The sequence below is a fragment of the Paraburkholderia sp. BR14320 genome, from assembly GCF_040948665.1.
Taxonomy (GTDB): Bacteria; Pseudomonadota; Gammaproteobacteria; order Burkholderiales; family Burkholderiaceae; genus Paraburkholderia; species Paraburkholderia youngii.
This window is the reverse complement of record NZ_JBFPKG010000024.1, coordinates 54,491-111,060: the sequence shown is the minus strand read 5'-3', so window position 1 is coordinate 111,060 and position 56,570 is coordinate 54,491. Positions and strand designations below refer to the sequence as shown.

53 protein-coding genes and 6 pseudogenes (2 of these 59 running past the window's edge) are annotated in these 56,570 nt (G+C 63.4%); 32 read left to right on the top strand and 27 right to left on the bottom strand.

The window, feature by feature from the left end; all coding sequences use genetic code 11:
• From AB3X89_RS22260 to AB3X89_RS22210, 11 genes are all read right to left on the bottom strand, one after another.
• A protein-coding gene (locus AB3X89_RS22260) for a helix-turn-helix domain-containing protein (RefSeq protein ID WP_368585191.1) crosses the window boundary here: on the bottom strand, positions 1–134 show its start. 271 nt of this gene lie to the left of the window's left edge; the window shows 134 of its 405 coding nt (coding positions 1–134); the start codon lies at positions 132–134; its stop codon lies beyond the left edge, outside the window.
• 11 nt (positions 135–145) lie between these two features.
• Entirely contained in the window at positions 146–1,318 is a 1,173-nt protein-coding gene (locus AB3X89_RS22255) for an NAD(P)/FAD-dependent oxidoreductase (protein ID WP_368585190.1), read from the bottom strand.
• A complete protein-coding gene (locus tag AB3X89_RS22250; protein ID WP_368585189.1) occupies positions 1,315–2,691 on the bottom strand; it encodes an FAD-dependent oxidoreductase in 1,377 nt (458 codons plus the stop codon). The genes AB3X89_RS22255 and AB3X89_RS22250 overlap by 4 nt, the downstream gene beginning before the upstream one ends.
• Complete coding sequence (locus AB3X89_RS22245; protein WP_368585188.1) at positions 2,670–2,981, bottom strand: (2Fe-2S)-binding protein; 312 nt, start codon at positions 2,979–2,981, stop codon at positions 2,670–2,672. The genes AB3X89_RS22250 and AB3X89_RS22245 overlap by 22 nt, the downstream gene beginning before the upstream one ends.
• Entirely contained in the window at positions 2,978–3,754 is a 777-nt protein-coding gene (locus AB3X89_RS22240) for an amino acid ABC transporter ATP-binding protein (RefSeq protein ID WP_368585187.1), read from the bottom strand. The genes AB3X89_RS22245 and AB3X89_RS22240 overlap by 4 nt, the downstream gene beginning before the upstream one ends.
• Positions 3,755–3,772: 18 nt before the next feature.
• Positions 3,773–4,429 carry an amino acid ABC transporter permease gene (locus tag AB3X89_RS22235; protein ID WP_368585186.1) on the bottom strand — a complete coding sequence of 219 codons (657 nt, stop codon included), beginning with the start codon at positions 4,427–4,429 and terminating at the stop codon, positions 3,773–3,775.
• A 114-nt stretch (positions 4,430–4,543) separates the two neighbouring features.
• A complete protein-coding gene (locus AB3X89_RS22230) occupies positions 4,544–5,356 on the bottom strand; it encodes a substrate-binding periplasmic protein (RefSeq protein ID WP_368585185.1) in 813 nt (270 codons plus the stop codon).
• Between the two features lie 77 nt (positions 5,357–5,433).
• Complete coding sequence (locus AB3X89_RS22225) at positions 5,434–6,711, bottom strand: NAD(P)/FAD-dependent oxidoreductase (RefSeq protein ID WP_368585184.1); 1,278 nt, start codon at positions 6,709–6,711, stop codon at positions 5,434–5,436.
• Positions 6,712–6,790: 79 nt separating this feature from the next.
• Positions 6,791–7,459 (bottom strand): haloacid dehalogenase type II, encoded by a 669-nt coding sequence (locus tag AB3X89_RS22220; protein ID WP_368585183.1) that lies wholly within the window; start codon positions 7,457–7,459, stop codon positions 6,791–6,793.
• 106 nt (positions 7,460–7,565) lie between these two features.
• The gene (locus AB3X89_RS22215; RefSeq protein ID WP_368585182.1) at positions 7,566–9,059 is read right to left on the bottom strand and encodes an aldehyde dehydrogenase; all 1,494 of its coding nucleotides are present in this window, start codon (positions 9,057–9,059) and stop codon (positions 7,566–7,568) included.
• Between the two features lie 459 nt (positions 9,060–9,518).
• The gene (locus tag AB3X89_RS22210; RefSeq protein ID WP_368585181.1) at positions 9,519–10,133 is read right to left on the bottom strand and encodes a cupin domain-containing protein; all 615 of its coding nucleotides are present in this window, start codon (positions 10,131–10,133) and stop codon (positions 9,519–9,521) included.
• Positions 10,134–10,423: 290 nt separating this feature from the next.
• On the opposite strand from AB3X89_RS22210, the gene AB3X89_RS22205 reads away from it, so the two are divergent.
• The 20 genes from AB3X89_RS22205 (at position 10,424) to AB3X89_RS22110 (ending at position 32,400) form a co-directional block, all read left to right on the top strand.
• Positions 10,424–11,305 carry a GNAT family N-acetyltransferase gene (locus AB3X89_RS22205; RefSeq protein WP_368585180.1) on the top strand — a complete coding sequence of 294 codons (882 nt, stop codon included), beginning with the start codon at positions 10,424–10,426 and terminating at the stop codon, positions 11,303–11,305.
• A gap of 6 nt (positions 11,306–11,311) precedes the next feature.
• Complete coding sequence (locus AB3X89_RS22200) at positions 11,312–12,235, top strand: 2-hydroxyacid dehydrogenase (RefSeq protein ID WP_368585179.1); 924 nt, start codon at positions 11,312–11,314, stop codon at positions 12,233–12,235.
• Between the two features lie 92 nt (positions 12,236–12,327).
• A complete protein-coding gene (locus tag AB3X89_RS22195) occupies positions 12,328–13,422 on the top strand; it encodes a tartrate dehydrogenase (protein ID WP_368585178.1) in 1,095 nt (364 codons plus the stop codon).
• 89 nt (positions 13,423–13,511) lie between these two features.
• On the top strand, positions 13,512–14,990 hold the full coding sequence (locus AB3X89_RS22190; RefSeq protein ID WP_368585177.1) for an NAD-dependent succinate-semialdehyde dehydrogenase: 1,479 nt from the start codon (positions 13,512–13,514) through the stop codon (positions 14,988–14,990).
• 2 nt (positions 14,991–14,992) lie between these two features.
• On the top strand, positions 14,993–15,985 hold the full coding sequence (locus tag AB3X89_RS22185; protein ID WP_368585176.1) for a M14 family metallopeptidase: 993 nt from the start codon (positions 14,993–14,995) through the stop codon (positions 15,983–15,985).
• On the top strand, positions 15,982–16,326 hold the full coding sequence (locus AB3X89_RS22180) for a cupin domain-containing protein (RefSeq protein ID WP_018435672.1): 345 nt from the start codon (positions 15,982–15,984) through the stop codon (positions 16,324–16,326). The genes AB3X89_RS22185 and AB3X89_RS22180 overlap by 4 nt, the downstream gene beginning before the upstream one ends.
• Positions 16,327–16,381: 55 nt before the next feature.
• A complete protein-coding gene (locus AB3X89_RS22175; RefSeq protein ID WP_368585175.1) occupies positions 16,382–17,710 on the top strand; it encodes an NAD(P)/FAD-dependent oxidoreductase in 1,329 nt (442 codons plus the stop codon).
• A 116-nt stretch (positions 17,711–17,826) separates the two neighbouring features.
• Positions 17,827–19,866 (top strand): hydantoinase/oxoprolinase family protein, encoded by a 2,040-nt coding sequence (locus AB3X89_RS22170; protein WP_368585174.1) that lies wholly within the window; start codon positions 17,827–17,829, stop codon positions 19,864–19,866.
• A gap of 30 nt (positions 19,867–19,896) precedes the next feature.
• Entirely contained in the window at positions 19,897–21,906 is a 2,010-nt protein-coding gene (locus tag AB3X89_RS22165) for a hydantoinase B/oxoprolinase family protein (protein ID WP_368585173.1), read from the top strand.
• A gap of 99 nt (positions 21,907–22,005) precedes the next feature.
• Positions 22,006–22,185 carry a hypothetical protein gene (locus tag AB3X89_RS22160; protein WP_368585172.1) on the top strand — a complete coding sequence of 60 codons (180 nt, stop codon included), beginning with the start codon at positions 22,006–22,008 and terminating at the stop codon, positions 22,183–22,185.
• A 106-nt stretch (positions 22,186–22,291) separates the two neighbouring features.
• Positions 22,292–23,080, top strand: coding sequence for a GntR family transcriptional regulator (locus AB3X89_RS22155; protein WP_368585171.1), 789 nt, complete (start codon positions 22,292–22,294; stop codon positions 23,078–23,080).
• Positions 23,080–24,846 carry a fumarate reductase/succinate dehydrogenase flavoprotein subunit gene (locus AB3X89_RS22150; RefSeq protein ID WP_368585170.1) on the top strand — a complete coding sequence of 589 codons (1,767 nt, stop codon included), beginning with the start codon at positions 23,080–23,082 and terminating at the stop codon, positions 24,844–24,846. The genes AB3X89_RS22155 and AB3X89_RS22150 overlap by 1 nt, the downstream gene beginning before the upstream one ends.
• 14 nt (positions 24,847–24,860) lie before the next feature.
• Entirely contained in the window at positions 24,861–25,106 is a 246-nt protein-coding gene (locus AB3X89_RS22145) for a ferredoxin family protein (protein ID WP_018433236.1), read from the top strand.
• A 55-nt stretch (positions 25,107–25,161) separates the two neighbouring features.
• On the top strand, positions 25,162–26,589 hold the full coding sequence (locus AB3X89_RS22140; protein ID WP_368585169.1) for an ABC transporter substrate-binding protein: 1,428 nt from the start codon (positions 25,162–25,164) through the stop codon (positions 26,587–26,589).
• A 35-nt stretch (positions 26,590–26,624) separates the two neighbouring features.
• Positions 26,625–27,470, top strand: a complete 846-nt coding sequence (locus tag AB3X89_RS22135) for an ABC transporter permease (RefSeq protein WP_368585168.1) — start codon at positions 26,625–26,627, stop codon at positions 27,468–27,470.
• Positions 27,467–28,258 carry an ABC transporter ATP-binding protein gene (locus AB3X89_RS22130; protein ID WP_368585167.1) on the top strand — a complete coding sequence of 264 codons (792 nt, stop codon included), beginning with the start codon at positions 27,467–27,469 and terminating at the stop codon, positions 28,256–28,258. The genes AB3X89_RS22135 and AB3X89_RS22130 overlap by 4 nt, the downstream gene beginning before the upstream one ends.
• A 29-nt stretch (positions 28,259–28,287) precedes the next feature.
• Positions 28,288–29,283 (top strand): HEAT repeat domain-containing protein, encoded by a 996-nt coding sequence (locus tag AB3X89_RS22125; protein WP_368585166.1) that lies wholly within the window; start codon positions 28,288–28,290, stop codon positions 29,281–29,283.
• Positions 29,280–29,594: a DUF971 domain-containing protein gene (locus AB3X89_RS22120; RefSeq protein ID WP_368585165.1), complete on the top strand. Its 315-nt coding sequence runs from the start codon at positions 29,280–29,282 to the stop codon at positions 29,592–29,594. The genes AB3X89_RS22125 and AB3X89_RS22120 overlap by 4 nt, the downstream gene beginning before the upstream one ends.
• 601 nt (positions 29,595–30,195) lie before the next feature.
• Positions 30,196–31,638, top strand: a complete 1,443-nt coding sequence (locus tag AB3X89_RS22115) for a N,N-dimethylformamidase beta subunit family domain-containing protein (RefSeq protein WP_368585164.1) — start codon at positions 30,196–30,198, stop codon at positions 31,636–31,638.
• A gap of 96 nt (positions 31,639–31,734) precedes the next feature.
• Positions 31,735–32,400: a trans-aconitate 2-methyltransferase gene (locus AB3X89_RS22110; protein ID WP_368585163.1), complete on the top strand. Its 666-nt coding sequence runs from the start codon at positions 31,735–31,737 to the stop codon at positions 32,398–32,400.
• Positions 32,401–32,544: 144 nt separating this feature from the next.
• Here the strand turns inward: AB3X89_RS22110 and AB3X89_RS22105 are convergent, their stop codons facing one another.
• On the bottom strand, positions 32,545–33,582 hold the full coding sequence (locus AB3X89_RS22105; protein ID WP_368585162.1) for a glycosyltransferase family 2 protein: 1,038 nt from the start codon (positions 33,580–33,582) through the stop codon (positions 32,545–32,547).
• Positions 33,583–34,176: 594 nt separating this feature from the next.
• Positions 34,177–34,825 (bottom strand): annotated as a pseudogene (locus tag AB3X89_RS22100) (IS110 family transposase); the annotation flags it as partial.
• A 742-nt stretch (positions 34,826–35,567) separates the two neighbouring features.
• Here AB3X89_RS22100 and AB3X89_RS22095 point away from each other — a divergent pair.
• Positions 35,568–35,750: pseudogene (locus AB3X89_RS22095) on the top strand (hypothetical protein); the annotation flags it as partial.
• 786 nt (positions 35,751–36,536) lie between these two features.
• Positions 36,537–37,148 carry a hypothetical protein gene (locus AB3X89_RS22090; RefSeq protein WP_368585161.1) on the top strand — a complete coding sequence of 204 codons (612 nt, stop codon included), beginning with the start codon at positions 36,537–36,539 and terminating at the stop codon, positions 37,146–37,148.
• A 145-nt stretch (positions 37,149–37,293) separates the two neighbouring features.
• Here AB3X89_RS22090 and rpoD read toward each other — a convergent pair.
• Both rpoD and AB3X89_RS22080 read right to left on the bottom strand, forming a co-directional pair.
• Positions 37,294–38,607: pseudogene (gene rpoD, locus AB3X89_RS22085) on the bottom strand (RNA polymerase sigma factor RpoD); the annotation flags it as partial.
• A 321-nt stretch (positions 38,608–38,928) separates the two neighbouring features.
• A complete protein-coding gene (locus tag AB3X89_RS22080; RefSeq protein WP_368585160.1) occupies positions 38,929–39,822 on the bottom strand; it encodes a LysR family transcriptional regulator in 894 nt (297 codons plus the stop codon).
• Positions 39,823–39,929: 107 nt separating this feature from the next.
• Here AB3X89_RS22080 and AB3X89_RS22075 point away from each other — a divergent pair, with 107 nt between their 5' ends.
• A complete protein-coding gene (locus AB3X89_RS22075; protein WP_368585159.1) occupies positions 39,930–40,538 on the top strand; it encodes a short chain dehydrogenase in 609 nt (202 codons plus the stop codon).
• Positions 40,539–40,819: 281 nt separating this feature from the next.
• Here the strand turns inward: AB3X89_RS22075 and AB3X89_RS22070 are convergent.
• Positions 40,820–41,224: pseudogene (locus AB3X89_RS22070) on the bottom strand (tyrosine-type recombinase/integrase); the annotation flags it as partial.
• On the opposite strand from AB3X89_RS22070, the gene AB3X89_RS22065 reads away from it, so the two are divergent.
• The gene (locus AB3X89_RS22065; RefSeq protein WP_368585158.1) at positions 41,196–41,720 is read left to right on the top strand and encodes a hypothetical protein; all 525 of its coding nucleotides are present in this window, start codon (positions 41,196–41,198) and stop codon (positions 41,718–41,720) included. The pseudogene AB3X89_RS22070 and the gene AB3X89_RS22065 overlap by 29 nt on opposite strands.
• Positions 41,721–41,887: 167 nt before the next feature.
• Here the strand turns inward: AB3X89_RS22065 and AB3X89_RS22060 are convergent, their stop codons facing one another.
• The gene (locus tag AB3X89_RS22060) at positions 41,888–42,046 is read right to left on the bottom strand and encodes a hypothetical protein (RefSeq protein ID WP_368585156.1); all 159 of its coding nucleotides are present in this window, start codon (positions 42,044–42,046) and stop codon (positions 41,888–41,890) included.
• Positions 42,047–42,207: 161 nt separating this feature from the next.
• Here AB3X89_RS22060 and AB3X89_RS22055 point away from each other — a divergent pair, with 161 nt between their 5' ends.
• Positions 42,208–42,951: a tyrosine-type recombinase/integrase gene (locus tag AB3X89_RS22055; protein ID WP_368585155.1), complete on the top strand. Its 744-nt coding sequence runs from the start codon at positions 42,208–42,210 to the stop codon at positions 42,949–42,951.
• A gap of 234 nt (positions 42,952–43,185) precedes the next feature.
• The gene (locus AB3X89_RS22050; RefSeq protein WP_368585154.1) at positions 43,186–43,809 is read left to right on the top strand and encodes a LysE family translocator; all 624 of its coding nucleotides are present in this window, start codon (positions 43,186–43,188) and stop codon (positions 43,807–43,809) included.
• A 21-nt stretch (positions 43,810–43,830) separates the two neighbouring features.
• Here the strand turns inward: AB3X89_RS22050 and AB3X89_RS22045 are convergent, their stop codons facing one another.
• Positions 43,831–45,246 (bottom strand): PLP-dependent aminotransferase family protein, encoded by a 1,416-nt coding sequence (locus tag AB3X89_RS22045; protein ID WP_368585153.1) that lies wholly within the window; start codon positions 45,244–45,246, stop codon positions 43,831–43,833.
• 187 nt (positions 45,247–45,433) lie between these two features.
• On the opposite strand from AB3X89_RS22045, the gene AB3X89_RS22040 reads away from it, so the two are divergent.
• The gene (locus tag AB3X89_RS22040; RefSeq protein WP_368585152.1) at positions 45,434–46,762 is read left to right on the top strand and encodes an aspartate aminotransferase family protein; all 1,329 of its coding nucleotides are present in this window, start codon (positions 45,434–45,436) and stop codon (positions 46,760–46,762) included.
• A gap of 102 nt (positions 46,763–46,864) precedes the next feature.
• Here AB3X89_RS22040 and AB3X89_RS22035 read toward each other — a convergent pair whose 3' ends face one another.
• Positions 46,865–47,389, bottom strand: coding sequence for a DUF6496 domain-containing protein (locus AB3X89_RS22035; protein ID WP_368585151.1), 525 nt, complete (start codon positions 47,387–47,389; stop codon positions 46,865–46,867).
• A 193-nt stretch (positions 47,390–47,582) separates the two neighbouring features.
• Between AB3X89_RS22035 and AB3X89_RS22030 the strand changes: the two genes are divergently transcribed.
• Positions 47,583–47,834 carry a hypothetical protein gene (locus AB3X89_RS22030; protein WP_176125892.1) on the top strand — a complete coding sequence of 84 codons (252 nt, stop codon included), beginning with the start codon at positions 47,583–47,585 and terminating at the stop codon, positions 47,832–47,834.
• Between the two features lie 96 nt (positions 47,835–47,930).
• Here AB3X89_RS22030 and AB3X89_RS22025 read toward each other — a convergent pair whose 3' ends face one another.
• The 6 genes and pseudogenes from AB3X89_RS22025 to AB3X89_RS22000 form a co-directional block, all read right to left on the bottom strand.
• Positions 47,931–49,139 carry an ABC transporter substrate-binding protein gene (locus tag AB3X89_RS22025; RefSeq protein ID WP_368585150.1) on the bottom strand — a complete coding sequence of 403 codons (1,209 nt, stop codon included), beginning with the start codon at positions 49,137–49,139 and terminating at the stop codon, positions 47,931–47,933.
• A 99-nt stretch (positions 49,140–49,238) separates the two neighbouring features.
• Positions 49,239–49,508: pseudogene (locus AB3X89_RS22020) on the bottom strand (cytochrome c); the annotation flags it as partial.
• Between the two features lie 59 nt (positions 49,509–49,567).
• Positions 49,568–50,281 (bottom strand): ABC transporter ATP-binding protein, encoded by a 714-nt coding sequence (locus tag AB3X89_RS22015; RefSeq protein WP_368585149.1) that lies wholly within the window; start codon positions 50,279–50,281, stop codon positions 49,568–49,570.
• Complete coding sequence (locus AB3X89_RS22010) at positions 50,278–51,090, bottom strand: ABC transporter ATP-binding protein (RefSeq protein WP_368585148.1); 813 nt, start codon at positions 51,088–51,090, stop codon at positions 50,278–50,280. Before AB3X89_RS22010 ends, AB3X89_RS22015 begins: the two co-directional genes overlap by 4 nt.
• Positions 51,087–53,039: an ABC transporter permease gene (locus AB3X89_RS22005; protein ID WP_368585147.1), complete on the bottom strand. Its 1,953-nt coding sequence runs from the start codon at positions 53,037–53,039 to the stop codon at positions 51,087–51,089. The genes AB3X89_RS22010 and AB3X89_RS22005 overlap by 4 nt, the downstream gene beginning before the upstream one ends.
• An 88-nt stretch (positions 53,040–53,127) precedes the next feature.
• Positions 53,128–53,522, bottom strand: a pseudogene (locus AB3X89_RS22000) (amino acid synthesis family protein); the annotation flags it as partial.
• Positions 53,523–53,786: 264 nt separating this feature from the next.
• On the opposite strand from AB3X89_RS22000, the gene AB3X89_RS21995 reads away from it, so the two are divergent.
• The 4 genes from AB3X89_RS21995 (at position 53,787) to AB3X89_RS21980 (ending at position 55,272) form a co-directional block, all read left to right on the top strand.
• Positions 53,787–54,158, top strand: a complete 372-nt coding sequence (locus tag AB3X89_RS21995) for a tlde1 domain-containing protein (RefSeq protein WP_018433992.1) — start codon at positions 53,787–53,789, stop codon at positions 54,156–54,158.
• The gene (locus AB3X89_RS21990; RefSeq protein WP_368585146.1) at positions 54,155–54,544 is read left to right on the top strand and encodes a hypothetical protein; all 390 of its coding nucleotides are present in this window, start codon (positions 54,155–54,157) and stop codon (positions 54,542–54,544) included. Before AB3X89_RS21995 ends, AB3X89_RS21990 begins: the two co-directional genes overlap by 4 nt.
• Positions 54,545–54,558: 14 nt before the next feature.
• Entirely contained in the window at positions 54,559–54,951 is a 393-nt protein-coding gene (locus AB3X89_RS21985; protein ID WP_368585145.1) for a hypothetical protein, read from the top strand.
• Positions 54,952–55,068: 117 nt separating this feature from the next.
• Positions 55,069–55,272: a hypothetical protein gene (locus tag AB3X89_RS21980; protein WP_368585144.1), complete on the top strand. Its 204-nt coding sequence runs from the start codon at positions 55,069–55,071 to the stop codon at positions 55,270–55,272.
• A gap of 274 nt (positions 55,273–55,546) precedes the next feature.
• On the opposite strand, the gene pcaC is transcribed toward AB3X89_RS21980, so the two are convergent.
• On the bottom strand, positions 55,547–55,948 hold the full coding sequence (pcaC, locus tag AB3X89_RS21975; protein WP_013092338.1) for a 4-carboxymuconolactone decarboxylase: 402 nt from the start codon (positions 55,946–55,948) through the stop codon (positions 55,547–55,549).
• Positions 55,945–56,570: the 3' portion of a 3-oxoadipate enol-lactonase gene (gene pcaD, locus AB3X89_RS21970; RefSeq protein WP_013092339.1), read on the bottom strand. 166 nt of this gene lie beyond the right edge of the window; the window shows 626 of its 792 coding nt (coding positions 167–792); its start codon lies off the right edge, out of view; its stop codon occupies positions 55,945–55,947. The genes pcaC and pcaD overlap by 4 nt, the downstream gene beginning before the upstream one ends.

Genomic DNA, 56,570 nt, shown 5'->3' with positions numbered 1-56,570 from the left:
AAACATGCATCGATGAAGTTGACCGCGCGCTCGACGGCGCCGCTCACTCGATCCGGCACACGTCGCGCATGGCGGTTCGCGCCCGCGAGATCGGGCGCCGCTGATGACGACGAGGTTCGGCTCGGGCTCAGCATCGACGCTCCGCTCACGCAACGCGCGACGCGGCAGGAGCCGCCGGCGAAGCGCCCCGGCCGGCCGCGAAGCGGCGGATGTCGAACGGCTCGAGCGGCGTGCTGGTCGCGCCCGTGTCGATCAGTTCGGCCATCGTGTCGCCGACGCCCGGCCCCAGCTGGAACCCCGCGCCGCAAAAACCGAACGCATAGAACAGGCCGCTCGTCGTACCGCTCGCGCCCATGATCGGCCGGTCGTCGGGCATATAGCCTTCGACGCCGCTCCATACCCGGATGATGTTCAGCCTGCGCAGCATCGGCGCGACGCGCTGCAACTGCCTGAACTGCAGCAACGTGCTTTGCGGCAGGACTTTCGCGCGGCGTTCGTCGAGATACGCCGGCGCACGCGCGCAGCCGCCGATCACGATATTGCCGCGCGCGACCTGGCGGAAGTACACGACCTCCTCGATTTGCGGCGACGACACGCCGACCACCGGCTGGATCGCATACGGCACAGGTTCGGTCACAGCCATTTGCGGGCCGTTGACGGCGATCGGCACCGCTTCGCCAAACTGCTCCGAGAGCAGATTGCCCCACGCGCCCGCTGTGATCAGCAGCACCGGGGCATGGAAGGTACGGCCCTCTGCGCTCGTCGCGCGAAACTCGGCGCCCTCTTTTTCGACTGTCACGACATCGCAGTTTTCGACGATCTGCGCGCCGAGCCGCGCCGCCGCGCGAGCAAACGCGGGCGCCGCGAGCCGCGGATTCGCGTGCCCGTCCATTTGCGAGTACGAGCCCGCCAGCACCTCGGCACCGAGAAACGGAAACCGTGCGCGCAGCGCGTCGCCGCGCAGCAGATCGAGCTTGAGACCGTAGTGCGCGGCCTCCTTCGCATACGTTTCGAACTGATCGGCCTGCTCTTCGCGATAACAGACGCGCACATGGCCGGACATCAGAAACTCGGCGTCGTGCTGGATCAGTTCGGGCAGACGCCCCCAGATTTCGCGCGAACGGTTCGCAAGCGGCAGTTGCGGCAGAAAGCGCCCTTGCCGGCGCACGTTGCCGAAGTTGGTACCGCTCGCCTGCTGACCAACGAGCTGGCGCTCGAGCAGGATCACCGAGCGGCCCCGTTGCCTCAGAAAAAATGCGGCGGAGGCACCCATGAACCCGCCGCCCACGATCAGCACATCGGCTTGTGCGCGGTTCATTCGGTATCCTCCACGGTTGCGATGGCCAGCGGCTTCACGGGTGCCTGCCCGCGAAGCCTGCCAACCTGCTCGAGCGGCACGTGCGCGGCCGCCGCGATCACCTCGGCGCCCGCATGGCCGCAGTAACGTCCCTGGCAGCGTCCCATGCCGACGCGGCTGAACGCTTTGGCGCGGTTCGCTTCCTGCGCGCCTTCGTCGCGCACCACGCGGCGCAGTTCGCCGGCGGTGATGCCTTCGCACCGGCAAACGATCGTATCGTCGGACAGACGGGCCGCCTGCCCGCCAGGCCACGCAAACGCTTCAGCGAGACCGCGCCGGAAGCGCTCCATTTTGCGCTGTTCGCGCGTCAACGTGGCGAGCGTCGCGGCCGGCACCGCACGCCCGAGATCGCTCAGTGCAGCGTAGGCTGCGAGCCGTCCGGCGATCTCCGCGCCATCCGCGCCGAGCACGCGCGCACCATCACCGGCGATGTAGACGCCCTTTTCGGTAGCACGTCCGAGTTCATCGATTTGCGGCACCCATTGCCGCGTCGGCGCATCGAAACGGAACGCGCAGCGCGCAAGGTCGGCCAACTGGGTTTCCGGACGCAGGTGATAGCCGAGCCCCACCGCGTCGGAATCGGTCTGCGCGACGTTGCCGCGCGCATCGCGAAAGCGGACGCCAAGCACGCCGTCGTCCGGCGTGCCGAGAATTTCGAGCGGCTCGATGCCGTTTTCGACCCGCACGCCCGAGCGCTTCAATGCCGCCACGAGCGCGCGGCCCTTGCGCAACACGTCGACGCGCGCCAGCAATTTGGGCAGCGCACGCAGCCGCGCACCGGTCGTCGACGTGTCGAGTACCGCTGCTACCTTGGCGCCCGCCTGCACATACTGGTTCGCAACCAGATACAGCAGTGGGCCGGTCCCGATGAATACGACCTGGCGGCCAATCGCGCAGGCCTGCGACTTCAGCGCGATCTGCGCGGCACCGAGGCTGTAGGTCCCGGCGAACTGCCAGCCTTTGACCGGCATGAGCCGGTCCGTCGCGCCGGGGCACAGGATCAGCGCGTCGTAGCCCAACGAACTCGCGTGTCCTTCGTGCACGATATGCAGCTTGCCTTGCGCAACGTTCCACGCGAGCGTCTGAGGACGGTAATCGATCTGCGCGCGCAGTCGCTCGAAGCTGCGATGCAGGTCCTCCGCGCGCGCGGCTTCAGTGCCGTACAGCTTCGCGTACGGCCGCGTGAAGCCGTCGGGCTGGCGCCGGTAGATCTGCCCGCCATCGCGCCGACCTTCATCGACGACGATCGGGCGGATGCCGGCCGCCAGCAATGTCTCCGCGCAGCGCACCCCTGCGGGCCCGGCGCCGACGATTACGATGCGAGGTTCGCCCATGGGCCCTCCGGTTGCGTCGTGACGACGCGCATGCCTGCTTCGACCACGGTGGTGCAGGCGCGCAGCCGCTCGCCGTCCGCGGTCCATACCCAGCAATCCTGGCACGCGCCCATCAGGCAAAAGCCGGCGCGCTTTTCAGCACCGAATTCGGACCGCCGCACATGCCGCACCGAGCACAGCATCGCGGTGAGCAACGTGTCGCCGGCCAGCGCTTCGACGGTCTCACCGTCGATCGTCAGCTCGACTTTGGCGCGAGCCGTCTCGCCCAAGCGTACGAATCTGCCGTTCATGCCGCGGCTCCCGCCATGCCGTCCGGTGACACGTGAGCGTCGCTGCGATTGCTCAGCACGTGGCGCAGGAATTCGCGGGTACGCGCCTCGCGCGGCGAACCCAGCACCTGCTGCGCGGTGCCCTCCTCGATGATGAGTCCCGCGTGCAGAAAGCACACGCGGTCTGCCACTTCACGCGCAAAGCCCATTTCATGCGTGACGACCAGCATCGTCATGCCTTCGCGCGCAAGGGTGCGCATCACGCCGAGCACTTCGCCGACCAGTTCCGGATCGAGCGCCGAGGTCGGCTCGTCGAACAGGATCGCCTTGGGCTTCATCGCGAGCGAGCGGGCAATCGCCACCCGTTGCTGCTGCCCTCCCGAAAGCTGATGAGGATAGGCGTGCAGCTTGTGGCCCAATCCCACCTTGTCGAGCAATTCAGACGCGTCGCGCAGCGCGTCCGCGCGCGCCTGGCGCTTGACGTGCACGGGCCCTTCCATCACGTTCTCGAGCGCGGTGCGGTGCGGAAACAGATTGAAGCGCTGAAACACCATGCCGACCTGGGTGCGCAACTGGTTGATGTTGCGCGCGCGCTGCTCGACGCGCTCGCCGAGCAGGCGAATTTCGCCTTCGTCGTAGGACTCCAGCGCGTTAATGCATCGCAGCAGGGTTGATTTTCCCGAGCCCGACGCACCGATCAGGCAGACCACTTCGCCCTGGTTCACGTTGAGCGAAATGCCCTTGAGAACAGGTACGGAGCCAAAACTCTTGTGCACATTCGTGATTTCGATCATCGCATCCTCGCTTCGCGCTTACCTGGCCCTGTGCCGACCGAATCGTCGTTCCAGATTGCGGGTCATGCTCATCAGCGGCAGGCTCATCGCCAGGTAGCCGAGCGCGACGAGTGTGTACACCGTCAGATTCTGAAACGTCGACGACGCGATCAGTTGGCCTTCGCGAGTCATTTCGGCGACCGTGATCGTCGATGCAAGCGACGAGTCCTTCAGCATCATCACGAGCGTGTTGCTGTACGGTGGCAGAGCCACCTTGATCGCCTGCGGCAGGATCACCCGTACCATCGTCTTCACGCGACCCATGCCGATCGACTGCGCGGCTTCGTACTGGCCCGGATCGACCGCCTCGATACCCGCGCGGAAGATTTCCGCGACGTAGGTCGAGTAACCGAAACCCAGCCCGATGATGCTTGCCTGCAACGCCGATACCTGGATGTGGATATCCGGCAGCACGAAGTAGATGTAGAACAGCAGCACGATCATCGGCAGACCGCGCACGACGTTGATCATCGCGCTCACACCGCGTACCACGTGCGGATAGCGCGACATCTTCAACAGCGCCCAGGCCAGGCCGAGCACGGTGCTCAACAGCAGACAACCCAGCGTGATGATGATGCTCATCATCGCGCCTTGCAGCAGAATCGGTACAAAGTCGGCTATATCTTGCCAGCGCATGTCGTGCCTTCCCTTGCTGTTTGCATTCGTTCAGTCCGCCGCGCCGCTGGGCGGCGAACATCGCGGGGCGGGTCCCGTGTCGTGGCGGGCCCGCCTCCTGTCACGAGAAGCGAATCAGCTCGTGAGGTGCCACTTCTTCAGGATCGTGTCGAGCGTGCCGTCGGCCTTCATCTTCGTCAGTGCGTCGTTGATCTTCGCCATCAGCGCACTGTTGCCTTTCTTCACCGCTATCGCGATGTCGAACTTTTCCATCGGCACATAGGCATCTTCGACCCGCGTTCCCGCCATCGCGCCCGCCGCCTCCTGGGCCTTCAGGATCGGATAGTCGTTGAAGCCTGCGACGATGCGGCCAAGCGCGACGTCACGCGTCATGTCGGCCGGGCTGTCGTACATCTTCACTTCGGTGAAGATCCCGAGCTTCTTCAACTGATCGCCATAGTCGGTGCCGGTCGGCGCACCGACCGTCATGCCCTTCATGTCCTGCACCGAGTGATAGACGGCCTTGTTGCTCTCCTTCACGATGATGCCTTCGCCGAACGCCGTAACCGGCTGCGAGAAATCGACCACTTCGGCGCGCTTCGGCGTCGGCGTCATGCCGGCCACGATGATGTCGATCTTGCCCGATACCACCGACTGGATCAGCGCCGAGAACGGCACCGCGTCGTACGACACATTGAAGCCCTCGCGCTTGCCGATCTCCTTCACGACGTCCGGCATCAGACCTTCGATCTTCTGGGTCTTCACGTTCATGAACGTGGTCGGTGCGCTCGACGGCGGCGAGCCTGCAGTCAGCGTCGCCCCTTCGGCCGCGTGGGCGGCGTGGGCGGCGCCGAACATCATCGTCATCGCGAGGCCCGCGCCCGCGGCAAAGCGCTGCACGGTGTTGAAACGGACGGCGGAAGCAGGCTGGAACATGAAACGCAACATGGGGATTTCCTTTGGGAATAGTGTTTTTCAATCTGCGCGCTGCCCTGGCATCTGACAGTAGCGATCAGTCGATCCGTTCAATGCAGTACATCCTGCAACCTGTAATACGCGCCGACCAGCGGCAGAAACCACGCGCGTCCGAAGTGTCCTGGAATCGCGGGCCATTCGAGCGTTCGCCACGGATTGCGCGCGGCGGCGCCGAACATCACGTCGGCCATCAGTCGACCCATGTGCACGGACATCTGCACACCGTGACCGCTGTAGCCCATTGAATAAAACAGTCCTTCATGCTGTCCCGCGCGCGGCAGGCGGTCGGCCGTCATGTCGACGAGGCCGCCCCAGCAGTAATCGATGCGCACATCGGCCAGTTGCGGGAAATATCGGGCGAGCCCGTCACGCAGAATCCGCCCGCTCTTTTCGTCCGAACGCGGGTTCGACATCGCAAAGCGCGCGCGGCCGCCGAACAGCAAACGCTCGTCAGGCGTGGCCCGAAAATAGTTGCCGATGTTCAGCGTCGTCACATACGAGCGACGCGTCGGCAACAACGCATCGAGGCGGTCCTTGCCGAGCGGCTCGGTCGCGACGATGAAGCTGCCGACCGGTGCGATGCGGCGCCGGAACCATTGCAGCGGACCGACCTGCGACGCGCCCGTGGCGATCAGCACGCGTTCGGCGCGGACCGTGCCGAGCGGACACTGCACGTCGAACGCGCTGCCGCCGAGTGGTTCCAGGTTCGTCACCGGCGCGTTCTCGTAGATCTGCGCGCCGCGGCGTGCCGCCGCCGCGCCGAGACCCACGCCGAATTTGCCCATGTGCATCTGCATGCCGTTGCGCTGCACGAGACCGCCGAAAAAGCTGTCAGACGCGATCTCCTTGCGGATCTGCTCGGGCGGCACCAGTTCGACATCAGGATCGACCTCGCGCCGCAACACCTCGTACGACTTCGCAAGCGACGCGAAATGCTGTGGCTTCGCCGCGAGCTTGATCTTCCCGGAGTGGCGCAAATCGCAGTCGATCCGCTCTTCCGCGATGATCGATTTCACCGTCTCGACGGCGCCCGCATACGCGCGATAGAACTCCGCCGCGCGCTCGCTGCCGATGCGCGCGGACAACGCGGCGTAGTCCTGCGCGACGCCCGTATTGCAATGGCCGCCGTTACGGCCCGATGCCTGCGCCGCGAGCCTGCCCGCCTCGAACACGATCACCGACTTGCCGCGTTTGGCGAGTTCCAACGCCGCCGACAGTCCGGTGAAGCCGCCGCCGACCACGGCCACGTCCACCCGCTGCGGCAGTGGACTCTGGGTGCCTCCGGTAAACCGTGGCGCGGTGTCGAGCCAGTAGGAGTCGAGCTTCATCGTGATGCATTCCTGTCGGTTGGGTGCGCCGCTCACTTGCGCACGGGAAGCGATGTCGCCATAGGGCCGAAGCTATCGATCAGAGACCGAGCAGCGACGCCAGTTGCGGAATGCCCGACACTTCGTTGACGCCGTAGTACGGGTTCAGCGGCTCGTGGCTACGGTTGACGAACGCCTTGTGCTTGATGCCCATGTCGTACGCGGTCATCAGGTCATAGCGGAAGCTCGACGACACGTGCAGCACGTCTTCGGGATTGCAGTCCAGTTGCGAGAACATGTACTCGAAGGCTTTCTGCAGCGGCTTGTACGCCTGCGCCTGCTGCGCGGTGTAGACCTTGTGGAACGGCGCACCGAGCTTGTCGACGTTGCTGTGGATCTGGTCGTTCGACGCGTTCGAAAGGATCACCAGCTTGTACTTCTTGGCCAGTCGCGACAGCCCTTCGGGCACGTCCGCGTGCGGGCCCCAGGTCGGCACGGCTTCGTAGATTTTCTGCGCGGTCGCTTCGTCGAACGGCACGCCGGTGCGTTCGCAGGTGCGGCGCACCGAGTTCACGACCACGTCGCGGTAGGGTTTCCATGCGCCCAATACTTCGTCGAGGCGGTAGCCACGGAAGAATTCGACGAACTCGTCCATCTTCGCCTTGTCCAGCTTGTCGCCGTAAAGCTGCCGCGCGGTCTGGCCCATCTGGAAGTTGGTCAGCGTGCCATAGCAGTCGAAAGTGATGTACTTCGGTTCGAAATCGATCATGGTCAACATCCTGTCGTCGTGGCGAACCTGTTCGCAGGCTCGGGGTTCAGTTTCGGGTTGAATCGATGCGGTTGCTGCTTGCGTAAAGCCGGTGTAACGCGATTGTTCACAACGTTTCGAAATCGATCAGCACACTCTTGTGCCGCATGCAGGCCACCATTGCCTCGCGGCCGAGATCCTTGCCGATACCGGATTGGCCGAAGCCGCCCGTCGGAATGATCATGTCGCCGCTGCGGCCGTAGCGGTTGATCCAGATCGTGCCCGCCGCGATGCGGCGCATCGCCCGCAGCGCCTGGCCGATGTCGCTGCTATGGACACCCGCCGCGAGACCGTAGATCGGATGTGCGGCGAGCGCGATGCCCTCTTCCTCGTCTTTGAATGTCTGTACCGTCAACACCGGGCCGAACAGCTCCTCGCGCACGGCGGGTGTCTCCGCAGTCACATTGGCGATCAGTGTGGGGCGGTGGAAATAGCCTTCTGCGGTGCCTTCGTAAAAGCCGCCGCCGAAGATCACTTCAGCGCCGCCCTCGCGGCTCTGCTCGACCAGCGCTTCGATGCGCCGCGCCTGGGGCGCACTGATGATCGGCGAATAAGCGGTGCGGCTGTCCCACAGCGGACCTGGCTTGATCGGCCGCAGCTGCCGTTCAATCGCGGCGATCAGCGGCTCGGCGATGCGCTCGTGCACGATCAGCCGCGTACCGGCCACGCAGGCCTGCCCGCCGTTGGCGGTAAAGCCGCGGGCGACGCAGCGCGCCGTATGTTCGAGGTCCCGCACATGCTCGAACACGAGTTGCGGGCTCTTGCCGCCGAGTTCCAGCGTGACGGGCTTGGTGCCGTGCATCGCGGCGTCGCTCATGATCGCGGCGCCCGTGCGGGTCGAACCCGTGAAACTCATCTTCGAGATGCCCGGGTGACGCGTCAGCGCCGCGCCCGCCGTCGCGCCACGGCCGTTCACCACGTTGAAGATGCCGGGCGGCACGCCGGCTTCGATCGCGAGTTCCGCAATTCGCAGGGTCGAATAAGGCGTCATTTCCGACGGTTTCATCACGACCGCGTTGCCCGCCGCGAGCGCGGGGCCGCACTTCCATGAACACATCGACAGCGGGAAATTCCATGGCGTGATCGCACCGATCACGCCGTACGGCTCCGATGCGATAAAGCCGAGACTGTCGCGACGCGTGGCCGCGATATCGCCACCGAGCTTGTCGGCCAGCTCCGCGAAAAAGCGGATCGCTTCGGCGGTGAACGGCACGTCGGACGCGTAGCTTTCCGCCACCGGGCGCGTCGAGCTGACCGTCTCGAGTTGGGCGAGGCTCACCGCATCGCGATCGATCAGTTCGGCCCAGCGGCTCAGCACCTTCGCGCGTTCACGCGGAGAACGCGTGCCCCAGCCGCTCGTCTTCCATGCAGCAAGCGCATTGCTCACTGCGTAATCGACGGTCGCGTCCGACGCATCCGGCACATGGCCGAGCAGAGCGCCATCCGAGGGCCGTTGAACGGCGATCTGCGCCTCGCCCGCCGAATAGTACGCACCGCCAATGAAATGCCCCTGCGGCAACTGAACGGTTGAAGGATCGAAATCGAGTGACGGAATGGACATGCCTGGCCTGATCTGTAGGTTCAAGTTTGTGGGACCGCGTGCGTCAACGCACTGATGATTCCGGCACCACCCGGCACTGCTGTTCGCCTTCGCGACCACCGAATGAACGAACATCGGATGAAGTTCATTTTAATGAACATCAAATGAAATACTAGTGGTCAAAAATAAACTTTATGAAAAGTTCGTTGTGCGCTGCGATAGGTTGCCTGCCGCGCAGAAGGCGCTGCGGCACCGGCGCACATAAGCGGCAGGCCCGTGCGAGCGCGGCGAGCGAGCAAGGCCATGCGACACGTCCCGCCGTTCGTGCAACGCAAAACCGAAAAGGGCAACAGGGAATGAAAGGCGTCGAGGTCAGCCGAGGTCCAGCTGAACCGGACGCGACGCATCGGAACGATCGGGGGAAAGAGAGGAAGGACAGAGTCGCGCGCCACACGGCACGCGGCTCGAACTACAGACGGATCAAAGATGAATCACGGGCGGCTGCGTATTCATGATCCATAGCAAACGCGCGGTCTTCTTGCTTTCGTTGTGCACACTGTGCGGCACCGTGCTCTTGAATTGGAAGCTGTCGCCCGCGCGCAGTTCGGAGCGCCGGTCGCCGACGTTCAGCACGACAGTGCCTTCCAGCACCAGCCCCGCCTTCTCGCCGATGCCGACCAGCACTTCCTCCGAACGGGAACCGGCCGGCAGCATGATGATCATCATCTGCAAATCGTGATCGCCGTGCGGCGACAACAATTCTTTCTGCATGCCGTTCGTGCCGACTTCGAACAGCGGCCGCTCGGCCGCCTTGCGCACGAAATCGCCGGTGACCGGGTCTGAGACCGCGTCGTCTTCTTCGAGCAGCGCGGTGAGCGGAACCTCCAACGCCTGGCGCAGGCGTTCGAGAATCCGCACCGACGGATTGGCCTTGTTGCGCTCGACCTGGCTGACCGTGCCTACCGATACGCCCGCGCGCATCGCCAGCTCGTTGATCGACAGCCCCTGCGCGACGCGCAGCGCGCGCAGACGAGTGCCGACGTCGCCGTGACCCGGGTCGGCCGCGCGTTTCCTGCTGATCTGTGTTCGCTGCATGGGTTTCCTGTCGATGACGTTGCGATTGTTGTGCCGGACACGCGCCGTGGCATGCGAAGAAGCTTTGGCCGCTTCACCACACCGAACGGTCGTGCAATTTCCATCATTATATTGAATATAGCACCATCGGAGTGAACGACAAAATACCTGCGCGGTTGCGCTGCGCGTGACTGGCCGACGCGGATCGAGCCCGACCACGCGCGCGCTCGAATAACAAAAAGATCGTCCTATGAAGCGGGCGCTGGGAATGCGAAAGTCTAGGCTGACCACGCCGCCAGCAGGAGTTTGCAGTGTCCAAAATAGTGAAGAAATCACCACGCTACCGCCGTTTCACGTCCGATGACATCGCGGCCGCGCATGGCCTCTCCGTTGCGGTGCGTTGGCCGCACCGCGCCGAGGACTGGCGCTTCATGTACGACGCCGGATGCGGCTTCGTCGCCGAAGACAACGGCACCGTGATCGGCACCGCGCTGTGCTGGAAATTCGGCGCCGACCGGGGCACGCTGGGCCTCGTGATCGTGTCGCCGGACGAACAGGGACGCGGCATCGGCCGCAAGCTGATGGAACTGGTGCTAGAAGAACTCGGCAACCGCGTGACCTTCCTGCATGCAACGCTCGCCGGCAAGCCGCTTTACGAAAAGCTGGGCTTCGTCGCCTGCGGCGGACTCTCCCAGTATCAGGGAACGCCTGGCAGCGTGGCCGCCGTCGCGCCGCCGCCCGGCGAGCATCTGCGCGCGGCGACGCCTGCGGACACGCCCCGCCTGATCGAAATCGCGTCGCGTGCGAGCGGCCTCGAGCGCAGCGCGACGATTCCGTCGCTGCTCGAATTCTCGCAAGCCGTGGTGCTCGAACGCGACGGCGAAGTACTCGGCTTCTCGCTGTTCCGCCCGTTCGGACGCGGCTACTCGATCGGGCCGGTCGTCGCGCAACGCTCCGCCGACGATCAGCGCGCCCACGCGCTGATCTCGTACTGGCTCGCGCAGCATGCCGGCGATTTCGTGCGGATCGACGTGCCGGGTGACGCCGGCATCAACGACTGGCTGACGAGCCTCGGCCTGACGCGCGTCGATTCGGTCGAAAAGATGGTGCGCAACGCTTCTGTCGACGCGCGCGAGGCGGCCCCCGACGCGACCTGGCGCGCGTACGGCATCATCAATCAGGCGATGGCATAAACGGCGATGACCGTCCTCTACAAAGCCGATCCGGTGCGTGGCGCGCTATGGGCCGAGCGCTTCGCGCAGCTCGCGCCCGAGATCCGCTTCCGCGTCTGGCCCGATCTCGGCGATCGCACGGCCGTGCGCTATCTGGTCGCGTGGCAGCCGGGCGACCTCGCGCTCACGCTGCCGAATCTCGAAGTCGTGTTCTCGGTCGGCGCGGGCGTCGACCAGCTGGATCTCTCGCAGATTCCAGCCCATCTGCCGGTGGTGCGCATGCTCGAACCGGGCATCGCCGAAGGCATGGTCGAGTATGTGACCGAGGCGGTGCTGGCGATTCACCGCGATCTGTTCGACTACGCGTCGCAACAGCAGGCGCGCGCCTGGCAGCCGTTGCCGCTGCGCGCCGCCGCGTCGCGCCGCATCGGTGTGCTCGGTCTGGGCATGCTCGGCACCGCGGTACTGCATCCTTTGCGGCTGTTCGGCTTTGCATGCGCGGGCTGGAGCCGCTCGCAGCACGACCTCGAAGGTGTCGCCTGCTACGCGGGCGAGGCGGGGCTCGATGCGATGCTGGCCCGCACCGACGTGCTGATCTGCCTGCTGCCGCTGACCGACGCGACGCGCGGGCTGCTGTGCCGCCGGGTATTCGACAGGCTGCCACGAGGCGCGTCGCTGGTGCACGTCGGGCGTGGAGCCCAACTCGTCAGCGGCGATCTGCTCGGCGCGCTGCAAAGCGGGCAGATTCATAGCGCGGTGCTCGACGTCACCGACCCCGAGCCGCTCCCCGCGGACCATCCGCTGTGGGCGCAAGCGCGCGTGCGCATCACGCCGCATATCGCGAGCGCGACGCGGCCCGAATCGGCTGTCGATGCGGTGCTGGAAAACCTGCGTCTGCATCGCGCCGGCGAGCGCATGAACGGCCTGATCGACCGGACCCGCGGCTACTGATACCGATGCACGGCCCGACACCAGAACGCCCCCCCAATTGGCGATCCGCGCGGTGCCGGCAGACAGCGCGATCAACGCAAGGAGAGACACGTATGACCCGCAAATACCGCATTGCCGTCATTCCCGGCGACGGCATCGGCACCGAAGTGATGCCCGAAGGCCTGCGCGTGCTGGACGCCGCCTGCCAGCGCTTCGACATCGGCATCGACTACCGCCATATCGAATGGGCGTCGTGCGAGTACTACGCGCAACACGGCCAGATGATGCCCGACGACTGGAAGCAGCAGTTGCAGGACTGCGATGCGATTCTGTTCGGCGCGGTCGGCTGGCCCGACAAGGTGCCCGACCATATTTCGCTGTGGGGATCGCTGTTGAAGTTCCGCCGCGAATTCGACCAGTACGTGAACCTGCGCCCGGCGCGTCTGTTCGACGGCGTGCCGAGCCCGCTCGCCAACCGCAAGCCCGGCGATATCGACTTCATGATCGTGCGCGAGAACACCGAAGGCGAGTATTCGTCGGTGGGCGGCACGATGTTCGAGGGCACCGAGCGCGAAGTCGTGATGCAGCAGTCGATCTTCACGCGCCACGGCACCGAGCGCGTGATGAAGTTCGCGTTCGAGCTGGCGCAGCGCCGCGCGAAGAAGATCACGGTTGCGACGAAGAGCAACGGTATCGCGATCAGCATGCCGTGGTGGGATGCGCGCGCCGATGAAATGGCCGCGCGCTACCCCGACGTCAAAATGGACCGTCAGCACATCGACATTCTGTGCGCGCGTTTCGTGCTGAACCCCGAGCGTTTCGACGTGGTGGTTGCGTCGAATTTGTTCGGCGACATCCTCTCCGACCTCGGTCCGGCGTGCACCGGAACGATCGGCATTGCGCCATCAGGCAACCTGAATCCTGACCGGCGCTTTCCGTCGCTGTTCGAGCCGGTCCACGGCTCGGCGCCCGACATCGCCGGCAAGGGCATCGCCAATCCGGTCGCGATGATCTGGTCGGCCGCGATGATGCTCGACTTTCTCGGCAACGGCGCGGGCGTCGAGCGCGATGCGCACGACTCGATCGTCGCCGCGATCACGCAGGTGCTGAAGGATGGCCCGCGCACGGGCGACCTGGGCGGCAGCGCATCGACCACGGAAGTCGGCGCGGCGATCGCGGCGCGCGTCGCCAGCGAGCGTCGTCCATAGGCACCGATCACTGAGAGCGCAGACGGCATGACTGCCCGGCGCGTGTCGGGCGCTCCGCCGTCGCACGCCAACCGCACTGGAGACCTCATATGAGCACGAATCTCGAACAGCAGGCCCGCGCGCTGATCCGCACGGACAACTTCATCAACGGCGAGTGGGTCGCGGCCGCGAGCGGCCGCCGCTTCGCGGTCACCGATCCGGCAACCGGCAAGCTGATCGCCGAGGTGGCCGACAGCGGTCCCAGCGACGCGCGCGCCGCCACCGACGCCGCCGCCAAAGCGCTGCCCGCATGGCGTGCAAGGCTGGCGAGCGAACGCGCGGCCGTGCTGCACCGTTGGCACGCGCTGATCGTCGCGAATCGCGACGCGCTCGGCGCGCTGATTTCGCTCGAACAGGGCAAGCCGCTCGTCGAAGGGCGCGGCGAGGTCAGCTATGGCGCGTCGTACGTCGCGTGGTTCGCCGACGAAGCCACCCGCATCTACGGCGATCTGATTCCACAGCAGCAGCGTGGCAAACGCATGAGTGCGATCAAGGAACCGATCGGCATCGTCGCCGCGATCACGCCGTGGAATTTTCCGCTCGCGATGATCGCCCGCAAGATCGCGCCGGCGCTCGCGGCAGGCTGCACGGTCGTCGCGAAACCTGCTGAGGATACGCCGCTCACCGCCATCGCACTGGTGATGCTGGCGCACGAGGCGGGCGTGCCGCCCGGCGTGCTCAATCTGATCTCGGCCTCGCGCGCCGGCGCGGCGGAGACGGTCGACGAATGGCTCGCCGACAGCCGCGTGCGCAAGATCACCTTCACCGGATCGACACCCGTGGGCAAGCACCTCGCGCGTGAATCGGCAGGCACGCTGAAGAAGCTTTCTCTGGAACTGGGCGGCAATGCGCCCTTCATCGTATTCGACGACGCCGACCTCGATGCCGCGGTCAATGGCCTGCTCGCCGCGAAGTTCCGCAATGGCGGGCAGACCTGCGTGTGTCCGAACCGCGTGTACGTGCAGCGCGGTGTCTACGAGCACTTCTCCGCGCTGCTGTGCGCGAAGGTGGCCGAGCTGCGGGTCGGCCCCGCGAGCGATCCCGCTTCGCAGATCGGGCCGATGATCAACGAACGGGCGGTGGACAAGATCGCGCGTCATGTCGACGACGCGCTCGCGAATGGCGCGCTCGTGCTGACCGGCGGACGACGGCTCACCGAGCTGGGACCGCACTACTACGCGCCCACGGTGCTCGGCAACGCCACGGCGTCGATGGCGTTGTGCGGCGAGGAAACCTTCGGCCCGGTCGTGCCGCTGTTCCCGTTCGACAGCGAGCAGGAGGCGGTGCAGGCCGCGAACGACACGCCGTTCGGGCTCGCGTCGTATTTCTATAGCGAGAACATGCGCCGGATCGAGCGCGTATCGCGCGCGCTCGAAGCGGGCCTCGTCGGCATCAACGAAGGCACGCTCGCTTCTGAGGCGGCGCCGTTCGGCGGCGTGAAGGAATCCGGCTATGGTCGCGAAGGATCGAAGTACGGTCTGGATGACTATCTGTCGATCAAGTATCTGTGTCAGGGAGGACTGGAGTAAATATGCAAGCCTATCCGATCGAAGTCGAATTCCCGGACATCTCGGCGCACGCCGACGGCAACACCGGCATTGCATACGTGCACACGTTCGACTCCGGCCAACCCGGACCGCATGTGATGATCAACGCGCTCACGCACGGCAACGAAGTGTGCGGCGCGATCACCGTCGACGCGTTGTTGCGCGGCGGGCTGCGGCCGCGCCGCGGCAAGCTCACGCTGTCGTTCGCGAACATCGCCGCCTACGCGCGCTTCGATCCGGCAACGCCCGACAAGGCGCGCTTCATCGATCAGGACTTCAACCGCGTATGGACCGCCGCGAAACTCGACGACGTGGCAACGCGCTCGTCCGAACTCGATCGTGCGCGCGCGATGCGGCCGGTGATCGACACGGTCGATCTGCTGCTCGATCTGCATTCGATGCATGAAAAAAGCGCGCCGCTGATCGTCGCGGGCCCGCTGCGCAAAGGTGCGGAACTGGCCGAGCGGCTCGGCGCGCCCGCCACCGTGATCCAGGACGAAGGCCATCCCGAAGGCCGCCGGATGCGCGACTACGAAGGCTTCGGTGACGACGCGAGCGCGCAGAACGCGCTGCTGATCGAATGCGGCCAGCATTGGGAAGCCAGCGCGGTGACGGTCGCGCGCGACTGCACCGCGCGTTTTCTGCTGCTGTCGGGCATCGTCGACGCGGCGGATCTGCCGTCCGGCTGGATTAGGCCGCTGCCCGACGAAATGCGCATCGTCCGCGTGACCGAACCGGTCGTTGCAAAGAGCATGGACTTCCGCTTCGCGGGGCCCTACACCGGACTCGAAACCTTCGTGCACGCCGGCACCGTGATCGCCTGGTCCGATGGCCAGCCGGTCGCGACGCCGTACGACGACTGCATGCTCGTGATGCCGTCGCTGCGCCAGTTGCGCGCCGGCGTCACCGTGGTCCGGCTAGGCCGGATCGAACGCCGTATCGACCTGCGCTCACGCCAACAGGAACAAACCACATGAAAGTTCAGCAAATCAGGCAAGCGGCGGAAGTCACCGCCCTCGAGGATTGGGGAACCGCCGGCCTGCCCGGCACCGAGCCGTCACGCGTAGCGGGACGCCAGTACGTGATTCCGGGTCATGACGCGGTCGACACCGGGCTGTTCGAGTGCTCGCCCGGCACCTACAGGCGTTCCGTCAAGCAGGCGGAGGTCATGCATTTCATCAAGGGCAGCGGCACCTTCACACCCGACGGAGAAGACACGATCCGCTTCGCCGCCGGCGACACGCTGTTTTTCGAAGCCAACACCGAAGGGCTTTGGAACATCGACGAAACGCTGCGCAAGATCTACGTGATCTTTTGACTGCAACGACACGCACCCGGTATTCGCCGCTCTCATCCATCATGGTTGCTCGAACATGCTAAGAATCGACGAAGTTTCGAATAGCGACGGATTCCCCGCTCGCTGTGACGTCGCAGTGATCGGCGGCGGCATTATCGGCGTCAGCACCGCTTACGAGCTTGCGCGGCGCGGCGTATCGGTGGTGCTGCTCGAGAAAGGCATCATTGGCGCCGAACAATCGGGACGCAACTGGGGCTGGGTGCGTCAGCAGAACCGCGATCTGCACGAGTTGCCGCTCGCGATGCAAAGCCTCGCGCGCTGGAGCGAGTTGAGCGACGAACTCGGCGAAGACATCGGCTTCAGGCGAGCCGGCATCCTGTACGGAAGCGAGCAGTCCGCGGACGTCGCGCAATGGGAAACATGGCTCGGCCGGGCCCGTGCGCTCGGCTTCGACAGTCAGCTGCTGTCGGCTCGCGAACTGGCGGCGCGCGTTCCCAATGGTCAGGCAAAGTGGGCAGGTGGCGTGTGGTCGCATTCCGATGGACGCGCGGAGCCGTCGAAAGCGGCGCCCGCCATTGCAAGAGGCGCGCAACGACTCGGCGCGCGCGTGCATCAGACCTGCGCGGTTCGCGGACTCGATATCAGCGCGGGCCGTGTCTCCGGTGTATGGACCGAGCGCGGCCTGATCGGCGCGAGCAGCGTCGTGCTGGCCGGCGGCGCGTGGAGTGCCCTCTTCTGCCGGCGTCATGGCATCGATCTGCCGGCGGTCAATGTGATCGGCACCGCGCTGCGCACGGCCGAAGCGCCGGCCGTGATAGACGGTTGCTTCTCCGGCCCGAACTTTGCGATGAGGCGGCGGCTCGACGGCGGCTATACGATCGCGGTCCCCGGCTACGGACGCATGGAAATCGCGCCGCAGAACCTGCGGCACGCGGTCAAGTTTCGCAAGATGTTCCGCAGCAAACTCAACAAGAAGCTCAAGTTCCGGATGGCGCAACCGTTCTTCGGCGGCCCCGAAGGGAGTGCCGACTGGCGTAACGACGACATCTCGCCGTTCGAGCTAACGCGGGTTCTGAATCCTGTGCCCGATGCCGAGTGGCCGACCCGTGCGCTGGCAAACGTCGCGACGGTGTTTCCCGAGCTGTCGGGACTGCGTGTCGCGCATGCTTGGGCCGGCGCGATCGACACGACGCCCGATCTGGTGCCGGTGATGTCGCGTGTGGACAGCACGCCCGGCCTCGTGATCGCGTCCGGGTTCAGCGGTCATGGCTTCGGACTGGGACCGGGCGCCGGCATGCTGGTTAGCCGCATCGTGACCAACGACGCGACCGGGATCGATATTCAGCCCTACCGGTTGACGCGCTTTAGCGATGGAACCCGGCTGGCGAGTCCCGAGATGATGTGACGACCCCGCGTGCGCTGCAAAGGCTGCTTTTTCATTCACCAAATCGCTGTGGGAATCAGAGTCGCTGACGCGACGCAGACCCGAATGGTCTGCGAGGCATACCTAAAGGGACGGCAATGGGCTTGAGAATTGGAGTGGATATCGGCGGATCGTTTACGGACTTCGCCGTGCTGGACGACGAGACGCGCACCACGCGCACGCTGAAGGTGTTCTCGCGGCCGGATTCACCGGGCAGCGAAGTGATCGACGGCATGCAAGGCCTGAAAACACGCTTCGGAATCGATCCGCACGAAGTCGTGTACTTCACGCACGGCACAACGGTCGGCGTGAACTCGGTCGTGCAACGCAAGGGCTTGCGCCTCGCGCTGATCACGACGCGCCATTTCGAGGACGTGCTGGACATCGCGCGCCTGAAGATCCCCGACATGTACAACCTGATGTCGCGGCGCCCCGAACCGCTTATCACGCGCGATCGCGTGTTTGGCGTCGATGGCCGCATGCGCGCCGACGGCACCGAAGAAGCGCCGATCGACGAAGCGAGCGTGCTCGCCGCGCTCGAAGCGCTGCAGGCGGCGCAATGCGAAGGCGTCGTGATTTCGCTGCTGCATTCTTATCGCAATCCCGCGCACGAGCAGCAGGTCAAGGCGATCATCGAGAAAGCCGCGCCCGGGTTTTTCGTATCGTGTTCGCACGAAGTGTGGCCAATCATCCGCGAATACGAGCGCACGGTCACCGCGACGATCGGCGGCTACGTGCAGCCGCGCGTGTCGCAATACCTGACGCGCTTGCAGGCCGCACTGGCCGAAAGCGGCGTCGGCGCGGACCTGAAAGTGACGAAGTCGAATGGCGGCGTGATGAGCGCCGAGAACGGCAAGAGCAATTGCGTGCAGATGATCCTGTCGGGCACCGCCGCGGGCGTGATCGGCGCGTCGTATCTGGCCGGCATGTGCAAGATCAAGGACTGCATGAGCCTCGACATCGGCGGCACGACGGCGGACGTCGCACTGATCGTCGATGGCAAACCGCAGTACGCGACCGGCGAGTACATCGGCGACTTCCAGATTCATATCCCGTCGGTGTCGGTTTCGTCGATCGGCGATGGCGGCGGCTCGATCGCATGGGTCGACGATTTCGGCGTATTGAAGGTCGGTCCGGAAAGCGCCGGCTCGAACCCGGGTCCGGTCTGCTATGGCCGCGGCGGCACGCGTCCGACCATTACCGACGCGTTCGCGGTGATCGGCGTGCTGGGCCGTGCGTCGCTCGGCTATAACGCGGTGCAGGTCGACGTCGAAGCGAGCCGCCGCGCGATCGAACCGCTCGCGCAGCGGCTCGGCATCGACGTGCATCAAACGGCGGCCGCGATCATCGACGTCGCGGTGTCCGGCATGTACGGCGGCGTGAGCCGTATCGTGTCGCGCTTCGGCATCGATCCGCGCGCGTTCTCGCTGATGCCGTTCGGCGGCGCGGGCCCGATGCTCGGCGGTTTCCTTGCGCGCGCGCTGAACATGCGCCATCTGATCGTGCCGACCACGCCGGGCGTGCTGAGCGCGCTGGGCGGCCTGATCGCCGACACGAAGAACGACTTCGTGCGCACCACCTACTATCCGCTCGACGCCGCTTCGCTCGACAAACTCGCCGGCGACCTCGCGACGCTCGAAGCGCGGGCGCGCGAGTGGATCATCAACGAAACCGGCTCCGACGCAAGCGCGGAAATGCTCGTCTCGGCCGACATGCGCTACCGCGGCCAGTCGTTCGAAGTCGACACCCCGCTGGATCCGCAAGCCATTCGCAACGGCGACATGGCGACGATCGGCGCAGCGTTCCACCGCGAGCATCATCGGCTGTATGGCCACAGCGACGCGAGTTCGCCCGTACAGGTCGTGGCGCTGCGCCTCGTGATCAGCCTGCCGACACCGAAGCCCGAGATGCCGAAGATCGCGCTCGGCGAAGGCGCACCGCGCGTCGAGGCGCTGATCGACGTGTATCTGGACGGGGCCTGGCGCAAGGTGCCGCTGTACCACCGCTCGATGCTGCTCGCCGCACATCGCTTTCACGGCCCCGCGATCATTGCGCAGGACGACACGACGACCTGCGTGCTGCCGGGCTTCGAAGCCGTCGTCGACGAATACGGCAACCTGCTGCTGTCGGCCCAGTGAAGCGCGAGTGAAATCCGAAGGACTCAGACCATGACATTCAATCGATCCGTTCTACAGATCTTCGCCAATTACTGCGTCGCGGCTGCGGAAAGCATGGCCCACACGCTGATGCGCACCGCGCACTCGGCCTTCGTCAAGGAAACCGAAGATTTCTCCTGCACGATCATGACGCCCGCAGGGCTCACGTTCGCGTCGCCGAAAACGCTCGGCGCGACCTGGTACCCGGGCCTCGACTTCGGCTCGGTGATCGAGGCGATCGATCACTACGAGCCGGGCGACATCGGCATGACCAACGACGCGTACAGCGGTTACGTCGCCACGCACACCCCCGACGTGATGATGTGGAAGCCGGTGTTCTACAACGGCGAGATCGTCTGCTACGTCGGCGGGCACATCCACAACACCGACATGGGTGGCGCGGTGCCCGCGTCGCTGTCGCGCACGCTGACCGAGATCTATCAGGAAGGCATTCGCTGGGCGCCGACCAAGATCGTGCGCGCCGGCGTGCTCGACGAGACGCTGCTCGAGCACATGGCGATCAACGTACGCGCGGCCGAGCAGAATCGCGGCGACCTGAAGGCGCAAATCGCGATGCTGATGACCGGTGAGCGGCGTGTGCTGGAAATCATCGAGCGCTTCGGGATCGACGATTTCAAGGCCGGCATGCACGCGATGATCGACTACTCGGAAGAGCAGGCGCGGGCGATCGTCGCCGGCATGCCGGATGGCGAATACTTCTTCGCCGAGTACGCCGACGAGGATTCGGTCAACGGCAAGCCGCTGCGTGTCGCGCTGAATCTGAAAGTGCAAGGCGAATCGCTGGTGCTCGATTTCACCGGCAGCGACCCGCAGCTCAATTCGTCGCTGAACATGCCGACCGGTGGCAAGGAGCGGCACGTGCTCGCGCTCGTCGGGCTCAATTACGTGCTGTATTCGCTGCACCCGGATCTGCTGCTCAACGCGGGCATGCTGAAGGTCGCCCGCTGTGTGCTGCCGGAAGGCACGATCATGAACTGCCAGCCGCCCGCCGCGGTCGGCATGCGCAGTCTGACCTGCAAGGTCGCGCAGAACGTCACGTTCGGCGCGTTCTCGATGGTCTGTCCGGACCGGCTGCCCGCGTGCCCGGCCGGCGGCATGTCGATTCTGAACGTGCGCACCGTCGATAGCGACGGACGCACCGTGATCGCGGCAATCGGTCCGGTCGGCGGCGGCGCGGGCGGGATGATCAACGGCGATGGCTCGGATGCGTCAGGCGCCAACGTCGCGTTCCTGCGCAACACGCCGGTCGAGATCAACGAAGCCGAGGTGCCGATCCGCATTCTGAAGTACGGCATGGTGCCGGGCAGCGCGGGCGCGGGACGCTATCGCGGCGGACTCGGCACCGTGATGGAGTTCCGCGTGTTCTCGCCGGGCACGCTGGTGACGGCGCGCAATCGCGACCGCTCACGCTTCGCGTCGTGGGGCGTGCTCGGCGGCAAGGCGGGATCGACGTCGCGCTTCACGCGCAATCCGGGCACCGGGCACGAAGAGAATCTTGGCGTGACCGATCTGGTCGTGTGCGGCCCCGGCGACGTGATCCGCCTCGAAGGCTGCGGCGGCGGCGGTTATGGCAACCCGTACGAGCGCGATCCGCGGATGGTCGCGACCGACGTGACGCGCGGCTATCTGAGCGAAGCGGATGCGCTGGCGCTGTACGGCGTCGTACTGCGCGCGGGCGAAGTGGATACGCAAGCGACCGCCGCGCGGCGCACCGAACTCGAAGCTAACGCACCGCGCACGCCGGCCGCGCACTTCGATTACGGCGCGGCGCGCACCGCCTATGAAGCGCGCTGGACGCGCGAGCGCTACGCGGTGTTGACGGAAATTCTGGCCGGCGTGCCGGTCGTGTGGCGGCACTTCCTGAAGCACAAGATCTTCGACGCGTTCGATGCATGGGAAGCCGACGGCCGTCTCGAACCGGGCGGGCAGACGATCAGCGACATCTTCCGCGAGGTCGCGGCCAAATATCCGCAATTGCTCGAAGCGCAGCGAGCCGCATAGCGGCAAGCGCGGCGCCGCGCCTCGCTGGCGGCGCCGCGTGCGGGGGATCAACACAAGCAGGCTGCCGTCTGCCGTGACCACGTCAATCAAGGTGATTCGATGCTGCAATCCGCCAATCCGTTCTTCGGCGCCGCGGCGAGCGCCGAAGCACCCGCCGTGCCGCTGCGTTCGCAGCCGCTGTCGCTCGATGGGATCAGCAAGCGCTTCGGCGCAATCACGGCGCTGGAACAGCTGTCGCTCGACGTGCGCGCAGGCGAGCTCATCGCGCAAAACGGGTAAGGGTGCGCGGTCGATCGCAGTCGAAAAAGCAAAGCAGAATTTGTTGGTTGGACTGCGAACAGGCACTCACTAGACTGCGACTCATCTTGTCATAACAAGCTGAGTCATGTCGAAAGCCGCAGGTAATCTTGTCCCCGTCACATCGGTGCCGCTCTACGCGCAGATCAAGGAAACCCTGCGCGCACGCATCCTCGATGGCACCTATGCGCCTCACAGCCAGATGCCCTCCGAGCACGAACTCTGCGCGATGTTCGGCGTGAGCCGAATAACCGTGCGCCAGGCGTTGGGCGACCTGCAGAAAGAGGGCCTGCTCTTCAGGTTGCATGGCAAAGGCACGTTCGTATCGAAGCCGAAAGCCTTTCAGAACATCAGCTCGTTGCAGGGTTTCGCCGAAGCCATGTCTTCGATGGGCTACGAAATCGTCAACCAGTTGCGCAGTTTCCGCACCGTCAGCGCGAATCGGCAAGTGGCCGACCGGCTTCGCATCGAAGAAGGCGCGCCCGTCATCGAAATTCATCGCGTGCGTCTGCTCAATCGCGAGCCGATCTCGCTCGAGCTGACTTGGCTTCCCGAAGCGCTCGGCCAACGGCTCGCCAATGCCGACCTCGTCACGCGCGACATCTTCCTGATTCTGGAAAACGACTGCGGCGTGCCGCTCGGCCACGCCGACATCGCGATCGACGCAATTCTCGCCGACGATGAGATGGTCGACGCGCTGCGGGTGGAAGAAGGCAGTCCGGCGTTACGCATCGACCGCCTGACGCACGACGCGAACGGTACGCCTATCGATTATGAACATCTGTACTTCCGCGGTGATGCGTTCCAGTACCGCTTCCGGATCGACCGTGAAAAGCAGGGCAATGGCGCAACAAGCCAGGCCACAAGGAAAGCATGATGAATACACACGTACTCGAATACGACATCGTCGTGGTTGGCGGCGGAACAGCGGGTCCGATGGCCGCCGTCAAGGCTAAGGAAAGCGACCCGCACCTCAAGGTGCTGCTGCTCGAAAAGGCCAACGTCAAACGCAGCGGCGCGATTTCCATGGGCATGGATGGACTGAACAACGCCGTCATCCCGGGCCACGCGACACCCGAGCAATACACGCGCGAAATCACGATCGCCAACGACGGCATCGTCGATCAGTCCGCCGTCTATGCGTGTGCGAAGCACAGCTTCAAGACCATCGAAGAACTCGACCGCTGGGGCGTCAAGTTCGAAAAGGACGGCACGGGCGACTATGCCGTGAAGAAAGTGCATCACATGGGTTCATATGTATTGCCGATGCCCGAGGGCCACGACATCAAGAAAGTGCTGTACCGGCAGTTGAAACGTGCACGGATCGCGATCACCAATCGCATCGTTGCGACGCGTCTTCTCACCGACGCACAGGGCAACGTAAACGGCGTACTGGGCTTCGATTGCCGCACAGCCGACTTCTACGTGGTACGAGCCAAGGCCGTGATCCTGTCGTGTGGCGCAGCCGGAAGGCTCGGCTTGCCCGCATCCGGCTATCTGATGGGCACGTACGAGAATCCGACCAACGCGGGCGATGGCTACGCGATGGCCTATCACGCCGGGGCCGCGCTCGCGAACCTCGAATGCTTCCAGATCAATCCGCTGATCAAGGACTACAACGGCCCCGCATGCGCGTACGTGACCGGACCGCTCGGCGGCTTCACGGCGAACGGCAAGGGCGAACGCTTCATCGAATGCGATTACTGGAGCGGGCAGATGATGTGGGAGTTCTATCAGGAACTCCAGAGCGGTAATGGCCCGGTGTTTCTCAAGCTCGATCATCTCGCCGAGGAAACGATCCAGACCATCGAGCAGATCCTGCATACGAACGAGCGACCGAGCCGTGGGCGCTTTCATGCGGGACGCGGTACCGACTACCGGCAACAGATGATCGAGATGCATATCTCCGAGATCGGCTTTTGCAGCGGACACAGCGCTTCGGGCGTGTTCGTGAACGAGCGGGCAGAGACCACCGTGCGCGGGCTCTATGCCGCTGGCGATATGGCCGCCGTGCCCCATAACTACATGCTGGGCGCCTTCACTTACGGCTGGTTCGCCGGACAGAATGCGGCCGCGTATGTCGCGGGACGCGAGCATGCGCCGCTCGATCAGGAGCAGATCGACGCAGAGCGCGCGCGCGTCTACGCACCTCTTGATCGCGAACATGGCCTTGCGCCCGGACAGGTCGAATACAAGCTGCGCCGCATGGTCAACGATTATCTGCAGCCGCCCAAGGTGACACGCAAGATGGAAATCGGCCTGCAACGCTTCGACGAGATCGCCGAAGACATCGCAGCGATCAAGGCGTCGCATCCTCACGAACTGATGCGCGCCGCCGAAGTACGCGCGATCCGCGATTGCGCCGAGATGGCTGCACGTGCATCGCTGTTCCGTACGGAAAGCCGCTGGGGTCTGTATCACCATCGGGTCGACTATCCGCAGCGCAACGACACCGATTGGTTCTGCCATACCCATCTGCGCAAGGACGCAACGGGCCGCATGGTCAGCGAAAAGCGCGCCGTGGAGCCGTACATCGTGCCGCTCGACGACGAGCAACGCGGTTCCTACAGCAAGCTGCGCATTCACGACGCCAACGACATCACGCACGCGGCACCCCGGCCGCTCGCCGATGTCACCGCCTGACAGGAGCGCCCGCGATGTCTTATACCCCGCACGACATTCTTCATCGAAGCTCGGCCCCCGTCACGATCGACGAAAGCAGATGCATTGCCGACAAGGGCTGCACTGTCTGCGTCGACGTGTGCCCGCTCGATCTGCTCGCGATCGACATCAGTAAAGGCAAGGCCTACATGCAGTTCGACGAATGCTGGTACTGCATGCCGTGTGAGCAGGACTGCCCGACCGGCGCTGTAAAAGTCGATATTCCGTATCTGCTGCGCTAGCGCGCCGCCGCGAGCATCCAGCCTGTTCCTTCCGAGACCAACGAAGAGCCGCCTCATGACCATCCGCCATGCCCTGCCCCGCTTCCTTGCCGCTGCCATGCTCGCCCTTGCCGCGGGCACCGTCGAGGCCGAAACGATCCGCGTCGCCATCGGCACGCAGGACACGACCATCAACTGCGCGACTGGCGGCCTATTGATTCGCGAACTCCATCTGCTCGACAAGTATCTTCCGCACGCGGGCAAGTACAAGGGCGTGACATACGACGTGCAATGGAAAGACTTCACATCCGGCGCACCCATGACGAACGAAATGGTCGCCGGCAAGCTGGATTTCGGCGCGATGGCCGACTTCCCCGGCGCGCTCAATGGCGCGGCGTTCCAGAAGGCTGGCCGCAAGAGCATCTTCATCGCCGTGCTGTCGGGCAGCGTCGACGGAAGCGGCAACGGCATCGTCGTGCCCGAAGGCTCGCCGTTGCATTCCATCGCCGACCTGAAGGGCAAAACGATTTCCGTGCCGTTCGCCTCGACATCGCATGGCATGCTATTGCGCGCGATCAAGGCGCAAGGCTGGAACCCGGACACGGACGTGAACATCATCACGCAGGCGCCCGAGGTTGCGGGCAGCGCGCTGAAGGCGAAAAAGATCGACGCGCACGCCGACTTCGTGCCGTTCGCGGATCTTTTCCCCTATCGCGGCTTTGCGCGCAAGATCTACGACGGCGCGCAAAGCCACGCACCGACCTATCACGGCGCACTGGTCGATGCGGCCTATGCGCAGAAGTACCCCGAAGTGGTCGTCGCGTATCTGCGCGCCGCCATCGATGCCAACCGGCTCATCGCGCAGGACCCGGAGAAGTACAGCCTGCTGATCCAGAAGACGACGGGTATCGAAGCGCCCGTCGACTATCTCTATCATGGTCCGCTCGGTATCCAGACACGCGACCTCACATGGAAGCCCGAATATCGCCAGGCGACGGCAACCGCAATAGAAACGCTCAAGCTTTTGAAGAAAACGGATGTCGATCTGAACGCGAACACGTTCATCGATGACCGCTACATTCGCGAAGCGTTCAAGGAATCCGGCCTCGACTACGACGCTGCGCTGAAGAACTATGCGAGGCAGCCGCTCATCGCCAACGACGCCGTCACAGGAAAACCGATCCGCGATTTCAACGACGTGGCCCAGGTGTGGCTGGACAACGAAGAGAAGGTCCGCAATTACGCGTCGCCGGAAGAAGCATTCGCGGCGCTCGGCAAGATCGCACAGTCGGGCGCAAAGCCACGCGCCGTGTTCGTTCATGACCACGCAAGCGGCCTGAAGCTGTTTGCAAACCAGGCGTGGTACGTGATGGATTCGCACGGCGCGATCACCGCATTCCTGCTAAGAGCGGGCGCCGACCGTTACGCGCAACAGGTGTCAGGATCGGTGGTCGATTACGCCGCGGCGCAATCGGGCGCTGCACAAGCCCTCGCGTCGCGCTAGGCGCATTCCATCGTCGCGCAACATCGGGACAAACTATGGCCGCCACCTTCGAACTTCAGGGCAACCGCAAATCGACGCGCCGGCGCCCTACTTTCCTCGCGCTTACGACCCTGCGCCGCACGCGGCGCGTGACATCGCTGGCGGTATGCGTCGCGCTCTGGCAGCTTGCCGTGCACTTCCGGCTATCGACGGGCTTCATCACGTTTGCCAACGTGCCCGCGCCGACCGATGCGCTGCCCGCGCTGTGGTCGCTGCTGCATTCGCCGAAGCTGCCGATGCATCTGGCCGCGAGCATCTGGCGCGTGCTCGCGGGTTTTTGCGCGGCGGCGGTCGTGGGTGTCGGTTTGGGCCTCGCGATTGGCCGTTATCGCGCGGTCGAAGATACGGCGCTGCCTGCGCTCGAAATGCTGCGCCCGATCCCAGCCGTCGCGTGGATACCGCTTGCGATCCTGATGTTTCCGTCGTCGGAACTCAGCATGATGTTCATCACGTTCATCGGTGCGTTGTTTCCGATTCTGCTCAACACGGTGCATGGCGTGGAAGCCGTCGATCCGAGGCTCGTCGCGACTGCCCGCAGTCTCGGCACAAAATCGCTCGCGCTTTATAAGGAAGTGGTGCTGCCAGGCGCTGCGCCGGCTATATTCACGGGCCTTGCGATCGGCATGGGCACCGCGTGGTTCTGTCTGGTGACGGCGGAGATGATCGCGGGCCAGTATGGCATCGGATATTTCACGTGGGAGTCGTACACGTTGCAGAACTACCCCGACATCGTCGTCGGGATGGCGTTGATCGGAGCGCTCGGCATGGGCAGTAGCGCGCTCGTCATGCGTCTGGGCTTTGCGCTCACCCCGTGGTACCGATTGCAGGAGAAGCAACGATGAGCAGCGTTGCTATCGAAATCGCGAACGCGCCCGCCCGCGTCAACGTGCGCGCGCTTTCTGTCGAAGTAGGACCGCCGCAAGCGCGCATCGCAACACTCGACGGTCTCGACGTCGACATCGCGCCCGGCCAGTTCGTCTGCGTGCTCGGTCCTTCCGGTTGCGGCAAGTCGACCTTGCTTGCCGCGATCGCGGGGCATATCGCAGCGACACAAGGCACGATCGCCGTCGATGACGAAGCGGTCGAACGCCCGCATCCCGAGCGCGGTCTCGTCTTTCAGCAACACACGCTGTTTCCATGGAAGCGCGTGATCGACAACGTCGCGTTCGGCCTCAAGATGAAGGGCGTCGGCGCGAACGAGCGGCGCAGGCAAGCCGCAGAACTGCTCGAACTCGTTGGACTTGGCGGGTTCGACTCGCACTACCCCGCGCAACTGTCCGGCGGCATGCAGCAGCGCGTCGAAATCGCGCGCGTGCTGATCAACCGGCCACGCGTGCTGCTGATGGACGAGCCGTTCGGCGCGCTCGACGCGCAAACGCGCCGCATGATGCAGACGCTGCTGCTCGATATCTGGACAAAGGTACGCACGACGGTTGTCTTCGTCACGCACGATATCGAAGAAGCGCTGTTTCTCGCGGATCGCATCCTGATGCTATCGAAGCGGCCCGCCCGCGTGGTCGCGGATATTCCGGTGCCGCTTGCTCGACCCCGGTCGGACGATACGACACTCGACCCAGTGTTCGTCGACATCAAGCGCCAATGCCTTTCACTGTTGCGCGACGCCAAGTGACGCCGCGCGATTCCATTATTCGACCGTTCATGTCCGCCCCGAACTTGTTGACCTACGATCCCGAAACGCTTGCACCGGAAGCCGTTGCATTCTTGCCGCGCCTGTCGGATGCCGATGCGGCGGTCCGGCGCATTGCACTGATCGAACTTGCCGATCTGGAAGACCCCGACGCGCTGCAGCCCATTGTCGCGGCGCTGAAACACGACGATTCTGCCACGGTGCGCAGTGAAGCCGCACGCGTGCTCGGCGCGTGGGAAGACCCGCAAATCGTGGAAGCGCTTTGTCATGCGCTGACCGACGTCGATGGGGAGGTGCGCCAGGCCGCAGCATTAAGTCTGTCGGAGCTGAAGGATGCCTCATCGGGCGCGGTGCTCTGCGGATGGCTCGATCGACCCGAACCGTTCGTGAAGGCCGCGGTACTGCGCGCGTTGCGCGAGCTCCGTGTCGCCAATGCGTTCGCACCTGCGTTGCAAGCCCTTGCTGACGACGATCCCAGTGTGCGCATCGAAGCCGTCGGCGTGCTCGGATGGCTGAAGGATGCGCGCGCGCTCGCGCCGCTTGGCCGTATCGCCGCATCCGACAGCAGCGCCGACATTCGCCGCGCGGCGATCGGTGCGCTGGGTTTTGCACAGGGAGACGATTGCGCCACCCCGCTTGCGTTGCTGCAAGCGCTGCGTGATCCCGTGTGGCAAGTCCGTGAGGAGGCTGCGACAACACTCGGCAAGCTGCGCGTCGCATCGGCGCGCGACGCGTTGATCGTCGCGCTCGACGACGACTACTGGCAGGTGCGCCTGCGTGCCGCGCGCGCGTTGGGACAGTTGGGCGACCGTGCCGCGGCACCGCCGCTCGTAGCACTGCTGGCGCACGCGATCAGCAATCTGCGCAAGGAAGCGGCGCTCGCGCTCGGGGAACTGCGCGACCCATCGACAGCGGCGGCACTGCGCGAAGCGTCGGGCGACAGCGATCCCGAAGTGCGAAAGGCGGCCAGAATTGCGCTGCAACAGCTCGAGCCAGTGACACCATGAAGAGTCCGCGGCAGATCGAATTCGACGCTGAGACGCTAACCCTGCATTGGGATGAGGGACCGGCACAACGGCTTACGTCCCGCGCGCTGCGCATGGGGTGCCCTTGCGCCGAATGTCGGCGGCGACGGCTCGATGGAACGGCGCTCGACGTGTCGCCCGATATCGTCATTCTGGAGATTCGCCCGGCCGCTTACGGCATGCAACTGGTGTTCAGCGACAAACATGAGCGTGGCATCTTTCCGTGGGTTTATGTGGCCGGGCTGCCCGAACCGGCAGCGCAATTGCAAGCAGCCTTCCCCATATCCTCGTAACGCTCACGGCGAGCTTAACCTTGCAGTGATGTCCGGTCCGGGCGGACGACAGCTTTGTCGGTCGTCGAACGGCAGCGCACGGCCAGAAAGGTGCCGCTCCCGATCTGCTGTTGAATCTGCTCAGACAGATTGCACTTAGCCCGGATGCCGTGGCTCATTGAAAAGGAATTTGTGTCCGTTCGGACATTCGCTGCCCAGCAATTAGGTGTGTGGAGGTGGGCGCCGGGCGAACGGCGAACGCATAACATCGGGCCGAGAGCAGCCCGACGCGTCAGGAAATAGCAACACCGCGAGCCTGACGGCGAATTTCTCCGACATGCTGGCAAGCGTCGGATAGTCCGACTCGTTGAACAGCCCGGTGATCAAGCATTTCGATGTCACTCGGCGCATACCGCGTATCTTATGTCGCATACCGTGTAATTGAAAGCGGAGCGCGGGAGGTATCATTTTGCCAATTCCGAACAGACCCAAAGGGCGCCCAAAGCATTCACGTCGCAGAGAGTAACCCCGCGTCAAATTGCCCCGGTGCGGGACATGGTTGCCACTATGACCCGCCATCTCGTCCACGTGCAGCTTCGTCAAGGATCGGAGAAAGTGATCGATGAGGTTATATCCGCTCGCGCCCGCCTACGATGCCGGCGGCATTTTCGAACTCGCCGTCGAGCCAGGGCGCCGCTTTTCTGTTGCAATCTACCGGCAAGGCATCGGAGAAGCGCTCGAGTTCCACTGCGGCATCCTTGTAGAGGACCGCGGCGCGATGGATTGCGACAGCGTGAGTGGCCAATGGGTGCTGACTTCGCCGCGCGGACGAACCGCAACGCGTTGCGACGCTGCGTGGCGGTGGCCGAGCTTCCGGTTTCGCTTCGATCGAGCCGATGCGACGTCGGGGGTGTATGTCGCGGTGGCTTACGAGGTGCGCGCCAACGGCGAGCCCGTGCGCCCGCTGGGGCGCAACTGCGCCGCGCATGAGCCTCTATACGGGCTGCCGCCGGACAGCAGAAGTATGGCAATGTTGGTCGCGCGCCCTCCGCGACCATCGGCGTCGGTCGCTTACATCGTGCCTGTCGCGACGTATCAAGCGTACAACTCGATCGGCGGCGGCGGTTTTTATCACGATCCCGTTCGACGTAAGAAACCTGTCAAGACCGTGACCCTGCTAAGACCAGGTGGCGGCTTCGGGGCGCAGTTCGGCGAGCCTGCCGACCCCTATGAACCTCGGTCCCCGCGCCAACAGTTCCCACACTGGGACGCGAAGTTCGTGCGCTGGCTGCAGGCGAAGAACATTGCTTGCGACTTCTACTCCGACCTGGATCTCGATGATGGTGACCGGCTTGATCTAACCCAGTATCGCTGCGTGCTTAGCGTGGGTCATCATGAATACTGGAGCAGGCGCATGCGTGACAGGATGGCCGGCTTCATTGCGAACGGCGGACACTATGCGATCTTTAGTGGAAACACCTGCTATCGGCCAATCGAATTTTCGCGCGGCAGCCCTGATGCTCCCGATCTGCGCGTGACTCGCCTCGCGGAAAATTGGCCCGGTCACGACGAAAGCGACCTGATCGGGCTCAGTTATGGTTATGGCGGCGGCTGGTGGGGAGAATGGCGTCTACTGCGTGGTGGCTGGATCCGGCGCGAGCGCCCAGCAACCGGATTCCGGGTCGAGGACGCGAGTCACTGGGCGCTCGCCGGTACGGAGTTGAACAACGGAGACATTTTTGGTGCCGAAGATCGTCTGGTGGGCTACGAAGTAGACGGCTTGCCGCCGGACCCCAATGGTTTCCACGTGCTTGGCATGACAAGCGCGCTGAATGGATGGGACGTCGGCGGACGCGGCGTATTTGGCGTGCTGCAGCGGGCGGCTGGAAGAGGAGTTCAGCCGGGCATCGTCTTCAACGCAGGCACGACAGATTGGGCTCGCGTCCTCATGGATCCGCACGCCGAAAGTCATTCTGTCGTCGACCGTATCACCAGCAACGTCTTCGAACGCTTGCTGGCCAATCCGAGCAATCGCGACAGACAGTCCGTTACAGCACAGGCTTAATGACGATTCTGCCGCGCACCTAAAGTCGCGCGGGGATATCGGGTGCTGGCCTGAAGAAGCCACGTAGCGTCAGTTGGTTTGACATGAGAGCCGACCATGCTTAATCCGACAGATAGAAGAGGAGTGTACGGATTCCTCGGTAAAGCCATAAAGTGGCCTGTTAAAAGGTTTGTCCCCCCAGCGATCAGGGCCAGGATACTGCCGGCTCACAGCGTCTCAATCTCGGATGCGACGTGGAATCAGGCGTACGGCTCGGGCACCTGGGATTATCTGGGGACGACGCCGGAGATTGCCCGCTATAGCGTGATCGCCGGGTATTGCAAGCACCTGAAACCCGCCGCGCGAGTGCTCGACGTTGGATGCGGCGCTGGCGTTCTTGCAAGTTGGCTTTCGGGCGCCTCGATTTCTAGCTATTTCGGCATCGATCTTTCCGAAGTCGCCATTGAGCAGGCCCGCCAGGCGAATATCGATGGAGCGGAATTCGCCGTCGCCGATGCCGCTACCTTTGAGCCTTCGCAGATATTCGACGTTATCGTCTTCAACGAGATGCTTTATTACCTGGAAGAACCGGAGGAACAGATTCGTCGACTCGCGCGGTGTCTCGCGCCCGGTGGGCTATTGATCGTCAGTATCTGGTATCACGACGACGGAATACGGACGTGGAACAGGTTGAAGGCGGCCTTCGACGAACTCGATCGTGTCCGTATCACACACGCGTCGACGCGATTCAAATGGGACGTGGCCATGCTGAAGTTGCGGTAAATTTTGCACGCATGCATCTGATCAAATGCCGCCCCTGAGCGGCCGCCTCGAGCCACGCTGTTCTGGAAAATCGCAGGCATCGCCCGCGCCCCAAACGGCCCGCACCATCCGTTGCGGACGTGCCGGCATCCGTCGCGTCTCAGCTCAAAGTCCCAAAGTCACGGCGCGGCGTTTGTTTCTGAGTACGAGAAAGTGAAAATGCTTCGCAAGGAATCGCGCGGCGCAACTGAGGACCCAAGGGTGATGCATTGTGTGCCGAAAGGCTTGTGCGAAACGCCTTTCACGAACTGCCTCGGTGACATCGACCCAGCGAAGCTGGGTTTCGAGGGTTCGCTGTCGATGCGCACACGCGTGGGCTAACCTTCCCGACAGCGCGTGCGATGCGCGGAAACGCGCGTTTGCTTCGAGCATGCCTCGAAGCGCCCGTCGATCCGCTGACTTGTCTGTGGAAAGCGAATCATCACGTCTGCGATAGTGGTAACCCATAGCCGGATAGACGACCATTTCCGCTTCGTGCCTGACCAACACGCGCAACAAAAGATCGAAGTCTTCGGCGGAGCGAACCCGCTCGTCATACCGAAGCTCGGACAGCAGTTCGGTTCTGATCATGGGCTGCAAATAGCCGAGTTGCGGCGCTTTGACAAGCGCAACGGCATCGACGGTCCTCGCGGTCCGCAGGCCAAGCAGCGAATACCCGGTCAGCGAGCCGCTTTCGCTCATGATGAGCAAGTCGTCCGCTACAATGCCCGCGCCGTCCGATTCGGCCCTTGCGAGCATCGACTGAAGGCGTCCGTCCGCAAACACATCATCACTGTCGAGGATCGTGATCCAGCGTCCTCGCGCACATGCCAGCGCACGGTTGCGCGCGACCGAGGGTCCCGCGTTGGAAGAAGATGTGAGGAGAACGATACGTGGGTCATTAGCAGCAGCGGCGCGGACAATCTCAGTGCTGGCGTCGGTTGACGCATCATCAACAACGATCAGTTCCCAATCCGCGAGGCTTTGTCTCTGGACCGACCTGATCGCCTCTCCGATCCAGTTCTCTCCATTGAAGTTGGCCATCACGACAGTGACAGAAGGTGCCAACGCGGAAATGCTCGTACGATTCGCGGTGGCTGGCTCCTTGTCGTCGAAACCGCTTTGAAGTGCCGCCGATGCGAGATTTTTGACCCTTAAGCTCATAGTCATAGTTCTGACGCAAGTTTGCAAAGATTGTCGGACAGCGTTCTGCTGAAGTCGGGATAGGCGGAAATAGCGCGGGCGATGCCGTATCGCACCCCAAAGCGAGGGTGGAGATTTTCCAGATCGACGGGTTGCCTGCGACGATGCCCTCGCAGTCGGACTACCCAAGTAATAGAGGCAAAGCCCCGCTGAGTCGACAGATATTTGGTGGTCTCGGTGCGCGCCCCCACATATAACGATCGAATGGTGCGGGTTTGTCCTGGATAGGTGTGCGACGTATGCAGCACTGCCGATGGCAAAACAGGCCGAGGAATCCTGTGAGATCCTGCCAACACCACGGCGGTTTTACACGCAGGTCAGATGAAATCTGACCGTCCTGGCGCGGCCCGAACATATGCAAAACAGGTCGAAGCCAATTTAACGCAGAAGCCGAGTGAAGCGCCACTTTCCATATGTAAGTAGTGTAAGTGGCAGTTGAAACGCAACAGCGAACGTCGCATTCGGGTTGATTCTGTTGAAAAACCCGCCCAAGAAGCGAGATTTTGGCTATCCTGGAAGACATCGATCGACGGGAGTGCATCGTCATGATAGGTCTATATCACTGATCGCTTTTACAGCTCGGTCTTCCTTGACCCATGCGCGCATCCGTCGCTCGATTGCCGCGACCTGCTCATCCAGTTTTTCTGAGCCCATTCCACTGCTCACGTAGCGTATCGATTAGCGCTGCTGGGAGACGCTCGGCAACACTTGCCAGCACGTCCGGTATCGCCTTATCCAATGCCACCCGGCCTTTGCCCATCACTTCACCATATTCGGTGAGCAGTCCCCGCAGACTGTTGATTTGCATCGTGCGGAATTTCACTAGCTGGTCCCGCATCCGGTGCAGAGCCAGCATTGCCTGCTGCATTTCGGTCTTCACTGCGATCGACTTGCTGGGCTGCTGTGCAGCCAGCCAGATCGCTCGTGCGTCAGCTGCGTCATTCTTGTTACGTATATTGAACGCGTTCACGAAGACCGCCGGTATCAGCTTTCCCTGATGGCCCATCTTCGTAAACTGTCTCGCCCAGTGATGCGCTCCGCTACACGCCTCCATCCCGATCATGCATTGGGCACGGTTCGCAAAGTGCTCCAAAAATCTCGCGCGTCTGATCGGCTTATTCGCGATCTCGCCTGTCTCTTCGTCGATGTAATGCACCTGAAACACATTCTTCGCGATATACAAACCCACCATCGTACAGGTCATTTTGGTTCCTCGAGGCGCCGGTACACCCGTAGATTTTGTGCCCCGAACGTTGTTGCTATTGGTTTCGCAGTAACGACGTCTTCTGAACCGACGCGTGGGCGGGACGCGTTCATTTCATTCAACAGGCTAGCGGTCAGGGTAGGCTCTTCTATTCATTTAACCTGGACAGTCATGTCCCGCATGACCACCTTCACGAAAACGCCAAGCCCGCTACGCAAGTCTATGACGCATCGACTCCGTTCACTGAGGCTACCCCGTGCTCGTTTGATCCCTACGTGTTGAACCCCGCGGGAACGAATTACAACGTGCCGAACTTCCACCGCATTATCGTTCACAGACAGACCACGCCGATGGAATGGACGAAGTTCACGTTTGATTCGACGAAGAACGCACCGAACGGGCTCGATGCCGTTCTCGTGGTCGAGGCAGAAAGTTGCGCTGAACTAATTGCCAATATGATTCGCCGAGGGTTTGCCGAGACAAACCTATCGTCGTGATATTTGACGAGGGCGAATCGAGTTCGAGCAGCTGCTGCGGAGCCCGTCGCTGTCGATCGGGGCCACTCCGCGGCGTCCGAGAACAAGTGCAACTGCCGCGGATTCCGTGCAGACTCCAGCTCTCGAGAGAATGGAGCCGTGAACAGGAAAGTACCGAAGTTTTCCCTAGAAGTCCCGGAGCAAGACGCGCCCCGGGTGCGCGGTCAGCCTAGCGAACATCCGTCAATGGGGCGGCGGTCGACCAGTACAACAATGAACGTGAACATCAGGGACGATGGTGTTACGGCAAGGCCCCGATGCGCAACTTTCTCGATTCACTACAACTCGCCAGGGAGAAACTCATTCCCATTGATCGCGTCTTCTCTATCGGCCCAGACTACCTGCCAGATCGAGTTCCAGCCAACACACTTCAGCTATGGGATTCGTGAAACAGGGGCAAGGTCACTTTCCGGCCCTGAACGCTCCCCGAGATCATTGGAAAGATACCCCGTGGAAAAGTGCTCATCGTCCACCACCGTCTGGACGTTCGTCGCTTCCGATTCGCAGACCGCGAAAAAAGTAACCTGCGGGCGCCTTTTAATCGCAAGAATAAGCCTATTTTCCGCCGTGCTCTAACCTCCGGCCCACTTCCTGCCGACATCCAGTAGTATCTCTTACCTGACGAGAGGCTCGAAAAGGTAATTACTACCGAATCACTATCGCTTATTCCCTTTTTGCGAATTCGCTCGCTGGCTGCGCAAAGGCAGATCAAGTGAGGATCGCTCCGGTAATCGAAATCCCTCCGACAAGCAGTTCGATAGAAAACGCGGCGCCTTGATGAACGCCTGGGAGCCGTCGTCCGATCGTATTGCAGCGGTTTGATAAGCATACCGAATTAAAAGGTGCAACCACTTTCTGGCGCACGTCAGACCCGTGTGACTCGAGCGCTTACCAACTGAATTTGGCCGGGTCTTCCGGCTGCGGATTATTTCTGTGATCAATCGACGACGATTTCTCGGCTGCCTGACGGCAGCTGCAAGCAGCTATGTACTGGTTGCGTGCGGTGGCGGGAGCAACAGCGACGCCACTGCGCCTCGCAGCAACAGCAGTGCGGCCAAGGCAAACGCCAGCGTATCCACCTCACCTAACGGCACGACAACCCCGCCGGCAGCGTCCATTGTCGACGCCTCCGGCATCATGTGGACGACCTCCAACGGGTATATGGCAAGAAGCGCATGGACGATGTCGAGGCGAACCGTTTCACGGAGCGACTTGGTTTGCCGACTGGCTGGTTGGACTCGCCGCGCTCGGAAGCGGAGATTCCCGAGTCGGTGTCACGGCTGCTCACTCCTGCTTCGCGCGGACGTGCGTCCGCGGATCAACATGAGCCGATTGCGGCCACCGCGAACGACGATGCGTCAGGAAGACCCGCAAATTCGAAGGTGCACACGCGGCGCGCGCGGACGGGCGTCCCGGTTGAGCCAGAAAGCGCCTCGCCTGCTTCAGCGGATGTCGGAGAAGCGACAGAGGCAATCGTCGTCAGCCAGCAATATCACATAAGCGGTGCCTCCGCCGAGGCCGCCGGTCGCTCCTCTGAAGGCAGTGATGGCAAGCTGCCGGTGGTCACACCGCCCACCGCTGAATTGCTTCCAGCCGCTGCAATCCCGCAGCAAAACCCCGTGTCGCTCCCCGCTTCCGTCACCAGCCTGGACAACCTTGTCGGTATCGCGCCAATCGCGGAAGCGTTGATCAAGACGCTGGCAGGTAAGGCACGCACGGGGCCGATTGGACGAATTGAAGGCTCTGGAACTTCTGCAGCAGGCAGTCCTGCTGTGAGTCGGCGGTAGCGTACGACGATCCGCTGTCCGATGAGGCGTGCAGCGCATTGAGCCGTCCGGGCCCGGTGCGCTCCACAACGGCTTATGCGGTCGACGATCGGGAGCGCCTGCCGTCCCTGAAACAGCGCAACCCGCTTATGCGCGAGTCTACGCGTTAATGGTCGAGAAATGGCCGAAGCCTGGCGGCGCGACTCGGGTGCATCAGCTTTCGCATTGCCTTGCTTTCGATCTGCCGGATGCGTTCGCGCGTCAGGTCGAACTGTTTGCCCAGCTCCTCGAGCGTATAGTCAGTCGATGTATCGATCCCGAAACGCATCCGCAACACCTTCGCTTCACGCGGCGACAATGCATCGAGCGCCTCATCGATTGCGACGCGCAGGTTCGCCTGCACGGCCGCATCTGCGGGCGATGCCGCCATCGGGTCTTCGATCATATCGCCAAGTGTCGCGTCGGCATCCTCACCCACTGGCGTCTCGAGCGATACGGGTTGCCTCGCGACCTTCAACATGCCGCGAACCTTCTCTTCCGGCAGTTCCATGCGCTGCGCCAACGCGGCAGGATGAGCCTCGCGTCCGGTCTGCTGCAGGATCTCGCGGGAAATCCGGTTCAGCTTGTTGATCGACTCGATCATGTGCACCGGCACCCGGATCGTGCGGGCCTGATCCGCAAGCGAACGCGTCACTGCCTGCCGCACCCACCATGTTGCGTAGGTTGAAAACTTCCAGCCGCGTCGATATTCGAATTTGTCGACGGCTTTCATCAGGCCGATATTTCCTTCCTGGATGAGATCCAGAAAGTGCATGCCCCGGTTCACGTATTTTTTCGCAATGGAGATCACGAGCCGCAGGTTGGCCTCGATCATCTCGCGCTTTGCTTGCCGCATCTTTGACTCAGCCGCCATCACCTGCCGGTTGATTTTCTTCAGCTGCTGCAACGACAGGCCGACCTTCGCTTCGATATCGAGAAGCTTCTGCTGTTCGGCCTGAATTGCCGGCAGACTACGTTCGAGCGCGTCGCCGTACGCGCGCGACGCCGCCGCCGTGTTTTCAGTCCACGTGAGATCAGTTTCTTGTCCAGGAAACGACGCGACGAATTTCTCGCGCGGCATGCCGCACCGGTCAACGGCAATTTGCAGGATATGCCGCTCGACCGCACGCACCTGTGCGACCTGCTGTTGCACGTCGGTACATAGCCGGTCGATGGTTCGCGCCGTAAAGCGAATGGGTGCCAGCTCGCGCTGGATCGCTTCGCACAGGTGAGCGTGGGTCACGCGCCCCTTACCCTGCGCAGCACAGGAACCGGAAATCTGCTCGAACAGTTCGCGCACTCGGGCAAATATAGCGAGGCTGTCGCTCGTGAGCTGTTTCAGACGCGCTTCGTTCGCCCTCGCCGTGTCCCGTTCTTCGAACTCACTGTCCTCATCGCCCTCGTCGCTCCCGGCGTCGTCACCATCAGCGATGGCCTGCTCGATGTCCGGCGTTTCGACTTCACCTAATCGGCCCCTATGAGACGTTCGGGGTAGAGCCAGGGATCGATGACAATCGCCGTTCCGCTGTAAGTTATAACGTCATCTTCATCCATGTATCACTTCGGGTTTGAAGCCGAATGTGGATTCATATGAACCACTCGCGGGCCGCAAGCAGCCAAGCCAGAATGATGTTTGCACGTCCGCTGCCGCTCAGCGAACTGTGAGTGCCGACGCCGGTTGGATACTGGAGCCGCGATGATAGACGTCGACACTCAGATCACAAAATCACCCGGATGGTGCCCTAACCCCGAAAGAAGCACGCTAGGATGGTTCTCGCTCTGCCACATGCTCGAGCAAATGCGCAACAAAGCGGGTGAGCTTTGGCAGCGGTCGCCGGTCGTGTCGATACACGACGTGGATAGGGTGCGGGTCGGGCAAGTACGTCTGCATCACCGGCACCAATGCCCCGCTCGCCAGATCGTGTGCCACCAGAACCTCGGGCTGCAGCAACAATCCTGCACCGGCGATGGCAGCTATACGTAGACCGTTGCCATCGTTGCATGTGAAAACCGGATCCTTCGAAGACTGTGGCCCATCCCCACCCCTCAGTTTCCAGCCGTTGCGGCCATTCCACACCGTGTGAGACAGGCAGTGATGTTCGCTCAGGTCCTGCGGCGTCTCTGGACGGCCATGTCGGGCGAGGTAGCTCGGAGACGCACAGATCACCATGCGGTAGCTGGTCAACGGTTTTGCTATCAGGTCGGTGTCGCCTAGTTCACCAATTCGGATGGCCAGATCAAAACTCTCGTCAATAAGGTCGACGACGCGATTGCTCAATTCCAGTTCAATGCGCACGCGCGGATAGATCTGCTGGAAAGTCGCGGCTAGAGGAGCGATGACACAGGAGCCAAAGGTGATCGGAGCACTTATCCGCAATGTGCCGGATGGCGACGCGCGTAACCGTTCGATCGATGTCTCAGCCGTACGCACGTGTTCAAGCGCACGCTTGGCGTCTTCATAGAAAACGCGACCAGCATCAGTCAAGTTCTGCCGTCGTGTGGTGCGCTCCAGCAAGCGCGCGCCGAGACGCTCTTCAAGTTCACGCACATACTTGCCGACCATTACGGCCGATATTTGCAGCCGTTGTGCCGCCTCGGTGAAGTTGCCTCCCTCCACGACGGCAACGAAGGTTTCCATCGCGCGCAGTTTGTCCATATTGCTAACTATGGGTTAGTAGTGTTGGAAATTAGAGCACATTTATCACCTCAATGGTTTGGTTAAGAATGTTGATGATTCAACCCGAACTCGAAAAGGAGTGTTTTATGAAGATCGTCGTAATCGGCGCCGGTGGAGACGTAGGTCGTTCCGTGGCAGATGAACTTGCGCGCAGCGGTAAACACGAAATCATCCGTGTCGGGCGCACCCACGGTGACCATCACGTTGACATCACCAGTGATGACAGCGTGGGTGCGCTGTTCAAGAAGATCGGACAAGTCGACGCCATCATCGCTGCCGCGGGCAATGTCATTCTGGCTCCCATCGAAAAGATGACAGCGGCCGACTTTCACAAAGGCTTGCAGGACAAGCTGCTAAGTCAGGTGCGCGTCGCGCTGGTTGGTCAGCATTACCTGTCCAATGGCGGGTCGATCACGCTGACCTCCGGCATCGCGGTCGATGATCCGATTGCGCAAGGTTCCAACGCCGCAGCGTCGAATGCTGGGATTGAAGGATTCGTGCGTGCTGCTGCGTGCGATTTTCCACGGGGCATCCGCATAAATGCCGTTAGCCCGACAGTGCTGACGGAATCTATGGACCGGTTTGGTCCGTTCTTTCCCGCCTACGAAAGCGTGCCGGCAACACGTGTGGCAATGGCCTATAGACGCAGCGTGGAAGGCGTGCAAAGTGGTCGCGTCTATCGGGTTGGTCATTGAAGTAGAGGGCTCGAGGCAATTTGTGGTAGACCCTAGCTACCAAGCGAAAGCAACGGGGATGCGACCAACGGACGGCGCAACTTTGCAATGAAATTGAATGACCGCTATCGAAAAAGTTGGTCGCCCCTTGGGGGGCGGGTTAAGGCAGTGCCCTCCGCAATTTGCTCGCCGGAGACCGGCCATTGAGCGAGGGCGAATGAGACCTCGTCCAGCCAAACTGGACGACGACCTCGACCGGCGGCTCCTGGCCGGCAAGCGTCCGCTCACCGGCCTCAGGGCAATCAGACTTCAGTTTGCTCTGCCATCTCAAGGGCATCGTCGACTTCAATCCCGAGGTACCGCACGGTACTCTCGAGCTTCGTATGGCCCAACAACAACTGAACTGCACGAAGATTTTTGGTGCGTCGATAGGTCAGCGAAGCCTTCGTGCGGCGCATCGTATGTGTCCCGTACGCTGCGTCATCGAGTCCGATTGATGCGACCCAGCGATGAACGATGCGGGCGTACTGACGCGTCGACAAGTGCGGCGACGCATGTAGGCGACTTGGAAAAAGATAGTCAGCCGGCTTCAGTCGTTGAGCAGCGATCCAGGCCGCCACGCTCTGCCGCGTTTGCTCCGTGATCTCAAACTGCACGGGTCGGTGCGTCTTTTGTTGCATGAAAGTTGCCCGCGAGACCACGTGGGCGACGCTGCGGGCCAACTGCCGCAGCCTGACCGAGCGGACGGACGCGTACCGGACGGCCGCCGCTGACCTGCAGGGGCAACTGGACGCGGCCCGGCTCGCGCTCACTGAAATGAAGGAGGCGCATGCCAGGGAATTCGCCGCGGTGCACACCCGCTATGAAGGGCTGTCCCGACAGCTGCTGCAGGAGACGGAGCACCGGCGCCACGCGCTGCAGAACGAGCGTGAACGGCTGACGGGACAGGTTGCCGAAAAGCAGGAGCGCGTGGCGGCGCTCGAAGCGCTGCGGGATCGCCTGCTCGGCGACCTTGCGGCGGAACGCGACGCGCGCCTGCGCGCAGCCGCGGACGTCGCGGCGCTGACCACGGTGGTCGCGGAACAGCGTGCGCTGCTGGCCACCGTCGACGGTCGCGCCCACGCTGCCGGGTCATCGCCCCACCGCAAACCGGCCAGCACGTCGCCGACGCCGGCGACCACCAGACGGCGCCGCCCGAAATGAACCGCCCACCCGGCCTGCCAGGCTTTTCCGGCTGGCTCGACATGGCCAGCGCGCCCCCGCAGCGTCTGCCCGACACCATTGACGCGGCGCTCGCCTATGTCGCCGACGCCCTGGGCCACCCGGTCTACACGCGCTGGACACTCGCGTTACTCAAGCGCGGATGTCCGTCACTGGCCGACGCGAAACGCGATCACCCCCTCGTGTTCGCGCTGCTGCTTGATCACGATGCCGCGGTCGAGTACTGGGAGCGCGGGCGGCTCCGGGTCGCCGCAGGCGATACCGCACCGACGCCTCACACCGTGCTGCTGCGGCTGCTCAGACAGCACCGGCGGTTCCGGTTCGCGCCGGACGACGCGGCCACGCCCACGGTGTCCGCCACGGCCGCTGCGGATACAGCCGTCACTGCCCTCGCCGATCCGGACGCACCCGGTCCTTCCAGTCCGGCGCGCTGGCTCGCGGTGCTCGCGCCCGATGCCGCCGGCCGCGCGTGGCTCACGCGCGCGGGTCGCTGTACCGCTATGCCGGCGTGCGGCTGGCGGAACTGGTGTGGTCGGAAGCGGACGGCCTGCCCCGGCTCGAGGTGGATTCGCAGGACCAGTGGACCCTGCACGTGCAGGGCAAAGGCGGGAAGCGCCGGTCGGTGCCGCTGCCCTCGGTGTGCGTGCCGGCACTGCGCGCCTACCGGCTCGCGCGCGCCTCGCCGGCCTGCCCGTCGCCCTTTGAACGGGTCGCCCTGATCCACAGCGAGAAGCGTGACGCGCTCGGACACAGCGGCCTGTACGACGAGGTCAAGGCCGGCCTGCTCGCCGCCGAAACGAGGGTGACGCCCCGCGACCTGGAGACGCTTACACTACTGCGCGCCGCGTCGACGCACTGGTTACGGCATGGCTATGCTCGCGCCCTGGTGGTGGATCACGCGGTGCCGTTGCCGGTGGCGCAGACGCTGCTCGGTCATGCGTCGGTGCAGACGACGGCCGCCTATGCGCGCACGGATCTGACGCAGACGCGGGCGTTCGTGGAGGGGAGTTTTCCAGACGAAGCTCAACCCGTGGCTGAAAAACGAAGGAAAGCATCTGCATTACCCCACCACGGACGCCTGTCGGTGACCGACCTGCCTATGCTCGTGACTGCTCCGTTCGGCCACTGCTGTCGTTCATGTGTGGACGCTGATATGTCCGCTTACGGCTGCTCACCGATCTTTCCCAAAGGAGCGCCGACGAACGACAGCTAACCAGAGGCGCCTTTTCCACATCCAATCTCATCTATGGTGTCGGAAATCTCACTAATAGCGGCGGCGATCTAATTATTAGTGTCGTTTTACGCCGTGCGACGGCGTTTCCCTGCTCATCAAGTCATCATAGATCCGTACTGGAGACCATTTTCAAAACCGTACAGGTACTGTACCGGGGCGCTCGCTAGAATGACCTTCACCGTTTTCTGTTGGCGACACCGGAGCCCATCCCTCATGTCTTTCGTCACTCTCAGCGCGCTGCCCGCCGGCGTTCTGTTCGCGCTCGTCACCTCGATCACGCCCGGTCCGAACAACACGATGCTGCTCGCTTCGGGCGTCAATTTCGGCTTTCGCCGCACGCTGCCGCATCTGTCCGGCATCAGCGTCGGCGTGGCGCTGTTGATGTTGTCGGTCGGCGTCGGCCTCGGCGAAGCGTTCGTGCACTTTCCCGTGCTGTACACGGTGCTCGAAGTCGTCAGCGTCGCTTATCTGCTGTATCTGGCGTGGAAGATCGGCACGTCGGGCGAGCTGAAGCTCAGAAACGGCGAGCGGCGCCCGATGCGTTTTCATGAAGCAATCGCGTTCCAATGGGTCAATCCGAAGGCGTGGATGATGGTGCTGACCGCCGCGACGACGATTCATCTGAGCAACAGCTTCGGCATGAACGCCATTGCAATGGCCGCGGTGTTCTATGTGATCGGCTTTCCGTGCATCTGCGTGTGGGCCGGTTTCGGCACCGCGATGCGCGAGGTCCTGTCGAACCCGAAGCGGCTGCGCATCTTCAACGTCGCGATGGCGCTGCTGCTCGTGGGGTCGCTGTATCCGATCGCGCTGAAGCTGTTCGGGCACGGCGGCTGAGCGTCCGAGGCGCCGCCGCGTCTACCACGCTCCCTGCCCGACTCGCTCGATGAAGCGCCACAACGCGTCGTCGGTCGAATACGGCGCGTTGAAGCGGAACCACGCGCTCGGCGCGTCGTCGGGACGGAAATAGGAGCCCGGCGCGAGCCAGATGCCGTGCGCGAGCGCGGCGGTCGCGACCTCGGCGGCGCGCTCCGCCTCGATCGGCAGGCGCGCCAGCATGAAGAGCCCCGCGCGCGGCCGGTGAAACACCTCGAGCCCGAGCGCGTCGAGCCGCTCTTCGAGCGCCACGTGCGCGAGCTTGAGCCGTTCGTTGACCGTCTCGACGTGGCGCGCGTAACGCCCTTCCACCAGCACCTTGTCGACGATCCGCTCGATCGTTTCCGACGACGTCAGCCCCACCGCCATCTTTGTTCGCGCGAGTTCGCGCAGCACCGCCTGCTCGGCCACCACATAGCCGCAGCGCAGCGACGGCGTCACCGTCTTCGAAAAGCCGCCGACGTGCAACACGCGCTGCAAGCCTTCCATCGCCGCCAGCAGCGGCGCGCCGGCCGGCGCGAGTTCGCGGCTCACGTCGTCCTCGATCACCCAGATGCGCTCGCGCTCGGCGATCTGCAGCAAGCGGAACGCGGCCGACATGCCGAAGGTCGCGCCGGTCGGATTCTGCAGCGTGGTGTTGATGAAGATGGCCTTCGGCTTGTGCCGCGCGACCAGCGTTTCGAGCACCTCCGTATCGACGCCGGCCGGCGTGCGCGGCACGCCATGCACGACTAGCCCGGCGAGCTTCAGGATCTGCAGCAGGTTGCAGTAGCCGGGGTCCTCGACGATCACCGCATCGCCCGCGCGCAGCAGCGTTCGCACGATCAGATCGAGTCCTTGCGTCGCGCCCTGCGTGAGCAGCACGTTCGCGACGTCGACCGGCAGCCCGCGTCGGTCGAGTTGTTCGGCAATGCGCTCGCGCAGCGGCGCAAAGCCGTACGGATGGCCGTAGTCGCCGAGACGCGCGGCTGGCACCCGGCTCAGCGCGCGCAGCGAGTGCTGCAGGCCGCTCTCGTTGGTCCATTCGCTCGGCAGCCAGCCGCAGCCCGCCTTGATCGGCACCGAGTGATCGGCGAACACGTCGGACAGCAGCCACGTCGCGGTCAGGCTCGGCGGCGTCCAATCAGCGACGGCCGCGCGCGCGGACGGCGAGCGCGCCGCCACCCGATAGCCGGAGCCACGCCGCGCGACCACCAGCCCCATCGACACGAGCCGGTTGTACGCCTCGGTCACCGTGAAGGTGCTCAGCGCGTGGCTTTGCGCAAGCTGCCGCACCGACGGCAGCAATGCGCCGGCGCGCAGCGATTGCGCGTCGATCGCGCGCGCGAAGCCTTGCACAACCTGTTCGACGAGCGTCGGCGCCGCACGCCGGTCGCGTTGAAGGTCCAGTTCGATCATGTTTTGGGCGAAAAACCAGGGGCAAAAAGACCAACCGCGGACCGCCCGCCTACCGGGACAGTTCGCGCCAATCCGCCAGCACAGTTGGCACCACACTTCGTCAACTGTTTATGCCGCCATTAAACCGCGAGGACTACAGTTTGGCTACGCTCAAAGCCCCAACCGACCCCCACTTCGAGGAGATGCCATGACTTCGCGCCCCGTCATCGACGATCTGTCGTCCTTCTGGATGCCCTTCACCGCCAACCGCCAGTTCAAGGCCGCGCCGCGCCTGCTGGAATCGGCAAAGGGCATGTACTACCGGAGCACCGACGGACGCGAGATTCTCGACGGCTGCGCGGGACTGTGGTGCGTGAACGCCGGTCATAGCCGCGATGAAATCGTCGCCGCGATCACGCAGCAGCTGTCGACGCTCGACTTCGCGCCGACCTTCCAGATGGGCCACCCGCTCGCGTTCGAAGCGGCGGCGAAGGTTGCCGAGCTGATGCCGGAAGGGCTCGACCGTATCTTCTTCACGAACTCGGGCTCCGAATCGGTCGACACCGCGCTGAAGATCGCGCTCGCCTACCATCGCGCGCGCGGCGAAGCTCAGCGCACGCGTCTGATCGGCCGCGAGCGCGGCTATCACGGCGTCGGCTTCGGCGGCATTTCGGTCGGCGGCATCGCGCCGAATCGCAAGACGTTTTCGGGCGCGCTGCTGCCGGCGGTCGATCATCTGCCGCACACGCACAACCTCGAACACAACGCGTTCTCGAAGGGCCAGCCGGCATGGGGCGCGCATCTGGCCGAGGAATTGGAGCGCATCGTCGCGCTGCACGACGCTTCGACGATCGCCGCGGTGATCGTCGAACCGGTGGCCGGCTCGACCGGCGTGCTGATTCCGCCGCAAGGCTATCTGCAGAAGCTGCGCGAGATCTGCACGAAGCACGGCATCCTGCTGATCTTCGACGAGGTGATCACCGGTTTTGGCCGTCTCGGCAAGGCGACCGCGAGCGAACACTTCGGCGTCACCCCGGACCTGATCACGATGGCGAAGGCGATCAACAACGCGTCGATTCCGATGGGCGCGGTCGCGGCCAGCCGGACGATCCATGACACGGTGGTCGGCAGCGGCGCGCCGGGCGCGATCGAGCTGTTCCACGGTTACACGTACTCGGCGCATCCGGCGGCGGCCGCTGCCGCGATCGCGACGCTCGATCTGTACCGCCGCGACCAGCTGTTCGAGCGCGCGGCGAGCCTCGCACCGGCGTTCGAAACCGCCGCGCATGGGCTGCGCGGCGCAAAGCATGTGAAGGACGTGCGCAATCTCGGCCTCGTCGCGGGCATCGAGCTCGAATCGCGCGACGGCGCGCCGGGCGCGCGCGCCTACGAGGCTTTCGTCAAATGCTTCGAGGCGGGCGTGCTGATCCGCTTCACCGGCGACATCCTTGCATTCTCGCCGCCGCTGATCATCGACGAAGAGCAGATTGCGCGGCTCTTCCGCACGGTTGGCGAAGTGCTGGCGACGGTGCAGTAAGGAGGCGGGCAAGCCCGCCAGCGGGTGACAACGAAAGAGCGGCGGCACGCGCATGCGTGCCGCCGCTCTTTTCCATTGCCGCCGCTTTGCGAGCCGCAAGGCTCAGTGATGCGCGCGCGACGCCCGCGTTTGCGCGGCCTTTTTCGCGGCAGCGGAGCGTCCAGCCGCGCCTTTGGTCGCCGCGGCCTTCTTGGCTGCGGCGGAGCGGCTCGCAGCAGGCCGCTTAGCTGCAGCCGACTTCGCCTGCTTCGACATCGCCGCCGACGACGCCCCAGCCTTGCTCTCACGCTTGAGCACGCTTTCCGACACACGCGAGCGTTTAGCACTGGACTCCTTGCTCGCGCTCTTCTTTGCAGCGCCCGCGTGCTTGCCCGCCGCACTATCCTTCTGCGCTTTCTTGCGGGTCGCCTCGCTCGTCGCGCCCTTCTTCGGCGGCTTTACGTCGACGCCGGCGCGCCGCGCCTCGGACAGCCCGATCGCGATCGCCTGCTTCGGCGAGCGCACGCCGTGCTTGCCGGCGCGGACCTTGTCCACCTGTTCCTTGATGAACTCTCCCGCTTGGGTACTCGCTGATTTGCCCGCGCGTTTATCGGCCGCGGCACGCTTCAAGGTTTTCTGCTCTGGCATGACGGTTCTCCGGTTGTGGGTGAGCCTTTATAGTTCAGCAACGAGCGTGCCGCAACGCCCGTCCGCGCCCTGGTCCGGCAGCGGTTACGGGCGGGACTCGCGTGCGTGGGCGGGACGGCGTATGGTTGTGGACATGGGACGGGAGTCAGCGCCGAGGCGCCAACTCAAATCGACCGCTTGCACGGAGACAGCCATGAAGATAGTTACGGTTCGCGCTGGCGCACATATCGAGGGCGTGCACTGGATCGCCGAGTACGTCGAAGACGTCCACGAAATTCGCGTGTTTCGCGAGGGGCAAGAGGTGGACGTGCACAACGCGCCGTCCACCCTGTTCGGCGATGAAGAGAACGCGGGATCGAAAAACACCGCCGATCATCGCGCGATGGAAGCGGCCGTGCTCGCTTACCTGAAGCGCTTCGTCATGGAGCACGACGCGGAAGAGTAGGTTTCACCGGCGGCAGAAGCCGCCGCGGACGCGCCTTCACCAGCACTCACGCGGCCAGCGCGCGGCAGTCACGACGGACCGCCGCGCGCCGCGTCCTCAATCCGCCGGCCGCATTTTCTTCACCTCGGCGTCCGATGGCTGCACGCTCGCGCCATCCACATAGCGGTACGACGTCATCACACCCTTGCCGTCCTTCACGCCGGTCACGCCGACATACGCGCCCATCGTCGACTGGTTGTCCTGCGCGCGGTACGTGATCGGACCGAACGGCGTCTGCACATTGAGCCCCTTGAACGCGGCGGCGAGTTTGTCCGCATCGGTCGACCCCGCCTTCTTGATGCCGTCCGCGATCGACATCAGCGCCGAATAGCCGACCACCGAGCCCAACCGCGGATAGTCGTGATATTTGGCCCGATACGCGTCGACGAACTGCTTGTTCGCGGCCGTATCGATCGAATACCACGGGTAGCCGGTCACGATCCAGCCGGTCGGCGCTTCGGCGCCGAGCGGATCGAGGTAGTCGGGTTCGCCGGTCAGGAGCGACACCACCGAACGATCCTTGAAGAGCCCGCGCGTGTTGCCCTCGCGCACGAACTTGCCGAGGTCGGCGGCGAACAGCACGTTGAAAATCGCGTCAGGCTTCGCGTCGGCGATCGCCTGGGTCACCGCGCCCGCGTCGACGTTGCCAAGCGGCGTCGCCTGTTCGACGACGAATTGCACGTCCGGCTGCGCGGCCGTCAGCAGTTTCTTGAAGGTCGCCACCGCCGATTGCCCGTACTCGTAGTTCGGATACACGATCGCCCAGCGCTTCTTTTTCAGCTTGGCGGCCTCGGGCACCAGCATCGCCACCTGCATATAGGTCGAAGGACGCAGACGGTATGTGTATTTGTTGCCATCGGCCCAGACGATCTTGTCGGTCAGCGGTTCGGCGGCGAGGAAGAAGATTTTCTTCTGCTTCGCGAAGTCGGCGAGCGCAAGGCCCGTGTTCGACAGGAAGCCGCCGAACAGCAACTGCACCTGCTCACGCGCGATCAGTTCCTGCGCGACGCGGATCGTGTCGCCGGGGTTGCCGCCGTCGTCGCGCGAAATCACTTCCAGTTGCTTGCCGAGCACGCCGCCGGCCGCGTTCACCTGCTCGAGCGCGAGATTCCAGCCTTGCTTGTAAGGCCCGAGAAAGGCGGGCTGCGCCTTGTAGCTATTGATCTCGCCGATCTTGATGGTCTGCTGGGCGCTCGCGCCGAACGCGGCGAACGAGCACACGGTCGACACCATGAGGCGAGAGATCCATCCTGCGCGCGTGGTCATGCGTTACTCCGTAATCAGAAGGAATGGTGGTTTTTTCAGACGTGCGAACGGGCGGGCAAGCGCGCCGGACCCGCGCACCTGCGGACGACGGCCGACGGCTCATTGCTCGCGCGGTTGCGCGCGGATTCTGGCCACGGTCGCGGCGACGTCCCGCCATGCCGGCTTGCCGTCCGCGAACTGCGCGCGCAGGTACGGCACGAACCCGGCGACCTGGGCGTCGTTCAAAATTTCGCGGTAAGCCGGCATCGTACCGAGTTCGGGCCGCGCAGGCGAGCCGATGCCGTCGAGAATCACGCGAATCGGGTTGTCCGGCGCCGCGCCGTGCGGGTTCGTATGCAGCGCGAGCGACGGATGTGCGCCGAAAAGCCGCGCGCTCGCCTATCATCGGCGCCATCGGCCTCTCCTTTCGCCGGCATTACTGGATGAATTCACACGCTCAGATAAGCGCGCCTCACCGTTTCGTTCCGTGCGAGTTCGCCGATCGTGCCGCTGAAACGGATCTGCCCTTTTTCGAGCACATACGCGCGGTCGCTGACCAGTTCGGCGAAGTGCAGATTCTGTTCCGACAACAAAATGGATAGCCCTTCGCGCTTCAATTCGAGAATCATGTTCGCCATCTGCTCGACGATCACCGGCGCGACGCCTTCGGACGGTTCGTCGAGCAACACCAGATACGGATTGCCCATCAGCGTGCGCGACACGGTCAGCATCTGCTGCTCGCCGCCGCTCATCTGGCCGCCGGGGCGCTGCGGCATTTCGCCGAGATTCGGAAACAGGCGGAACAGCTTTTCCGGCGTCCATTGCGGCGCGCCTTCGCGCGGCGGCTGGCGGCCCGTGTCGAGGTTCTCCATCACCGACAGATCCGCGAACACGCGGCGGTCCTCGGGCACGAAGCCGACGCCCATGCGCGCGATCTTGTACGGCGCAAGCGCGCTGATGTTCTGGCCGCGAAACGTGACTTCGCCGTGGCGCCGCGGCAGCAGTCCCATCACCGCTTTCATCGTCGTCGATTTGCCGGCGCCGTTGCGGCCCATCAGCGCGACCACTTCGCCACGGCCAACTTCGAGGTCGACGTCGAACAGGATGTGCGCGCGTCCGTAAAACGCATTGAGGCCGGAGACTTTCAGCATCGGTTCGCTCATTGCTGCGCTCCCCGGCCATTGCGCGCGTTGCCGTCCGCGTCCTGCAGCGCCGCGTGCGGCCGGAACATCTTGCCGGTGCCGAAATAGACTTCCTGCACGCGCGGGTCGTTGCGAATCGTATCGCCGTCGCCCTCGGCGATCAGCTTGCCGCGCGCGAGCACGATCATCCGGTCCGCGTACGCGAATACGACGTCCATGCTGTGCTCCGTAAACAGCACGCCGATCTTTCGTTCGGTCACCAGACGCCTGGTCAACGCCATCAATTCGTTGCGCTCCTTCGGCGCCATGCCGGCGGTCGGTTCGTCCATCAACAGCAGCTTCGGCCGGTTCGCGAGCGCGATCGCGAGTTCGACGCGCTTCACGTCGCCATACGCGAGCACCCCGCACGCGCGTTTCGCGTGCTCGCTCATGCCGACCTGTTCGAGCAACGCGAACGCTTCGCCGGCATGGTGCGCAGCCGCCGGTTTCCAGAGACCGAAGGTCTTTTTTTCGCGCGACACCAGCGCCATCTGCACGTTTTCGAGCACCGTCATCGAGTTGAAGGTCGCGGCGATCTGGAACGTGCGGCCGACACCGCGCCGCCAGATATCGCGCGGCCGCATGCCGACGAGTTCATGACCGTCGAGCAGGATCGATCCCGACGACGGCTGCAACTGGCCGTTGACCATGTTGAAACAGGTCGATTTGCCCGCGCCGTTGGGGCCGAGCAACGCCAGCAGTTGACCGGCTTCGAGCTCGAATGAAACGTCATCGACCGCCTTCAGTCCTCCGAATGACCGCGACAGACCGCTTACGCGCAGCAGGCTCATAGGCCCTCCTTGACCGCGGCGGTCCGTTGCGATGGCGACGCGGCGCCGCCGTTGGACTTATCGGTCTGATCGCCGTTCGCGTCGCCGAAACGCTCGCGAATGAAGCCAACGATTCCCTGCGGAAACGCGATCACCAGCAGCAGGATCGCGAAGCCGAGCAGCGCCTGCCAGTAGTCGGTCTGTCGCGCAACCGTGTCCTGCAGCCACGTGAACACGGCCGCGCCGACGATCGGCCCGCTCAAGGTCTGCAAGCCGCCGAGCAGCACCATCACGAGGCCATCCACCGAGCGGCTCACGCTGATCACTTCGGGCGAGATGTTGCCCTTCGAAAACGCGTACAGCGAGCCGGCGAGTCCGCAGAACAACGCCGCGATCACGAACGACGCCCACTGCACGCGCTTCACGTCGATACCGATCGCCTCGGCGCGCAGCGCGGAATCGCGCGACGCACGCATCGCGTAGCCGAGCGGCGAGAACAGCATGCGGCGCAACAGCCACACGCCGAGCACCGCGCACGCTAACGTCAGGTAGTAGAACGCGACCGGCGACGACAGCCAACTCGACGGCCATAGTCCGAGAATGCCGTTGCTGCCGCCCGTCACGTCGTCCCACTGGAACACGACCGACCAGACGATCTGCGCGAACGCGAGCGTCAGCATCGCCAGATAGACGCCGGACAGGCGCACGCAGAACCAGCCGAACACGAGCGCGCCGACCACCGCGAGCAGCGGCCCGAGCAGCAACGCCGCTTCCATCGGCAGATTCAGCACTTTGAGGAACAGCGCCGCGCCGTATGCGCCGAGTCCGAAGTACGCTGCGTGGCCGAACGAATGCAGACCGCCCGGGCCCATGATGAAATGCAGGCTCGTCGCGAACAGCACCGCGATCAGGATTTCGACGAGCAGCACCGGCATATACGGAAACGCGTTGGCCGCGAGCGGCGCCAGAACGAGCACTAGCAACACGACGGCGGCGAGCCACTTCAGACGCTTGCCCGCGGGACGCAATGGCGCTTCCGGCGCACCCATCGCGCGCACCGCGGCACTCGCGCGGCCCAGCAGACCCCAAGGCCGCACTACCAGCACGACCGCCATCACGACGAATTCGGCCACCAATGTAAAGCGGCTTAGCGACAAACCGATGCCGAAGAACGTCACATGGCCGATGCCGATGCACAGCGCCTTGATTTCGGCGATCAGCAACGCCGCGATGAACGCGCCCGGAATCGAACCCATGCCGCCGACCACGACGACCACGAACGCGTTGCCGATCGTCTCCAGGTCGAGCGACAGGTTCGCCGATATGCGCGGCCCTTGCAGCGCGCCGCCGAGCCCTGCGAGAAACGCGCCGACGAAAAACACGCCGGTAAACAGCCACGCCTGATTGATGCCGAGCGCGCCGAGCATCTCGCGATCCTGCGTCGCGGCGCGCACCAGCGTGCCCCAACGCGTGCGCGTCAACGCGTACCACAGCAGCAGCAATAGGATGGGGCCGATCACGATCAGTGCGATGTCGTAAGTGGGCAGCGGATGGCCGAGAAAGTCGACCGCGCCCGCGAGATGGGGCGCGCGGGGGCCGAACAGATCGTCGGGGCCCCAAAGCCAGAGCGCGGCGTCGCGAAAGATCAGCACGAGCGCAAAAGTGGCGAGCAAATGGAACAGCTCGGGCGCCTGATAGATCCGCCGCAGTACGACGATTTCGACGAGCGCGCCCAGCACCCCGACCGCGAGCGCGGCGGCCAGCACCGACAGCCAGAAGCCGCCCGCGGTATGGCCAAAGCGGCTCGCGATGCTGTACGCGACGTAGATGCCGAACATATAGAACGAGCCATGCGCAAAGTTGACGATGCGCGTCACGCCGAAGATCAACGACAAACCGGCGGCGACCAGAAACAGCGTCGACGCGTCGGCGAGTCCATTGACCAGTTGTACCAGCAGATTCGAAAGCATCGTGACCCTCGGCAGCGCGGGCGGCACCATGCGCGCCCGCGTCAAAGGCAGGACACTACCAGCGAAATCACCCGGGCAACAAGCGAAGGGCGTCCTTGTGGCCGCGCGGCACGTCGGTCGCGGTGTCGAGCGTGCTGATCTCTTTAGCCGACGGCAACGGAGCGGCGCCTCTCGCGACCGCCGCGCGCAGCGGCGCGCCGAGCTTCGGATGCGGGATCGCGACCTCATGTTCGAGCTCGCCCGCCTCGCCGACGATCGCCGCCCTTGCCGTAGCTTTGCGCCTCGCCGGGCGCGATGCCGATCGCTTCGACGCAGCGCTTGCTGAGCAGCGCGCCGGGTTCCTCGCGGGCTTCGATCAGCGCGTCGAGCTTCGCCTCGTAGCGGCCCGCATACGCATTATCGATCACCGCAATCGCGACCGCACGGCACGCGGGCGGCTCGACGGTCTGCGTGCACGAACAGCTTGCGAAGCCTGATCGCCATCTCCGCTCTGCGAGGTTCGTTGCATTGCCGTTTACCGTGAGTTGGTGCGCACCGCTTCAGTTTCAGCGCAAGCCATCCTTGCCGACGACCGCCCCCTTCGCGAGGCCGCCCACCCACGCATGCACGCGCTGCCCGTGCTCATCTCGAGGATGTAGACGATCTCCATATCGGGATGCAGATCAAACTGACGCATATCTTAAAAATTGTGTGCAACCAGTCGGTCTGATTTAATCGTTGGTTCGTACAACCAATGAGAAAAAGACGATGGTTTGGATTTACAAGCATGAGAGCCACTTGTTGTATCACGACGACAAATACGTCACAGATACCGGATATTCCGGTAAGGGCGAGCACAAGGATAGACACAGTAGCCAGTACGTCCGCGACAAAGGACCGATCCCCGTTGGCCTGTATGAAATTACGGCACCGTTTCCACACCCCAAAACCGGACCGCATTCGATGCGGCTTAACCCCGTTGCGGGAACGAGCCTGGGCGGGCGCGATGGTTTCATGATCCACGGCGACAGCATGAAGGAACCCGGTAACGCGTCAAATGGATGTATCGTTCTTCGCCTGCCATTCCGGAAGCAAATCTGGGACAGTGGGGACAGAATGCTTAGGGTGGAACATCCATGAAACGCGCTCTCGCAGTCCTGCTGCTTCCCCTTCCCGCGTTATGCTTGGCGCAAGGTAGACCGAACCCGCCATGCGACAGGTGGCCGACGAACATCGCAGAAGGGAGACTAAAAAGCGCTGGCATGCTTGGCAGCATCGACTATACGAAAACCGAAGCCGTTCAACTCGCGTCCGAAAAAATAGGTAAATATGAGGATGGCGAACAGATGTGGCGCGAGGTCTATCACATCACCTTCCAAGAAAAAAACGGAAATAAGGTCAAAGTGATTGCCGTAAACGAAGCAGCAGGCGAATTTGAATGCTCGATTGGTGGGGTTGACGTCTTTATTGTTTCAGGTCATTTGCCATCAGGCGACGCCGACAGAGTATTCAAGCAGATAGAGTGAGGCCCTTTGAATCCATGAAACACGCTTTTGCAGTCCTACTGCTATCTTTTCCCGCGCTATGCCTGGCGGAAACCGGCCCATACCCCCCATGCGGCGACCGATTTCCGGCCTATGTGGCCCAGATGGCGGTGAGAAAAACAGACATCCTCTCCTTGGATTTCGATGCTACGAAAACAAAAGCCGTGCGACTGGCGTCCGAGAAGATCGGCAAATACGAAGATGGCGAACAAAAGTGGCGCGGGATCTATCAGATCACCTTTGAGGAGCGAAATGGAAATAAGATCAAGCTGGTTGCTGTGTATGAGATAGGCGAACTGGAGTGCACGATTAGCGACGAACAGTTTCTTATCGTTTCGAAACAGTTGCAGCGTGTCAGCGGGGACACTCGGTACAGGCAGATCGAGTGACTCGCGCCGGGTCAGACGCGGACCCGCTTCGCGTGGGTCTTTTTTACATTGAGCAAGGATTCGGCCTTGCGTCGTTACACTTAGCTCTGCCCGTCAATTTTAAAGATGGAGGTAGGCGTGGCCGCTCTTTCCATTTGGCACTGGCTGGTGTTCGTTCTTGTTGTCGTTATCGCGGAGATAATCCCGCTATGGCTGATCCTGAAGAAGGCGGGATATGCGGGAGCCTGGTCGCTGCTTGCCTTCATTCCGGTGGTGAACGTCGTTCTGCTGTGGTTCATTGCACTGGCCCACTGGCCTGCATTGAACTCAAGACAGTCCTGACCTTTCGCGTCCGGTCTGAACGGACGAACTGAAATGGCCGCCCGCTACCGCAAGCGTTCCTACCGTGAGCACGCCTGCCGTCAGCTTCGACCTGATCCGGCGCGCCGCGGCGCTCGCGCATTGACGCGAGGTGATCAAGAAGACTGTATTGTGCCCGGTGTGCGTGCAGGTGCCGGCAAGCGTCGTAGCGACGATCGCCGCATAAAAAAACGCGCGACGGAAACATCCGTCGCGCGTTTGCTGATTGGCTCCGAAAACTACGAGCGCGCGGTCTTTACGACTTCGCCGCCGCGGCCGCCGCATCGTCCTCGCGGAACAGCTTGTCGGCCAGGTGGAACGCGGAGTTGGCCGCCGGCACACCGACATAAATCGCGGTCTGCAGCAGCACTTCCTTGATCTGTTCGCGCGTCACGCCGTTGTTCTTCGCGGCGCGCAGGTGCAGCGCGAGTTCTTCGCTGCGATTCAACGCAACCATCATCGCGATCGTCAGCAAGCTGCGCGTATGACGCGGCAGACCTTCACGCGTCCAGATCTCGCCCCACGCATAGCGCGTGATCAGGTTCTGGAACTCCTCGGTCAGCTCGGTGCGGTTCGCGAGCGAACGGTCGACGTGCGCGTTGCCCAGCACCGCGCGACGTACGCCCATTCCGGCTTCGTAACGGTCTTCATCGTTCATTTTGCCTCCGTCAGGAAGTCGAGCACGGTCTTCGTGAACTCGTCGACCTTCTCGATGTTGGAAATATGCGAAGCGTCGAGCTCGACGTAGCGTGCGCCCGGAATCGACTGTGCGAGTTCGCGGCCCTGCGCGGGCGTGGCGGCGAGGTCGTGGGTGCCGCTGATCACGAGCGTCGGCAGCTTGATGCCCGGCGTTTCGGGACGCAGGTCGGCCGCGTCGATCGCGTCGCAGTTCGATGCGTAGCCTTCCTTGTCGGTGTGCACGAACACGTCGCGGATCATCGCCAGCACGACCGGCTCGCGCTCGATGAAGTCTGCCGTGAACCAGCGCGGCAGCACCGCGTCGGCGAGTGCGAGCATGCCTTCCGAGCGTGCCTTCGCAGCGCGCGGCACCCAGACTTCCGGCGAGCCGATGCGCGCGGCCGTATTGCACAGCACGACGCGCTCGAAGCGGTCGCCGTGACGCGCGGCGAGCCCGATGCCGGTCAGGCCGCCCATCGAAATGCCGCAGAAATTCGCGCGCGCGATCTTCAGCGTATCCATCAGACCGAGCACGTCTCCGGTCAGTTGCTCGATCGTGTACGGCCCCTTCGGCGCTTCTGAATGGCCGTGACCGCGCGTAT

Coding starts and splice junctions, on each gene's coding strand:
- AB3X89_RS22160 (WP_368585172.1), top strand. CDS start 22,006: ATGCTGCAATCCGCCAATCCGTTCTTCGGCGCCGCGGCGAGCGCCGAA.
- AB3X89_RS22180 (WP_018435672.1), top strand. CDS start 15,982: ATGAAAGTTCAGCAAATCAGGCAAGCGGCGGAAGTCACCGCCCTCGAG.
- AB3X89_RS22130 (WP_368585167.1), top strand. CDS start 27,467: ATGAGCAGCGTTGCTATCGAAATCGCGAACGCGCCCGCCCGCGTCAAC.
- AB3X89_RS22195 (WP_368585178.1), top strand. CDS start 12,328: ATGACCCGCAAATACCGCATTGCCGTCATTCCCGGCGACGGCATCGGC.
- AB3X89_RS22125 (WP_368585166.1), top strand. CDS start 28,288: ATGTCCGCCCCGAACTTGTTGACCTACGATCCCGAAACGCTTGCACCG.
- AB3X89_RS21995 (WP_018433992.1), top strand. CDS start 53,787: ATGGTTTGGATTTACAAGCATGAGAGCCACTTGTTGTATCACGACGAC.
- AB3X89_RS22225 (WP_368585184.1), bottom strand. CDS start 6,711: ATGAAGCTCGACTCCTACTGGCTCGACACCGCGCCACGGTTTACCGGA.
- AB3X89_RS22215 (WP_368585182.1), bottom strand. CDS start 9,059: ATGTCCATTCCGTCACTCGATTTCGATCCTTCAACCGTTCAGTTGCCG.
- AB3X89_RS22245 (WP_368585188.1), bottom strand. CDS start 2,981: ATGAACGGCAGATTCGTACGCTTGGGCGAGACGGCTCGCGCCAAAGTC.
- AB3X89_RS22170 (WP_368585174.1), top strand. CDS start 17,827: ATGGGCTTGAGAATTGGAGTGGATATCGGCGGATCGTTTACGGACTTC.
- AB3X89_RS22210 (WP_368585181.1), bottom strand. CDS start 10,133: ATGCAGCGAACACAGATCAGCAGGAAACGCGCGGCCGACCCGGGTCAC.
- AB3X89_RS22240 (WP_368585187.1), bottom strand. CDS start 3,754: ATGATCGAAATCACGAATGTGCACAAGAGTTTTGGCTCCGTACCTGTT.
- AB3X89_RS22075 (WP_368585159.1), top strand. CDS start 39,930: ATGAAGATCGTCGTAATCGGCGCCGGTGGAGACGTAGGTCGTTCCGTG.
- AB3X89_RS22065 (WP_368585158.1), top strand. CDS start 41,196: ATGAAAGTTGCCCGCGAGACCACGTGGGCGACGCTGCGGGCCAACTGC.
- AB3X89_RS22255 (WP_368585190.1), bottom strand. CDS start 1,318: ATGAACCGCGCACAAGCCGATGTGCTGATCGTGGGCGGCGGGTTCATG.
- AB3X89_RS22080 (WP_368585160.1), bottom strand. CDS start 39,822: ATGGACAAACTGCGCGCGATGGAAACCTTCGTTGCCGTCGTGGAGGGA.
- AB3X89_RS22040 (WP_368585152.1), top strand. CDS start 45,434: ATGACTTCGCGCCCCGTCATCGACGATCTGTCGTCCTTCTGGATGCCC.
- AB3X89_RS22155 (WP_368585171.1), top strand. CDS start 22,292: ATGTCGAAAGCCGCAGGTAATCTTGTCCCCGTCACATCGGTGCCGCTC.
- AB3X89_RS22145 (WP_018433236.1), top strand. CDS start 24,861: ATGTCTTATACCCCGCACGACATTCTTCATCGAAGCTCGGCCCCCGTC.
- AB3X89_RS22045 (WP_368585153.1), bottom strand. CDS start 45,246: ATGATCGAACTGGACCTTCAACGCGACCGGCGTGCGGCGCCGACGCTC.
- AB3X89_RS22235 (WP_368585186.1), bottom strand. CDS start 4,429: ATGCGCTGGCAAGATATAGCCGACTTTGTACCGATTCTGCTGCAAGGC.
- AB3X89_RS22035 (WP_368585151.1), bottom strand. CDS start 47,389: ATGCCAGAGCAGAAAACCTTGAAGCGTGCCGCGGCCGATAAACGCGCG.
- AB3X89_RS22140 (WP_368585169.1), top strand. CDS start 25,162: ATGACCATCCGCCATGCCCTGCCCCGCTTCCTTGCCGCTGCCATGCTC.
- AB3X89_RS22050 (WP_368585154.1), top strand. CDS start 43,186: ATGTCTTTCGTCACTCTCAGCGCGCTGCCCGCCGGCGTTCTGTTCGCG.
- AB3X89_RS22200 (WP_368585179.1), top strand. CDS start 11,312: ATGACCGTCCTCTACAAAGCCGATCCGGTGCGTGGCGCGCTATGGGCC.
- AB3X89_RS22220 (WP_368585183.1), bottom strand. CDS start 7,459: ATGATCGATTTCGAACCGAAGTACATCACTTTCGACTGCTATGGCACG.
- AB3X89_RS22175 (WP_368585175.1), top strand. CDS start 16,382: ATGCTAAGAATCGACGAAGTTTCGAATAGCGACGGATTCCCCGCTCGC.
- AB3X89_RS22015 (WP_368585149.1), bottom strand. CDS start 50,281: ATGAGCGAACCGATGCTGAAAGTCTCCGGCCTCAATGCGTTTTACGGA.
- pcaC (WP_013092338.1), bottom strand. CDS start 55,948: ATGAACGATGAAGACCGTTACGAAGCCGGAATGGGCGTACGTCGCGCG.
- AB3X89_RS22190 (WP_368585177.1), top strand. CDS start 13,512: ATGAGCACGAATCTCGAACAGCAGGCCCGCGCGCTGATCCGCACGGAC.
- AB3X89_RS22115 (WP_368585164.1), top strand. CDS start 30,196: ATGAGGTTATATCCGCTCGCGCCCGCCTACGATGCCGGCGGCATTTTC.
- AB3X89_RS22185 (WP_368585176.1), top strand. CDS start 14,993: ATGCAAGCCTATCCGATCGAAGTCGAATTCCCGGACATCTCGGCGCAC.
- AB3X89_RS22090 (WP_368585161.1), top strand. CDS start 36,537: ATGGACGATGTCGAGGCGAACCGTTTCACGGAGCGACTTGGTTTGCCG.
- AB3X89_RS21985 (WP_368585145.1), top strand. CDS start 54,559: ATGAAACACGCTTTTGCAGTCCTACTGCTATCTTTTCCCGCGCTATGC.
- AB3X89_RS22105 (WP_368585162.1), bottom strand. CDS start 33,582: ATGAGCTTAAGGGTCAAAAATCTCGCATCGGCGGCACTTCAAAGCGGT.
- AB3X89_RS22250 (WP_368585189.1), bottom strand. CDS start 2,691: ATGGGCGAACCTCGCATCGTAATCGTCGGCGCCGGGCCCGCAGGGGTG.
- AB3X89_RS22165 (WP_368585173.1), top strand. CDS start 19,897: ATGACATTCAATCGATCCGTTCTACAGATCTTCGCCAATTACTGCGTC.
- AB3X89_RS22030 (WP_176125892.1), top strand. CDS start 47,583: ATGAAGATAGTTACGGTTCGCGCTGGCGCACATATCGAGGGCGTGCAC.
- AB3X89_RS22120 (WP_368585165.1), top strand. CDS start 29,280: ATGAAGAGTCCGCGGCAGATCGAATTCGACGCTGAGACGCTAACCCTG.
- AB3X89_RS22110 (WP_368585163.1), top strand. CDS start 31,735: ATGCTTAATCCGACAGATAGAAGAGGAGTGTACGGATTCCTCGGTAAA.
- AB3X89_RS22005 (WP_368585147.1), bottom strand. CDS start 53,039: ATGCTTTCGAATCTGCTGGTACAACTGGTCAATGGACTCGCCGACGCG.
- AB3X89_RS22150 (WP_368585170.1), top strand. CDS start 23,080: ATGAATACACACGTACTCGAATACGACATCGTCGTGGTTGGCGGCGGA.
- AB3X89_RS22135 (WP_368585168.1), top strand. CDS start 26,625: ATGGCCGCCACCTTCGAACTTCAGGGCAACCGCAAATCGACGCGCCGG.
- AB3X89_RS21990 (WP_368585146.1), top strand. CDS start 54,155: ATGAAACGCGCTCTCGCAGTCCTGCTGCTTCCCCTTCCCGCGTTATGC.
- AB3X89_RS22025 (WP_368585150.1), bottom strand. CDS start 49,139: ATGACCACGCGCGCAGGATGGATCTCTCGCCTCATGGTGTCGACCGTG.
- AB3X89_RS22230 (WP_368585185.1), bottom strand. CDS start 5,356: ATGTTGCGTTTCATGTTCCAGCCTGCTTCCGCCGTCCGTTTCAACACC.
- AB3X89_RS22010 (WP_368585148.1), bottom strand. CDS start 51,090: ATGAGCCTGCTGCGCGTAAGCGGTCTGTCGCGGTCATTCGGAGGACTG.